The sequence below is a fragment of the Neoroseomonas oryzicola genome (genome assembly GCF_012163135.1).
Lineage (GTDB): Bacteria > Pseudomonadota > Alphaproteobacteria > Acetobacterales > Acetobacteraceae > Neoroseomonas > Neoroseomonas oryzicola.
The window spans coordinates 89988-134181 of record NZ_JAAVUP010000009.1; the positions used below are offsets into that span (position 1 = coordinate 89988).

The 44194-nt window shown below is 71.9% G+C and carries 45 protein-coding genes and 1 pseudogene; 21 read left to right on the forward strand and 25 right to left on the reverse strand.

What is annotated here, in order from left to right:
* Positions 1 to 116: 116 nt before the first annotated feature.
* From GWK15_RS20625 to GWK15_RS20645, 5 genes are all read right to left on the reverse strand, one after another.
* Positions 117 to 995, reverse strand: a complete 879-nt coding sequence (locus GWK15_RS20625; RefSeq protein ID WP_168043272.1) for a 3-hydroxybutyryl-CoA dehydrogenase — start codon at positions 993 to 995, stop codon at positions 117 to 119.
* A 113-nt stretch (positions 996 to 1108) separates the two neighbouring features.
* Positions 1109 to 2032, reverse strand: a complete 924-nt coding sequence (locus GWK15_RS20630; RefSeq protein ID WP_209442325.1) for an electron transfer flavoprotein subunit alpha/FixB family protein — start codon at positions 2030 to 2032, stop codon at positions 1109 to 1111.
* A gap of 2 nt (positions 2033 to 2034) precedes the next feature.
* Entirely contained in the window at positions 2035 to 2784 is a 750-nt protein-coding gene (locus GWK15_RS20635) for an electron transfer flavoprotein subunit beta/FixA family protein (RefSeq protein ID WP_168043273.1), read from the reverse strand.
* Between the two features lie 93 nt (positions 2785 to 2877).
* Positions 2878 to 3072, reverse strand: a complete 195-nt coding sequence (locus tag GWK15_RS20640) for a twin transmembrane helix small protein (RefSeq protein WP_168043274.1) — start codon at positions 3070 to 3072, stop codon at positions 2878 to 2880.
* A gap of 20 nt (positions 3073 to 3092) precedes the next feature.
* The gene (locus tag GWK15_RS20645) at positions 3093 to 4301 is read right to left on the reverse strand and encodes an MFS transporter (protein ID WP_168043275.1); all 1209 of its coding nucleotides are present in this window, start codon (positions 4299 to 4301) and stop codon (positions 3093 to 3095) included.
* Positions 4302 to 4391: 90 nt separating this feature from the next.
* On the opposite strand from GWK15_RS20645, the gene GWK15_RS20650 reads away from it, so the two are divergent.
* The 3 genes from GWK15_RS20650 (at position 4392) to GWK15_RS20660 (ending at position 9731) form a co-directional block, all read left to right on the forward strand.
* A complete protein-coding gene (locus GWK15_RS20650) occupies positions 4392 to 6908 on the forward strand; it encodes a mechanosensitive ion channel domain-containing protein (protein ID WP_168043276.1) in 2517 nt (838 codons plus the stop codon).
* Positions 6908 to 8422 (forward strand): M81 family metallopeptidase, encoded by a 1515-nt coding sequence (locus GWK15_RS20655; protein WP_168043277.1) that lies wholly within the window; start codon positions 6908 to 6910, stop codon positions 8420 to 8422. Before GWK15_RS20650 ends, GWK15_RS20655 begins: the two co-directional genes overlap by 1 nt.
* A 61-nt stretch (positions 8423 to 8483) precedes the next feature.
* The gene (locus GWK15_RS20660) at positions 8484 to 9731 is read left to right on the forward strand and encodes a hypothetical protein (protein ID WP_168043278.1); all 1248 of its coding nucleotides are present in this window, start codon (positions 8484 to 8486) and stop codon (positions 9729 to 9731) included.
* 8 nt (positions 9732 to 9739) lie between these two features.
* On the opposite strand, the gene GWK15_RS20665 is transcribed toward GWK15_RS20660, so the two are convergent.
* From GWK15_RS20665 to hemF, 3 genes are all read right to left on the reverse strand, one after another.
* Positions 9740 to 11941, reverse strand: a complete 2202-nt coding sequence (locus GWK15_RS20665; protein WP_168043279.1) for a xanthine dehydrogenase family protein molybdopterin-binding subunit — start codon at positions 11939 to 11941, stop codon at positions 9740 to 9742.
* Between the two features lie 11 nt (positions 11942 to 11952).
* A complete protein-coding gene (locus GWK15_RS20670) occupies positions 11953 to 12405 on the reverse strand; it encodes a (2Fe-2S)-binding protein (RefSeq protein ID WP_168043280.1) in 453 nt (150 codons plus the stop codon).
* A 72-nt stretch (positions 12406 to 12477) separates the two neighbouring features.
* A complete protein-coding gene (gene hemF / locus GWK15_RS20675; RefSeq protein ID WP_168043281.1) occupies positions 12478 to 13377 on the reverse strand; it encodes an oxygen-dependent coproporphyrinogen oxidase in 900 nt (299 codons plus the stop codon).
* 210 nt (positions 13378 to 13587) lie between these two features.
* Here hemF and petA point away from each other — a divergent pair, with 210 nt between their 5' ends.
* The 4 genes from petA (at position 13588) to GWK15_RS20695 (ending at position 17675) form a co-directional block, all read left to right on the forward strand.
* On the forward strand, positions 13588 to 14133 hold the full coding sequence (petA, locus tag GWK15_RS20680; protein ID WP_168043282.1) for a ubiquinol-cytochrome c reductase iron-sulfur subunit: 546 nt from the start codon (positions 13588 to 13590) through the stop codon (positions 14131 to 14133).
* An 11-nt stretch (positions 14134 to 14144) separates the two neighbouring features.
* A complete protein-coding gene (locus GWK15_RS20685) occupies positions 14145 to 15413 on the forward strand; it encodes a cytochrome b (protein ID WP_168043283.1) in 1269 nt (422 codons plus the stop codon).
* A gap of 2 nt (positions 15414 to 15415) precedes the next feature.
* Entirely contained in the window at positions 15416 to 16189 is a 774-nt protein-coding gene (locus GWK15_RS20690; RefSeq protein WP_168043284.1) for a cytochrome c1, read from the forward strand.
* A 151-nt stretch (positions 16190 to 16340) separates the two neighbouring features.
* Positions 16341 to 17675, forward strand: coding sequence for an acetyl-CoA hydrolase/transferase family protein (locus GWK15_RS20695; RefSeq protein ID WP_168043285.1), 1335 nt, complete (start codon positions 16341 to 16343; stop codon positions 17673 to 17675).
* Here GWK15_RS20695 and GWK15_RS20700 read toward each other — a convergent pair.
* Together GWK15_RS20700 and GWK15_RS20705 are read right to left on the reverse strand one after the other, a co-directional pair.
* A complete protein-coding gene (locus tag GWK15_RS20700; RefSeq protein WP_209442326.1) occupies positions 17672 to 18058 on the reverse strand; it encodes a RidA family protein in 387 nt (128 codons plus the stop codon). The genes GWK15_RS20695 and GWK15_RS20700 overlap by 4 nt on opposite strands.
* Positions 18059 to 18062: 4 nt before the next feature.
* Positions 18063 to 18239, reverse strand: coding sequence for a DUF4169 family protein (locus tag GWK15_RS20705; protein WP_168043286.1), 177 nt, complete (start codon positions 18237 to 18239; stop codon positions 18063 to 18065).
* A 41-nt stretch (positions 18240 to 18280) separates the two neighbouring features.
* Between GWK15_RS20705 and GWK15_RS20710 the strand changes: the two genes are divergently transcribed.
* Positions 18281 to 18940 carry a dienelactone hydrolase family protein gene (locus GWK15_RS20710; protein ID WP_168043287.1) on the forward strand — a complete coding sequence of 220 codons (660 nt, stop codon included), beginning with the start codon at positions 18281 to 18283 and terminating at the stop codon, positions 18938 to 18940.
* 112 nt (positions 18941 to 19052) lie between these two features.
* On the opposite strand, the gene GWK15_RS20715 is transcribed toward GWK15_RS20710, so the two are convergent.
* Entirely contained in the window at positions 19053 to 19946 is an 894-nt protein-coding gene (locus GWK15_RS20715) for a PfkB family carbohydrate kinase (protein ID WP_168043288.1), read from the reverse strand.
* On the opposite strand from GWK15_RS20715, the gene GWK15_RS20720 reads away from it, so the two are divergent.
* Complete coding sequence (locus GWK15_RS20720; RefSeq protein WP_245211790.1) at positions 19945 to 20664, forward strand: RluA family pseudouridine synthase; 720 nt, start codon at positions 19945 to 19947, stop codon at positions 20662 to 20664. The genes GWK15_RS20715 and GWK15_RS20720 overlap by 2 nt on opposite strands.
* Here the strand turns inward: GWK15_RS20720 and GWK15_RS20725 are convergent.
* Positions 20648 to 21556 carry a LysR family transcriptional regulator gene (locus tag GWK15_RS20725; protein ID WP_168043289.1) on the reverse strand — a complete coding sequence of 303 codons (909 nt, stop codon included), beginning with the start codon at positions 21554 to 21556 and terminating at the stop codon, positions 20648 to 20650. The genes GWK15_RS20720 and GWK15_RS20725 overlap by 17 nt on opposite strands.
* A 100-nt stretch (positions 21557 to 21656) precedes the next feature.
* Here GWK15_RS20725 and GWK15_RS20730 point away from each other — a divergent pair, with 100 nt between their 5' ends.
* Both GWK15_RS20730 and GWK15_RS20735 read left to right on the forward strand, forming a co-directional pair.
* Positions 21657 to 22205 (forward strand): carboxymuconolactone decarboxylase family protein, encoded by a 549-nt coding sequence (locus tag GWK15_RS20730; protein WP_168043290.1) that lies wholly within the window; start codon positions 21657 to 21659, stop codon positions 22203 to 22205.
* A gap of 55 nt (positions 22206 to 22260) precedes the next feature.
* Positions 22261 to 22914: a pyridoxamine 5'-phosphate oxidase family protein gene (locus GWK15_RS20735; RefSeq protein WP_168043291.1), complete on the forward strand. Its 654-nt coding sequence runs from the start codon at positions 22261 to 22263 to the stop codon at positions 22912 to 22914.
* 1 nt (position 22915) lies between these two features.
* Here GWK15_RS20735 and fabG read toward each other — a convergent pair whose 3' ends face one another.
* The 5 genes from fabG to GWK15_RS20760 form a co-directional block, all read right to left on the reverse strand.
* Entirely contained in the window at positions 22916 to 23656 is a 741-nt protein-coding gene (gene fabG, locus GWK15_RS20740; protein WP_168043292.1) for a 3-oxoacyl-[acyl-carrier-protein] reductase, read from the reverse strand.
* 13 nt (positions 23657 to 23669) lie between these two features.
* Entirely contained in the window at positions 23670 to 24317 is a 648-nt protein-coding gene (locus tag GWK15_RS20745) for a hypothetical protein (RefSeq protein ID WP_168043293.1), read from the reverse strand.
* A gap of 83 nt (positions 24318 to 24400) precedes the next feature.
* Positions 24401 to 25360 carry an ACP S-malonyltransferase gene (fabD, locus tag GWK15_RS20750; RefSeq protein WP_168043294.1) on the reverse strand — a complete coding sequence of 320 codons (960 nt, stop codon included), beginning with the start codon at positions 25358 to 25360 and terminating at the stop codon, positions 24401 to 24403.
* A 95-nt stretch (positions 25361 to 25455) separates the two neighbouring features.
* Entirely contained in the window at positions 25456 to 26265 is an 810-nt protein-coding gene (locus tag GWK15_RS20755; RefSeq protein ID WP_168043295.1) for a class I SAM-dependent methyltransferase, read from the reverse strand.
* A gap of 92 nt (positions 26266 to 26357) precedes the next feature.
* Positions 26358 to 27329, reverse strand: a complete 972-nt coding sequence (locus GWK15_RS20760) for a Bug family tripartite tricarboxylate transporter substrate binding protein (protein WP_168043296.1) — start codon at positions 27327 to 27329, stop codon at positions 26358 to 26360.
* A 287-nt stretch (positions 27330 to 27616) separates the two neighbouring features.
* Here GWK15_RS20760 and rpsF point away from each other — a divergent pair, with 287 nt between their 5' ends.
* From rpsF to GWK15_RS20785, 5 genes are all read left to right on the forward strand, one after another.
* Entirely contained in the window at positions 27617 to 28090 is a 474-nt protein-coding gene (gene rpsF, locus GWK15_RS20765) for a 30S ribosomal protein S6 (RefSeq protein WP_168043297.1), read from the forward strand.
* Positions 28091 to 28096: 6 nt separating this feature from the next.
* Complete coding sequence (gene rpsR, locus GWK15_RS20770; RefSeq protein WP_168043298.1) at positions 28097 to 28375, forward strand: 30S ribosomal protein S18; 279 nt, start codon at positions 28097 to 28099, stop codon at positions 28373 to 28375.
* Between the two features lie 25 nt (positions 28376 to 28400).
* The gene (locus GWK15_RS20775) at positions 28401 to 29306 is read left to right on the forward strand and encodes a DUF2232 domain-containing protein (RefSeq protein ID WP_168043299.1); all 906 of its coding nucleotides are present in this window, start codon (positions 28401 to 28403) and stop codon (positions 29304 to 29306) included.
* Complete coding sequence (gene rplI, locus GWK15_RS20780; RefSeq protein WP_168043300.1) at positions 29303 to 29878, forward strand: 50S ribosomal protein L9; 576 nt, start codon at positions 29303 to 29305, stop codon at positions 29876 to 29878. Before GWK15_RS20775 ends, rplI begins: the two co-directional genes overlap by 4 nt.
* A gap of 122 nt (positions 29879 to 30000) precedes the next feature.
* Positions 30001 to 31230 (forward strand): SAM-dependent methyltransferase, encoded by a 1230-nt coding sequence (locus tag GWK15_RS20785; protein WP_168043301.1) that lies wholly within the window; start codon positions 30001 to 30003, stop codon positions 31228 to 31230.
* Here GWK15_RS20785 and GWK15_RS20790 read toward each other — a convergent pair.
* The 3 genes from GWK15_RS20790 to GWK15_RS20800 are packed head-to-tail and all read right to left on the reverse strand — an operon-like array spanning position 31227 to position 33684.
* Positions 31227 to 32150: an AEC family transporter gene (locus tag GWK15_RS20790; RefSeq protein WP_168043302.1), complete on the reverse strand. Its 924-nt coding sequence runs from the start codon at positions 32148 to 32150 to the stop codon at positions 31227 to 31229. The two genes, GWK15_RS20785 and GWK15_RS20790, sit on opposite strands and share 4 nt — an antisense overlap.
* A 3-nt stretch (positions 32151 to 32153) precedes the next feature.
* Positions 32154 to 32789: a guanylate kinase gene (gene gmk, locus GWK15_RS20795; protein ID WP_168043303.1), complete on the reverse strand. Its 636-nt coding sequence runs from the start codon at positions 32787 to 32789 to the stop codon at positions 32154 to 32156.
* The gene (locus tag GWK15_RS20800) at positions 32779 to 33684 is read right to left on the reverse strand and encodes a YicC/YloC family endoribonuclease (protein ID WP_168043304.1); all 906 of its coding nucleotides are present in this window, start codon (positions 33682 to 33684) and stop codon (positions 32779 to 32781) included. The genes gmk and GWK15_RS20800 overlap by 11 nt, the downstream gene beginning before the upstream one ends.
* A 29-nt stretch (positions 33685 to 33713) precedes the next feature.
* Between GWK15_RS20800 and GWK15_RS20805 the strand changes: the two genes are divergently transcribed.
* From GWK15_RS20805 to GWK15_RS20815, 3 genes and pseudogenes are all read left to right on the forward strand, one after another.
* Positions 33714 to 34496, forward strand: a complete 783-nt coding sequence (locus tag GWK15_RS20805; protein ID WP_168043305.1) for an SDR family NAD(P)-dependent oxidoreductase — start codon at positions 33714 to 33716, stop codon at positions 34494 to 34496.
* A gap of 117 nt (positions 34497 to 34613) precedes the next feature.
* A pseudogene (locus GWK15_RS20810) lies at positions 34614 to 35329 on the forward strand (IS5 family transposase).
* An 88-nt stretch (positions 35330 to 35417) separates the two neighbouring features.
* Positions 35418 to 36509, forward strand: a complete 1092-nt coding sequence (locus GWK15_RS20815) for an acyltransferase family protein (protein ID WP_168043307.1) — start codon at positions 35418 to 35420, stop codon at positions 36507 to 36509.
* A gap of 121 nt (positions 36510 to 36630) precedes the next feature.
* On the opposite strand, the gene GWK15_RS20820 is transcribed toward GWK15_RS20815, so the two are convergent.
* The 3 genes from GWK15_RS20820 to GWK15_RS20830 all read right to left on the reverse strand — a co-directional run bounded on the left by GWK15_RS20820 (position 36631) and on the right by GWK15_RS20830 (position 39632).
* A complete protein-coding gene (locus tag GWK15_RS20820) occupies positions 36631 to 37524 on the reverse strand; it encodes a DMT family transporter (RefSeq protein WP_168043308.1) in 894 nt (297 codons plus the stop codon).
* Between the two features lie 90 nt (positions 37525 to 37614).
* A complete protein-coding gene (locus GWK15_RS20825; protein ID WP_168043309.1) occupies positions 37615 to 38301 on the reverse strand; it encodes a nitroreductase family protein in 687 nt (228 codons plus the stop codon).
* A complete protein-coding gene (locus GWK15_RS20830) occupies positions 38298 to 39632 on the reverse strand; it encodes a dihydroorotase (protein ID WP_168043310.1) in 1335 nt (444 codons plus the stop codon). Before GWK15_RS20830 ends, GWK15_RS20825 begins: the two co-directional genes overlap by 4 nt.
* 106 nt (positions 39633 to 39738) lie before the next feature.
* Here GWK15_RS20830 and GWK15_RS20835 point away from each other — a divergent pair, with 106 nt between their 5' ends.
* Positions 39739 to 40731 carry a patatin-like phospholipase family protein gene (locus GWK15_RS20835; protein ID WP_168043311.1) on the forward strand — a complete coding sequence of 331 codons (993 nt, stop codon included), beginning with the start codon at positions 39739 to 39741 and terminating at the stop codon, positions 40729 to 40731.
* Positions 40732 to 40743: 12 nt separating this feature from the next.
* Here the strand turns inward: GWK15_RS20835 and GWK15_RS20840 are convergent, their stop codons facing one another.
* Both GWK15_RS20840 and rnd read right to left on the reverse strand, forming a co-directional pair.
* The gene (locus GWK15_RS20840) at positions 40744 to 41436 is read right to left on the reverse strand and encodes a S1 family peptidase (RefSeq protein WP_168043312.1); all 693 of its coding nucleotides are present in this window, start codon (positions 41434 to 41436) and stop codon (positions 40744 to 40746) included.
* Between the two features lie 333 nt (positions 41437 to 41769).
* Entirely contained in the window at positions 41770 to 42960 is a 1191-nt protein-coding gene (gene rnd, locus GWK15_RS20845) for a ribonuclease D (protein ID WP_168043313.1), read from the reverse strand.
* A gap of 113 nt (positions 42961 to 43073) precedes the next feature.
* On the opposite strand from rnd, the gene GWK15_RS20850 reads away from it, so the two are divergent.
* Positions 43074 to 44024, forward strand: a complete 951-nt coding sequence (locus GWK15_RS20850; protein ID WP_168043314.1) for an aldo/keto reductase — start codon at positions 43074 to 43076, stop codon at positions 44022 to 44024.
* Positions 44025 to 44194 lie beyond the last annotated feature (170 nt).

The window sequence follows — 44194 nt, forward strand, 5'->3', positions numbered from 1 at the left end:
CCCCGCCCCCCCCCGGCGCCCCCCGACGCTGGGACGGGGGGGGGGGCGGGGGGGGGGGGGTGGGGCCGGGTGCCGGGCCTAGGAATGCGCCGCGAGGCGCATTCCGGAACCCGCACTCAGCGCGTCGGCGTCGGCGGGTTGGTCGCGTAGTCGTAGAAGCCCTTGCCCGACTTGCGGCCGAGCCAGCCGGCCTCGACATACTTCGCGAGCAGCGGGGAGGGGCGGTACTTCGGATCGCCCAGCCCCTCGTGCAGCACCTTCATCACCGACAGCAGCGTGTCGAGGCCGACGAAGTCGGCGAGCTGCAGCGGCCCCATCGGATGATTGGCGCCGAGCTTCATGCCCTCGTCGATCGCGGTGACGTCGCCCACGCCTTCCATCAGGGCCTGGATCGCCTCGTTCAGCATCGGGCAGAGCACGCGGTTCACCACGAAGCCGGGCCAGTCCCCGGCGGCGACCGGCGTCTTGCCGAGCTTGCGCGCCAGTGCCTCGACCGCCGCGGCGGTCGCGTCGTCGGTGGCCAGCCCGCGGATGATCTCGACCAGCTGCATCATCGGCACGGGGTTGAAGAAATGCATGCCGATGAAGCGCGCGGGCCGGTCCGTCGCCGCGGCAAGGCGCGTGATCGGGATGGAGGAGGTGTTCGACGCCAGGATGGCGTCCGCCTTCAGCTTCGGCAGAAGACCCGCGTAGATCTTCTTCTTCAGCTCCTCGTTCTCGGTCGCGGCCTCGATGACGATGTCGCAGTCGGCGAAGGCGTCGTTCGTCGTGGTGGTGGCGATGCGGGCGAGCGCGGCCGCCTTGTCTTCGGCCGTGATGATCGCCTTCTTCACCTGGCGGTCCATGTTGCCGGACATGGTGGCCATCGCCTTGTCGAGGGCGGCCTGCTGCACGTCCATCAGCACCACCGGCAGCCCGGCCAGCGCCGAGACATGGGCGATGCCGTTGCCCATCAGGCCTGCACCGATGACACCAACCTTCGCGATTTCAGCCATCTCAGGCCTCCTGATCAGGGTACGAAAAAGAAAACGGGGGGAAGCGAACTTCCCCCCGTGCCACCCAACCTTCCTTGTGATTCCGCAAACAAGGCTGCGGGGGCGCGTTCACGTCACTTGGACAGCTCGGCCTCGAGCTCCGGGACCGCCTTGAACAGGTCCGCCACCAGGCCGTAGTCGGCGACCTGGAAGATCGGCGCCTCCTCGTCCTTGTTGATGGCGACGATGACCTTGCTGTCCTTCATGCCCGCGAGGTGCTGGATGGCGCCCGAGATGCCGACGGCGATGTAGAGCTCCGGCGCGACGATCTTGCCGGTCTGGCCGACCTGCATGTCGTTCGGCGCATAGCCCGCATCGACGGCGGCGCGGGACGCGCCCACCGCGGCGCCGAGCTTGTCGGCGACCGCCTCGAGGATCTTGAAGTTCTCCGAATTGGCCATCGCGCGGCCGCCCGAGATGACGATGCGCGCGGCGGTCAGTTCGGGGCGCTCGGACTTCACGATCTCGGCGCCGAGGAAGCTCGACAGGCCCGGATCGGCCGCGGCCGGCGCGGCCTCGACGGTGGCGGAACCGCCCTCGGCCGGGACCGGGTCGAAGGAGGCGGCGCGGACCGTGATGACCTTCTTCGCATCCGACGACTTCACAGTCGCCATCGCGTTGCCCGCATAGATCGGGCGGACGAAGGTGTCGGCATCCACCACGCCGGCGATGTCCGACAGGATCTGCACGTCGAGCAGCGCTGCGACGCGCGGCATCACGTTCTTGCCCGCGGCGGAGGCCGGGGCGAGCAGGTGCGAATATCCCGGCGCGAGCGCGACGAGCAGCGCCGCGAGCGGTTCGGCCAGCACGGGGCCGTCGCCACCGGTCAGGACCTTCGTCACACCCGGCAGCTTCGCCGCGGCGGCCGCACCGGCCGCGGCGCCGGGGCCGGCGACGAGCACATGCACTTCCCCGAGCTTGGACGCCGCGGCGACCGTGCTGCGCGTGGGCTGGGTGACGGCGCCGTCCTTGTGGTCGGCGAGAACGAGGACGGCCATGATCAGATCACCTTCGCTTCGGTGCGCAGCTTCTCGACCAGCTCCTGCACGGAACCGACCTTCTTGCCGGCCTGGCGCTTCGCCGGTTCCTCGACCTTGAGCACGGTCAGGCGGGGCGTGACGTCGACGCCGAGGTCGCCCGGCTTCACCGTCTCGATCGGCTTCTTGCGCGCCTTCATGATGTTGGGCAGCGAGGCGTAGCGCGGCTCGTTCAGGCGCAGGTCGGTGGTCACGATCGCCGGCAGCTTGAGCGAGACGGTCTCGAGGCCGCCATCGACCTCGCGCGTCACCTTGAGATTGTCGCCGTCCTTCTCGACCTTCGAGGCGAAGGTGCCCTGGCCCCAGCCGAGAAGTGCCGCCAGCATCTGGCCGGTGGCGTTCATGTCGTCGTCGATCGCCTGCTTGCCGAGGATGACCAGCGCCGGGCCCTCCTTGTCGACGATCGCCTTCAGGATCTTCGCGACCGCCAACGGCTCGAGCGTGCCGTCGTGCTCGACCAGGATGCCGCGATCGGCACCCATGGCGAGCGCGGTGCGGATCTGCTCCTGCGCCGCGGAGGGTCCGGCGGAGATGGCGACGATCTCGGTCGCCACGCCCTTTTCCTTGAGGCGCACCGCTTCCTCGACCGCGATCTCGTCGAAGGGGTTCATGGACATCTTGACGTTCGCCGTCTCGACGCCCGTGCCGTCCGCCTTCACGCGGACCTTGACGTTGTAGTCGACCACCCGCTTGACGGGGACGAGGACCTTCATGGCGTTACCGTGTGCCTTCCGGATTGGGCGCACGGCCCGGCCGCGCGCAGGGGGCGGAAAATACGGGGGTGACTTAAGCGGGGCAAGTTGCCCCTACCGTTTCATCACCAGCAGCAGGATGGCAAAGAGGACCAGCGTCAGGGCCTGCAGGCCGATCCGCCATCGCATCAATTTGTTCGACCGTTCCCCGCCCGCCTTGGAGCCGGACATGCCGAGCACGCCCGACAGCAGCACGCCGAGGGTGGCGAGCATGGACAGGGCGACGAGGATCGTCAGGAACGTGACCATGGCGTTCACCTAGCGCGGTTTCAGCCCCTGGCAACAGTCCCCGCGCCGCGGACCAGCGATGCGCCGATCAGGGCGGTGACCACGCAGAAGCCGAAGCCCAGAGCATAGCCGCCCGAGGCCTGGACCATCAGCGTGAAGAGCGGCGGGCCCACCAGCATGCAGGCCCCGAAGACGAAGCCGGCCGCCGCCGTGGTCGCGCCGACCTTGCCCGGTTCGGCGAGGCGCGCGGTCTCGGCCAGGAACACCCCGTTCCAGCCGATCGCCGTCGCGCCCATGCCCATTCCGGCCAGGGTCAGGATGAATCCCGGCCAGCCGGGGCCGGAAAGCAGCAGCGCCAGGCCCGAGGCCGCCGCCGCGATCCCGAGCCCGCGCAGCACCGGCGCCGCGCCCACCCGGTCTGCGACCAGCCCCCAGGCGACGCGCCCCACGACGCCGGCGGCCTGGGCGAGAGCCAGGCGGAACCCGGCCTCGGTCAGCGGCACGCCCAGCGCCTCGACCTGGAAGACCACGAAAAAGGAGGAAAAGCAGAACTGGGAGATGCCGTAGAGCGCCGACATCACCGTCATCCGCCGCAGGATCGGCGCGGTGCGCAGGATCGCGAGGCTGCCCAGCGCCGCCCCCCAGGCCGCCCGCAGGTTGCCGATCGCGGCCGAGCGGTTCCGTTCCGCATCGAGCGGCCCGCGCAGCGGCTGCAGCAGCAGCGCCATGGCCGCCAGCAGCGCCGCGACCGCCAGGATCCCGGCCCGCCAGCCGAAGGCGATGGCGATGACCGGGGTGATGGCCGCGATCAGCATCGACCCCGCCGGCACCCCGCATTGCTTGAGGCTGAAGATCAGTGCCCGCCGGTTGGGCGGCGCCTTCTGGGCCAGCAGGTGGCTGCCGGCCGGGGTGACCGGCCCATGCCCGATGCCGCAGGCGAGCGCCGAGACCGCGAGTGCTGCCGGATGGGCCAGCACCGTCAGGGCGATCGACACGGCGCAGATCGCAAGCCCCCCCTGGAGGACCCGGATCCCGCCGTAGCGGTGGATGAAGGCCCCGGCCAGGGGCCCCGAGATCAGGGCGCCACCATAGACCAGCGCCGTATGCACCCCGGCCAGTGCCGCAGGAATGCCAGCTTCGGCCGCTATCGCGGGGGCGAGGACCGGGACGGCGATGAAGACGCCCATGCCGGCGAGATGCGTGCCCAGCAGGGCGACCATCACGGTCCAGACGGAAGGAGAGTGACTCATGCTGCGGTGCAATGCTGGACCCGGTCCCGCCGATCGGCAACCGGGCTGTCCCGGCTTGACCCGACACGGCCGGATGGGGTCCCTGCCGGCATGACCCGTTTCAACCGGTTCCTCCTCGCGATCCTGTGTGTGCTGGTGGTCGCCTCGGCGGTGCGGCTCGCGGCCCAGACCGTGCCGGTCGAGGCCCCGGAGCCCGAGCCCGCGGAAACCACCGCCCCGGCCACCGTCGCCCCGCCGCCGGCCCCGGCGCCGCCCGCGCGCCCGGCTGCGCCCGCCGCCGAGCCGCGCCGGGCGGCCACGCCGCCGCGCCAGGCCCAGCCGCAGCCGCACACGCCCGCGCCGGCCCCCGCGCCGGTCGCGGCCCCTGCCGCCGGCGTGCCCTCGGGCGAGGCCGAGCGCCTGCTGCGCCTGCTGCAGGACGATGCCCGCCGCGCCGAACTGATCCGCAACCTCCAGGCCCTGACCGCGGCCGCCGGCGGCGCCGCGGCCACCACCGCTGCCCCCGCCCCCGCCGCGCCGGCACCCGCCGCCGCACCCGCCCCGGCGGCCGAGGCCCCGAACGGCGCCGCCCAGCCCGCCACGCCGGACATCCTCGCCCCCAACACGCTGGGGGCCCAGCTGCTGCAGGGCGCCCAGCAGCGGCTGTCGGCCATGACCGAGCAGGTGGTCGGGGCGGCGCAGGCCATCGCGGACCTCCCCTCCCTGTTCGCCTGGGTCTCGTCCATGGCGCGGGACCCGGTGACGCAGTTCCGCGTCATCGACGCCTCGTGGAAACTGCTGCTGGTGCTCGGCCTTGGCCTGTTCGCCGAATGGGCGACCGCGCGGCTGCTGACCCGGGTACGCGACGGGCTCGATTCGCGTGCGCCGGCCGAAGGCGAGGCGTTCTCCTGGCTGCGCAAGGTGCCGCTGGTGGTCGCACGGCTCGGGCTCGACCTGGTGCCGATCGCTTCCTTCGCCATCGTCTCCTACGGGCTGATCGGCGCGGTGCAGCCGCTGCCGACGACCGAACTCGTCATGCTCACGGTCAACAACACCTACATGGCCTCGCGCGCGGTGATGGTGACCTCGCGGATGCTGCTCTCGCCGGCCTCGCCGATGCTGCGGTTGCTGCCCGTGGCCGACGAGACGGCGGCCTACATCACCGTCTGGCTGCGGCGGATCACCTTCGTCCTCGTCGTCGGCTACGCGGTTGCCGAGGCCGGGCTGCAGTTCGGCCTGCCCTGGACGGCGTACGATTCGATCCTGCGCGTCTGCCTGCTGCTGGTGACGCTCTTCCTCATCATCGTCATCCTGCAGAACCGCACCGCCGTGTCGGACGTCCTCCGCGCGCCGGAGGCCGCCGAGGGGACGCATGTCGAATCGGCGCGCCGCTTCCTCCGCGCCGCGCGCGACCGCGCCGCCGAGGTCTGGCACATCCTGGCGATCGCCTGGCTGATCGCCGCCTGGGGCGTCTGGGCCCTGGAGGTGCAGGGCGGCTTCTGGCGGCTGGCGCGCGTCTCGCTCGTGACGCTCGCCGTGCTCATCGTGGCGCGCCTGCTGGACGTCGGCATGCGGCGGGCGCTGGCGCGCGCCTTCCGCATCACGCCCGACCTGGCGCGCCGCTACCCTGGGCTGGAGGCGCGGGCGAACCGCTACCTGCCGATCCTCAAGGGCACGCTCTCCTCCCTGCTTGGCGGCCTCACCGTCCTCCTCCTGCTCGAAGCCTGGGGATTGGACGCCTTCGCCTGGTTCGGCGCGGGCCAACTCGGCAACCGGCTGGTCGGGTCGCTCGCCTCGATCGGGTTCACGCTGGCGATCGCGCTGGCGGCGTGGGAGGCGGCGAATGCCGCCATCCAGCGCCACCTCGAGAAACTGTCGCGCGACGCCAAGGCGGCGCGCAGCGCCCGCGTGCGCACCCTGCTGCCGATGCTGCGCACGGCGCTGATGATCACCATCGTCGTCATCTCGGGCTTCATCGTGCTGACCGAGATCGGGGTGAACGTCGCCCCGCTGATCGCCGGTGCCGGTGTCGTCGGTATCGCCATCGGCTTCGGGTCCCAGACGCTGGTGCGCGACATCATCACCGGCATCTTCCTGCTGTTCGAGGATGCGCTGGCGGTGGGCGACGTGGTGCAGGTCGGCGGCCTGTCGGGCGTGGTCGAGCAGTTGTCGATCCGTTCGATCAAGCTGCGCGCGCAGGACGGCAGCCTGCACATCATCCCCTTCAGCGCCGTGACCACCGTGACCAACATGACGCGCGACTTCGCCTTCGCCGTCCTCGACGTCTCGGTCGCCTATGGCGAGGACACCGACCGCGTGGCCGAGGTGCTGCGCGACATCGCGACCGAGATGCGCGAGGACGTGAAGTGGCGCCCGGCCATCCGCGACGACCTCGACATCCTCGGCGTCGAGCGCCTGGCCGATTCCGGCGTCATCATGCGCGTTCGGCTGAAGACCGAGCCGTCCCAGCGCTGGGCGGTGGCGCGCGAGATGAACCGCCGCATCAAGAAGCGCTTCGACGAGCTCGGCATCGAGATCCCCTATCCGCACCAGAAGCTGGTGCTGGAACGGACCGAGGCGCGGCACCCGGTCGAGACCGGGCCGACTGCCACCGCGGCCGAGGCGTGATGCGGCCGCCGCGCATCGCCCTCGGGGCCTTCATGCTGGAGAGCAACGGCCACGCCCCGCCCGCGACGCGGGCGGAGTTCGAGGCCGCCTGCTGGCTCGAGGGCGCGGCGCTCGACGCCGACCTCGCCCGCCCCGCGCCGCGGGCGCCCACGCCGCTGACCGGCTTCATCCGCGCCATGGATGCCGGCAAGCCCTGGACGCCGGTGCCCCTGCTGGCCGCGGCGGCCGGCGCCTCCGGCCCGGTCGAGCAGGAGGTCTTCGACGACTACGTCCAGCGGCTCGAGGCGGCGCTGCGCGCGGCCCTGCCGCTTGACGGCGTCTTCCTCGCCCTGCATGGGGCGGCGACGGCGACGGTGGAGGTCGACCCCGACGGCGTGCTGCTCGCGCGGGTGCGGGCCGTGGTGGGGCCCGACGTGCCGGTGATCGCGACGCTCGACCTGCATGCGAATGTCTCGCGCGCCATGGTCGACCATGCGGACCTGCTGGTCGCCTACCTGACCAACCCGCATGTCGACATGCTGGCGCGCGGCGCCGAATCGGCCGCGGCGATGCGCGCCATGCTCGGCGGCCTGCGCCCGCGCGCGGGCTTCGTGAAGCTGCCGATGATCCCGCCGGCGACCAGCCAGAACACCGATGGCGGGCCCTATGCGGACGCCATCGCCCATGGCCGGTCCCTCCTCGACCACGAGGTGATGAACGTCTCCATCTCCTCGGGTTTCTCGCTCGGCGACACGCCGAAGAACGGGCTGTCGGTGCTGGTGACGACGCGCACCGATGCCGCGCGCGCCCAGCAGGTCGCGGAGGAGATCGCGCGCTTCATCTGGTCCTCCCGCGGGCGCTGGGTGGCGAGCCTGCTGCCGCTGACGGAAGCGGTGCGGCGCGCGCGCGCGGTGGGCGCGGACCGGCGGGCGGCGCCGCTGCTCTTCGCCGATGTCGCGGACAATCCGGGCGGCGGCGGGCGCGGCAACACCACCTGGATCCTCGAGGCCTTCCACGCCGGCGGGGTCGAGGGCGCCGTGCTCGGCGTCTTCAACGACCCGGAACTCGCGGCCGAGGCGCATCTCCTCGGCCCCGGCGCCGCCTTCACCGCGCGCTTCAACCGCGCCGAGACGCATCCGCTCTCCCACGCCTTCGCGGCACCTGCGGTGGTCGAGGCGCTGCACGACGGGCACATCACCGGGCGGCGGGGCATCTATGCGGGGCGCGAGGTCGACCTCGGGCCAATGGCGCTGCTGCGCCTGGGCGGGCTGCGCGTCGCGGTCGCGACCAACCGTCGGCAATTGTGCGAACCCGCGATGCTCGAGGCGCTCGGCGTCGACATCGTGCAGGTGCGTAGCCTGGTGGTGAAGTCGCGCGGGCATTTCCGCGCCGGCTTCGACGAGCACTTCACCGCCGACCGCATCCTCGAGGTCGACGTGCCGGGGCTCACGACGGTGATGCTGGACCGCGTCCCCTGGCGGCAGGTGCCGCGGCCGATCTGGCCGCTCGACCCGGCGATGGAGTGGGTGCCCTAGCCGCTCATCCGCTTGGACAGGGTGGGCGCCGCGCGGAATACTCCCGGACGGAGGAACCGCGATGTCCTGGCTTGCCGCCATCTTCCTCGGCCTGCTGACGGGCGCCATGGCCGCGATCTATGCGGGCTTCGTCGCGGACCTCGCGGTGCCGTGGCTGCGCATCTCCTCCTTCGAGGGCGGCTCGGGCTACTTCGTGCTGGCCATGGGGCTGCTCGGCTTCCTGGGTGGCAGCATCGCGGGCGTGGTGGTCTGCCGGACGCTCGGCGGGCCCGGCGGAGAGGGCGCGCTGCGCGGCTTCGGCTACGCCGTGCTCATCGTGGGTGGAATCATCACCGCTGCCGGAGGCTGGGCCTGGACGCAGCGGGACGTGGCGCCCGAGGTGGCCGGCGGGCCGATCGACCTGGCCCTGGAACTGCGCCTGCCGCGGGGCGTGGAGCCCAGCGAAAACGCCTACGCCTACCTGCAATCCGGCCCGCGCGGGCGATCGGGCGGCGGCAGCCTGGACCGCAACGCCGCCCGACTGGAGGATGGGCGCTGGATCCTCCCGGGCCGCGTGCGCGTCACGACCTCCGAAGGGGACCGGCGGATCGTCGCCGGCGAGGTCGGCGTGTCGGCCTGGAGTTTCCCGATCCCGCTGCCGGCGCGACCGGCAGCACTCGAGGACGCCTTCGGGCCCTGGATCGCCGCGGACAATGCGACGCAGCCGGACGGCCCGCCCGAGCTCCGCTACCGCGTCGTGCGCCGCCCGCCCCCGGCCCCGCCGCCGCCTCCCGAACCGAGCGCCGAAGCACGCCGCCGGGCCGACTTCGCTTCCCTGCCCGCCGACGCGCCGACCGTGGCGCTGCTCGGCTTCGTCAATGCGGTCTGGCAGGACGAGGTCTCGGCCGCCGCCTTCCGCGCGGCCCAGGCGCGACCGGATTTCCTGGTCGCGCTGACGGCGCGCGCGGCCTCGCCCAGCCATGACGAGGCGCGTGACGCGATGTACGCGATCGGCGCCATGCGACCTGCGCCGGCGGAACTCGCCGATGTCGTCCGCGCTCGCGCGGCCGAGGTCATCCGCATCGCGGAGTCCATCGACCCGGCGGCCGAGGACAGCCGCGATCGCCTCTATGCCGAGGCGCATACGCTCTCGACCGGCGTGGTCGCCGCGGCCTTCGGTCTGCGCCGCGCCGGGATCGACATCTCGCCGGAGCTGCGCGCCATGGCCGCGGCCTGCCGCCCGCGCGAAAAGGCGCCGCCCCACGCCATCGCGGATTCCGCGGAGCGCGTCGCGGCCTATGTCGGCCAGGCCGCGCCGCAGGGTCTGTAGGAATGGCCTCAGCCGGCGCCGATGCGCGTCCGGCTGAAGGGCAGGCTGCGGATCCGCTGGCCGGTTAGGGCGAAGACCGCGTTGGCGACGGAGGGCGGCACGCCGGGCGTGCCGGGTTCCCCGATGCCGCCCATCGGCGCGCCGCTTTCGACGACGCGGACATGGATGCGCGGCATGCGGTCGCGGCGCAGCACGGGGTAGGTATCGAAGTTCCGCGTCGCGACCTCGCCGCGCTCGAACTGCACCTCCTCGGCCAGCGCGGCCGAGAGGCCGATCGCCGCGGCGGATTCCACCTGTTCCGCGATGGTGCGCGGATTGACCGCGCTGCCCGGGTCGATCGCGATCCAGAGGTCGTGGACCACCACCTCGCCGTCGCGGGCGGAAACCTCGGCGATGGTCGCGACCTCGGATCCGAAGGGGGAGGCGAGGGCGACGCCGCGCGCCCGGCGCGTGCCGTCCGGCGCGTCATAGGGGCCGCGGCTCCAGCCGCCCGACATGGCAGCCACCGCATCCAGCAGCGCGCGATGGCGCCCCGGATCGGGCAGCAGCGCCGCGCGGAGCGCGAAGGGGTCCTTGCCGACCGCCTCCGCGACCTCATCGAGGAAGCATTCGAGGAAGAAGTCGTTCATCGAATGCCCGACCGAGCGCCAGAAGCCGAGATTGACCCCTGGCGGATGCGGCACCGGCACGAATTCGACGCGCTTCGCGGGGAAGCGGTAGGGCTTGCCGGTCAGGCCTTCCATGATCGAGCCGTCGACCGGCGGCGTGCCGAGCGCGGCGGCGCCGAAATGCCGCGTCATCGGGCCTTCGCCGTAGCCCGCGGCCTGGAAGGCCACGACCTCGCCCCGCGCGTCGAGGCCGGCACGGAAGGTCGCGAAGGCCAACGGGCGATAGGCGTCGCGGGCGAATTCCTCCTCGCGGCTCCAGATCACCTTGACCGGCTTGCCGGTCGCCTTGGCGAGCTGGATCGCCTGCAGATGCGCGTTGGCGGTGCCGTAGGCGAAGTGCCGGCCGAAGAAGCCGCCGAGCGGCGGGGAGTTCAGCCGCACCTGCGCCGGGTCGAGCTGCGCCGCGCGCGCGGCGCTGGCCTGGAACTGGTCCGGCGCCTGGTTCGGCACCCAGAGGTCGAGCGTGCCGTCCGCATTGAAGCGCGCGGTCGACGAGGCGGGCTCGAGCTGCGCATGGGCAAGGTAGGGCGCGTCGTACTCCGCTTCGATCACCCGCGCGGCGCCGGCCAGGGCGGTCCGGATGTCGCCCGCTTCCTCGGCCGTGTTGCCCGGCGTGCCGGCGGCCGCCTTGAGCCGGCCGAGCATGGCCGAAGCGGTGAAGTCGCCGTCCATGATCGGGCCCTGCAGCGCGGCCCAGGCGACCTGCGCCTGGTCGATGGCACGCTTCGCCCGCCACCAGGTGTCGGCGACGACCGCGATGGCGCCAGGCAGGCGATGGACGGAATGCACGCCGGGCAGGGCGCGCAGCGTGGCCTCGTTGGTCACCGCGGCCGGCTGCGCGCCGGCGCGCGGCGCGTGAAGCACGGCCGCGAGCAGCATGCCCTCGACCTTCACGTCGATGGCGTAGGTGACGCGCCCGGTCGCGCGGGCCCGTACGCCAAGGCGCGGCAGCGGCTGGCCGATCAGCCGGAACGCCGAGGCCTCGCGCAGCGGCACCTCGGCGGGCGGGGTCAGCGCCGCGGCGGCGGTGGCGAGCTCGCCATAGGGGATGGCGCGGCCGGATGCCGCATGGACCACGCGGCCCGGTTCGGTCGCGAGCGACGCCGCGGGCACGCCGAGCCGCGCGGCCGCGGCCTCGACCAGCATCGCGCGCGCCGTCGCGCCGAGCGTGCGGAAGTGCAGATAGGAGGAGCGGACCGAGGAGGAGCCGCCGGTGTAGCGCGCATGGCCGCCGGCCTGGAGGCGGAAATCCTCCCCGGGCGGGGCGCAGGTCACGGTGAAGCGCGCGGGATCGGCGTCGAGTTCCTCGGCGACGATCTGCGCGACCGCCGAATCGATGCCCTGGCCGCCCTCGATGAAGGGGTTCTGCAGGTGGATCGCGCCGTCGGGCGCGATGCGGAGATAGGCGCCCACGCGTGTCGCGCGCCGCTGCGTCGCCCCCGCGCCCTGTGCCCGCGGCGCCCGCCCCGGCAGGGCGATGCCGAGCACCAGCCCCGCGCCCAGCAGGCCGCGGCGCGAGAGGTTGGCCGGCCGCTGCCGCATCGAGGGGCCGCTCACCCGGCCTCGGCCGCCGCGGCGATCGCGCGGCCGATGGCGTTGTAGGTGCCGCAGCGGCAGATGTTGGTCATCGCGGCCTCGACCTGCTCGGGCGTCGGCCTGGGCGTGGCCGCGAGCAGGGCGGTCGCGGCCATGACCTGGCCGGACTGGCAGTAGCCGCATTGCGGCGCCTGCTCCGCGACCCAGGCGGCGACGACGCGCCGTCCGACGGGGTGCTCCTCGATCGCCTCGATGGTGGTGACGCGCCGGCCGGCGGCGGCCTCGAGCGTGATGGAGCAGGCGCGCACCGCCTCCCCGTCCAGCAGCACGGTGCAGGCGCCGCACTGGGCGATGCCGCAGCCGTACTTCGTGCCGGTCAGGCCGAGCTGTTCGCGCAGGATCCACAGCAGGGGCGTGTCCGCCTCCGCTTCGACTCGCTGCACCGTTCCGTTGACGTTCAGTTCCACCATCGCGCCGTCAGGGGTCCCCTTTCACGACGCAAGATGGGGCGCGGCGGCCGGGCGGGGAAGCCCGGCGACGCGTCACGGCCAGGCGACGGCCGGCGGCAGCGACATCAGGATCGCCTCGACATTGCCGCCGGTCTTGAGGCCGAACAGCGTGCCGCGGTCGTGCAGCAGGTTGAACTCGACGTAGCGGCCGCGGCGGACCAGCTGCTGCTGGCGCTCCTCCTCGGTCCAGGGCTCGTGCATGCGGCGGCGGACGATGGCGGGATAGGCCTCGAGGAAGGCGCGCCCGACATCCTGGGTGAAGGCGAAGTCCGCCTCGATTCCCTTGCCCGGCGTGCGGTCCCCCAGCCAGTCGTAGAAGATGCCGCCGAGGCCGCGCGGTTCCTGGCGGTGGGGCAGGTAGAAATACTCGTCGCACCACTGCTTGAAGCGCGGGTACCAGTCCGGATCCATCTTGTCGCAGGCCGCCTTGTAGGCGGCGTGGAAGCCGCGGGCGTCCTCCTGCGACTCGGGGCTGGCGGGGAACATGGGCGTCAGGTCGCCGCCGCCGCCGAACCAGGCGCGCGTCGTGACGATGAAGCGGGTGTTCATGTGCGCCGCCGGCACGCGCGGGCTGCGCATGTGGGAGACCAGCGAGATGCCGGTCGCAAGGAACCGGGGGTCCTTGTCCGCGCCGGGGATCTGGGCGCGGAACTCGGGGGAGAATTCCCCGAAGACGGTCGAGACGTTGACGCCGACCTTCTCGAAGACCCGCCCGTGCATCACGGACATGACGCCGCCGCCGCCGCCGTCGCGCTCCCACGGCGTGCGGGTGAAGCGGCCCGGCGGCAGGTCGCGATGCGGACCGGATGCGAGTGCGTCCTCGATGCGCTCGAAGTCGGCGCAGATGAGGTCTCGGAGGCGTTCGAACCAGATGCGGGCCGGGCCGGCCAGCGGATGGTCCACCGGAGCCGTGCCGGCGGTCGCTGCGTTCATGTAACGCTCCCTAGCATGCGTCGGGGTGGCATGGACACCCTGCGTAACGCCCCCTTATAAGGTCCGCCGCCCAGGGAATGCTGCGCGTGCGTGATGTCGCGCGCCTTTTCACGGGCGACCGGGGGGTCCGGCGGGGCCCCGCGGAACTTGAGATTCGGCCGGCGCTGCCCCGTCATCCCTGGGGCGCCCCGGCGAGAGGGGTGGTGAGGTATGGCGGCAAGTGGTGGCGCCAGCGCGTCCGAAGGGACGCCGCGGCGGGACTTCCTGAACCTGGTGACGGCGTCCTTCGCCGCCGTGGGCGTGGGCGCTGTCGCCTGGCCCTTCATCGCCTCGATGCAACCGGCGCGCGACGTGCTCGCGCTCGCCAGCACCGATGTCGACCTGGCGCCGATCGCGGCCGGCCAGGCGATCACCGTGATGTGGCGCGGCAAGCCGATCTTCGTGCGCAGCCGCACGCCGGAGGAGATCCAGGCGGCGCGCGCCGTGCCGCTGTCGGAACTCAAGGACCCCGCCACCGACCAGTCCCGCATCCAGCGCGACCCGTGGCTGATCGTGATCGGGATCTGCACCCATCTCGGCTGCGTGCCGCTCGGCCAGAAGCCGACCGATCCGCGCGGCGACTACGGCGGATGGTTCTGCCCCTGCCACGGCAGCCACTACGACACCTCGGGCCGCATCCGTAAGGGCCCGGCGCCGCTGAACCTTGCGGTTCCGCCGTACGCCTTTACCTCCGACACCAAGATCCGGATCGGCTGAGGAACCCGCAGATGGCAAGCGGCCTGCACAACAGCGATATCCCGAACCCCGTGCTGCGCTGGATCGACCAGCGCATGCCGGTCTTCACCATGATGCAGAAGGAGTACGGCTCCTTCCCGACGCCGCGGAATTTCAACTACTTCTGGAATTTCGGCGCGCTCGCCATGGTCAACCTGGTGATCATGATCGCCACCGGCGTGTTCCTGGCGATGCACTACACGCCGCACACCTCGATGGCCTTCGACAGCGTCGAGCGCATCATGCGCGACGTGAACTACGGCTGGCTGCTGCGCTACGTGCACGCCAACGGCGCGTCGATGTTCTTCATCGTGGTCTACATCCACATCTGGCGCGGCATGTACTACGGGTCCTACAAGGCGCCGCGCGAACTGCTCTGGATGCTGGGCGTCGCGATCTTCCTTCTGATGATGGCCACCGCCTTCATGGGCTACGTGTTGCCCTGGGGCCAGATGTCCTTCTGGGGCGCGACCGTCATCACCAACCTCTTCTCGGCCTTCCCGGTGGTGGGCGAGTGGATCGTCCAGCTGCTGTGGGGCGGCTTCTCGGTCGACAACCCGACGCTGAACCGCTTCTTCGCCCTGCACTACCTGCTGCCCTTCGTGATCGTCGGCGTGGTGTTCCTGCATGTCGTCGCGCTGCACATCACGGGGTCGAACAACCCGCTCGGCATCGAGCCGAAGGGTCCGCAGGACACGCTGCCCTTCCACCCGTACTACACGGCGAAGGACAGCTTCGGCCTGGTGATCTACTTCATCGTGTTCGCCGCGATCGTGTTCTTCGCGCCGAACTACCTCGGCCATCCGGACAACTACATCCCGGCGAACCCGCTGGTGACGCCCGCGCACATCGTGCCGGAATGGTACTTCCTGCCGTTCTACGCGATCCTGCGCGCGGTGCCCGACAAGCTCGGCGGCGTGCTGATGATGTTCGGCTCGATCCTGGTGTGGTTCGTGCTCCCGTGGCTCGACCGGTCCCCGGTGCGCTCGATGCGGTTCCGCCCGATCGCGCGCATCGCCTTCCTGCTGTGGACCGCGGCCTTCCTGGTGCTGCTGTACTGCGGCGGCAAGCCGGCCGAGGAGCCCTACGTCACCATCAGCCGGCTCGCGACCGCCTACTACTTCGCGTACTTCCTGGTGATCCTGCCGCTGCTCGCGCGGCTGGAGAAGCCGCTCCCGCTGCCCGAGAGCATCGCCCGCGCCGTGCTCGGCGGTGGACCGCTGCCCGGCGGCGCCGCGGCCAAGCCGATGGAGAAGGCCTGACCATGTTCCGCACCACGCTCAAGGCCTTCGCCGTCCTCGGCAGCCTCGTCGCCTTCGCGCCCGCGCCCGCCTCGGCGGCCGGGGGCGAGGAGATCCACATCCCGGACACCCGCTTCTCCTTCGACGGGATCTTCGGGACCTATGACCGCGCGAGCGCGCAGCGCGGCTTCCAGATCTACAAGGAAGTCTGCGCCAACTGCCACGCGATGCACCTGCTGTCGTATCGCAACCTGCGCGCCCTCGGCCTGACCGAGGCGCAGGTCGCGGCGATCGCCTCGACCGTCCAGATCCAGGACGGGCCGAACGACGAAGGCCAGATGTTCGAGCGTCCGGGCCGCCCGTCCGACCGCTTCCGCAGCCCCTTCGCGAACCCGCAGGCCGCGCGCGCGGCGAACAACGGCGCCCTGCCGCCGGACCTGTCGGTCATCGCCAAGGCCCGCGCCGGCGGCGCCGACTACCTCTACGCGCTGCTGACCGGTTATGGCGATCCGCCCCCGGGCGTCACGGTGATGGAGGGGATGAACTACAACCGCTACTTCCCCGGCCACCAGATCGCGATGGCCGCGCCGCTCAACGAGGGCCAGGTCGAGTTCTCCGACGGCACGCCCTCGACGCTCGAGAACATGGCCCGCGACGTCTCCACCTTCCTGCAGTGGGCGGCCGAGCCGGAGCTCGAGGAGCGTCGCGCCATGGGCATCAAGATCATCCTGTTCCTCACGGTGCTGGCGGGCCTCGCCTATGCCGTGAAGCGGAAGATCTGGGCCGACGTGCACTGAGCACGCGGCGCATCGCCACCCTGCGAAGGGCCGCCCTCGGGCGGCCCTTTTCATTTGCGGCGATGCTGGCCCGCGGCAGCGATTCCTGCGATTTTCTCCCCAAGGCATCCCGGCGTTGCGAAGGACCGGGGGACCGACAGGGAGTAGCGACATGAAGGTCAATCCGGGCGGCAAGACCCCCCGACACATCTCGGCCGCCGAGGCCGCCGCCCTCGTGAAGTCCGGCGACTGGCTCGACTACGGCGTGATCACCGGCCAGCCCGACGTGTTCGATGCCGCGCTCGCCGCCCGCAAGGACGAGCTCGAGGGCGTGAAGATCCGCAACTGCCTGTCGCTGCGCCCCCGCGCGGTACTCGAGGCGGACCCCGAGGGCAAGCACTTCCTGTGGTTCTCCTGGCACTTCTCCGGCTACGACCGGAAGAAGCACGACGCCGGCATCAGCCACTACATCCCGGTCAACCTCGGCGAGATCCCCGACTACTACCGCCGCTTCAACCCGCCGGTGGACGTCGCGATCATCAAGGCGCGGCCGATGGACGAGAACGGCTGGTTCAACTTCGGCGGCGCCAATCTGTGGCACCGCGCCGTCATCGAATGCGCCCGCACCGTCATCATCGAGACCAACCCCGCCATCCCGCATTGCGAGGGCGAGATGAACGGGGTCCATGCGAGCGAGGTCGACTTCATCGTCGAAGGCGACGGCCAGCCGCCGACGGAACTGCCCAACAGCCCGATCGGCGACGTCGACCGCGCCGTCGGGCGCCTGATCGCGAACGAGATCGAGGACGGCGCCTGCCTGCAGATCGGCATCGGCGGCATGCCGAACGCGGTCTGCGCGCTGCTGCTCGACAGCGGCGTGAAGGACCTCGGCATCCATACCGAGATGCTGACCGACGGCATCGGGGAGCTCTATCGCGCCGGGCGCATCACCGGCGTGGCGAAGCGCCTGCAGCCGGGCAAGATCGTCTATTCCTTCGCGCTCGGGACGAAGGAGCTGTACCGCACCATCGACCGCAACCCGGACTTCCAGTGCCTCGCGGTCGAGAACACCAACATGCCGCACGTCATCATGCAAAACGACAAGGTGGTGGCGATCAACAACACCACGCAGATGGACCTGCAGGGGCAGGCGGCATCCGAATCCGACGGCCACCGCCACATCAGCGGGACCGGCGGGCAGCTGCAGTTCGTGCGCGGCGCCTATGCCTCGAAGGGCGGCAAATCCTTCATCTGCCTCGCTTCCACTTATGAGCGGAAGGGCCAGCGCCGCAGCCGCATCGTGCTGAACCTGACGCCCGGCAACGTCGTCACCACCCCGAGGTCGGACATGATGTATGTCGTGACCGAGTACGGCATCGCGAACCTCAAGGGGAAGTCGGTGGCCGACCGCGCCAAGGCGCTGATCGGGCTCGCGCATCCCGATTTCCGCGAGGACCTCGAACGGCAGGCCCGCGAGCACGGCCTGCTGCCGCGCCACTACTACTAGGGCCGGCGGGCGACGGCCTCGATCTCGATCAGCGCGCCGCGCACCAGCGCGGTGACGCCGACGCAGGTCCGCACCGGCCGTCCGCCCGGCGGCAGCGCCGCCGCGTAGGCGAGGTTCATCGCCGCGTAGTCGCGCTCGAAGGCCGAGAGGTAGACGCGCACCGAGACCAGGTTCTCGAGCCCCATCCCGAGCGCCCGCAGCGCGCGGGCGAGGTTCGCCATGGTGCGCGTGGTCTGCGCCGTGATGCCCTCGGGCAGCGGCGCCCTGGGGTCGTCGAGGTCGCGGGGGAACTGCCCGGTCAGGAAGACGAAGCCATCCGTCTCCACCGCGTGGGAGGAGGGCGAGACCGAGGGTGGGAAGCCCGGCAGGATGTGGTGCTCCACGCCCTCAATCCTCCCGCTTCGCGCCGTCGAGCAGCGCCTGGCGCCGCTCCTCGGCCCGGCGGTCGTTGTCCTTTTCCGCCTTCGTCCGGCCGTGCTTCGTCCGGTTGGCGGCGGCCTGGGCCGCTTCCTCCTGCTTCGCCCGCGCCTTGCGCGCCCGGTTCAGGTTGACGATCTCGGCCATGCGCGGAGGATACGCGCGCCAACCGCCCGAGGGAAACGCCCATGCCCACCATTTCGCTGACTGCCGCCGACGGCCACCGCCTCACCGCCTATCGCGCCGGGCCGCAGAATGCCGGCCGCGCGCTGGTCGTGGTGCAGGAGATCTTCGGCGTGAACCGGCACATCCGGAACGTGTGCGAGCGCTTCGCCGCGGAGGGCTACGCCGTCATCGCGCCCGCGCTGTTCGACCGCGTCGGCCCGGGAATCGAGCTGGGCTACGAGGCCGCCGACGTCGCCCAGGGGCGCGAGCTGCGCGGCAAGATCCCGGACGGGCTGACGCTGCTCGACGTGCTCGCCGCGGCGGCGGCGCTGCCGCGCGGGGCGAAGCGGGGCATCGTCGGCTATTGCTGGGGCGGCACCGTCACCTGGCATGGCGCGACGCGCAGCAGCGCCTTTTCCGCGGCCTCGGGCTGGTATGGCGGCGGCATCGCCGCGGCGAAGGACGAGACGCCGCGCTGCCCGGTGCAGCTGCATTTCGGGGAACAGGACGCCTCCATCCCGATGACGGATGTGGAGGCGATCCGCGCCGCGCAGCCGGGCGTGGAGCTGCACGTCTATGGCGGCGGGCATGGATTCGGCTGCGACGAGCGCGGGTCCTATGTCGAGGCGGACTACGCGCTGGCGCAGAAGCGCACGCTCGAGTTCTTCGCGAAGCATCTCTGACGCAGGGCGGGGGGAGAAGGGACCTTCTCCCCCCGAACCCCCCTCAACCTTCTTTGGAACCAAGTGCCCAGAGAAGGGAGGGGGATCGGGGGAGGTTCTCCTCCCCCGACCTTCACATCAGCTCATCCACCATCGCCCGCGTCGGCGTCGCCCCATCCCGCGCCCGCAGGGCGCCCGCCGCCGCCGCGAATCGCATCGCGCGCTCCACGGGCATCGCTTCCGCGATCGCGAGCGCATAGGCGCCGTGGAACACGTCCCCCGCGCCGGTGGTGTTCGTCGCCTCTACCGGAAACGCCGGCGTGCGGGTCGGCTTCTCCTCCCCGGGCAGCATCCACAGCACGCCCTTCTCGCCCTGCGTCACCGCGGCGACCTTCACGGGGCCGGAGGCGAGCGCTTGGCGCAGCCCTTCCTCCGGGCTGCGGCCCGGCGCGTAGTTGGCGAGGCCCGGCACCGAGAAGATCGCGTGGTCCACGCGCGGCACCAGGTCGACCAGGATGCGGGTCTCGCTGCGTTCGCCGTCCAGCACCACCGGCACGCCGGCCGCGCGCGCCGCGGCGGCGGCGGCCGCGACGCCTTCCGGCCAGCGCGGATCGCAGCACAGCGCCGCCGCGCCGGCGATGCGGTCGAGCGGCAGCCAGGCCGGATCGATCCCGAGGCCGGTTCCGCGGAAGGAGACGATGGTCCGTTCGCCCCGCGGGTCCACCAGCACGGCGCCGACCGGCGTCCGCCCGCCCGGCACGCGCCGCAGCCCGGTCACGTCCACGCCTTCCTGTTCCAGCGCCTGGGCCAGCGGCTCGCCGTTCAGGTCGTCCCCCACCCGGCCCCAGAAGGCGGCGCGGCCGCCGAGGCGCACCACCGCGATCGCGGCATTGGCGGCCATCCCGCCGGGGCCGATGCTGTAGGACCGGGCGGCGATCTTTGCCGGCGGCTGGGGTATGTCCTCCACCCGGAAGGTGTGGTCAGCGACGACGTTGCCGAGGCAGATGACGAGAGGAGGAGCCGACATGATGCGCCGCAGCGTCACACGCGCGGCCCCTCCGCGCCAAGCATTGCCGGACGCGATCGCGGCGCGCGTCCTGCTACTGCGGGACGACGCGATCGTGATCGACAAGCCAGCGGGCCTGCCGGTGCATCGCGGCCCGCGCGGCGGTGCTTCGCTGGAGGACTGGCTCGAGCCATTGCGCATGGGCAAGCGGCACCTGCCGCAGCCGGTGCACCGGCTGGATGCGGATACGGCGGGCTGCCTGGTGCTGGGGCGGACCAAGCCGGCGCTCGCCGCGCTCGGCCGCTGCTTCGCCGAGGGTCGGGTGCGCAAGACCTATTGGGCGGTGGTGCGCGGCGGGCCGGCGGAGGATGCCGGGCGCATCGACGCGCCGCTGCGCAAGGTCTCGACCAAGGCGGCGGGCTGGCGGATGGAGGTCCATCCGGAGGGCCAGCCGGCGGTGACGGACTGGCGCGTTCTGGGCCGCGCGCCGGGCCTGGCATGGATCGAGTTCCGCCCCGCCACGGGCCGGACGCACCAGTTGCGCGTGCATGCCGCCGCGTCCGGATGGCCGATCCTCGGCGATCCCGTCTATGGCGGCGGGGAGGGCGGCGGGCTGCACCTGCTGGCCCGCGCCATCGAGCTGCCGGTCGAACCGCCGCTCGCCGCCGAGGCGCCGCCGCCCGAGCACATGCGCGCCGCGCTGCTGGCCTGCGGCTGGATCCTCACGCCCCCAGGTTGACGAAGCGCCAGGATCGCGTTGCCAGCGCCAGGTCCACCAGCCCCCGCACCTTGGCCGAGAGCAGCCGCGCGGAGGGGTAGACGAACTGGATCGGCAGCGGCGGCGGCTCGAAGGCCTCGAGCACGAGGCGCAGGCGGCCGGATCGCACGGCGTCCTCGGCCTGGTAGGCGAGCGCCTTCGCGATGCCGCCGCCCTGGCCCGCATGCCACAGCGCCGCGTCGATGCTGTTGGTGACGTAGCGTGGCGCGATGGCGTGCTTTTCCGCCACGCCGTCGCGCCAGAAGGTCCAGGCCGGCTCGGCGCCGAGCGAGGTGCTGTGGATGATGCGATGCCCCGCGATGTCCTCAGGCGCCGCGGGCATGCCGGCGCGGGCCAGGTAGTCGGGTGCTGCGACCCAGACGCGCCGCGTCTCGCCCACGCGCCGCGCGACCAGCGTGCTGTCCTCGAGGTGTCCGATGCGCAGCGCGACGTCGACGCCTTCCTCGACCAGGTCGATGTAGCGGTCGGACAGGGTCAGTTCGGCCGTCAGGTCGGGATGCTGCGAGAGGAACTCGCAGACCAGCGGTCCGGCATGCAGCCGCCCGAACATCACGGGTGCGGCGACGACGAGATGCCCCGACGGCGCGGCGCGTTCGGCCGCGGCGGAGTCCTCCGCCTCCCGCAGGTCGGCGAGGATCCGCCGCGCCCGGACCAGGAAGCGCGACCCGGCATCGGTCAGCGCCACGCGCCGCGTCGTCCGCTGCAGCAGCCGCAGCCCGAGCCGGTCCTCGAGCCCCGCGACCAGCCGCGTCACGGCCGAGGGCGACAGGCCGAGCCGCCGCGCCGCGGGCGCGAAGCCCTCGGCATCCGCGACCGCGACGAAGGCGGCCATGGCGTCGAAGCGGTCCGTCATTATTGCTGATCCTGCATCGATCTCATTCCAATCGGAATGATTATCCACGGAACACGCTCAGGGCCATTCTCCCGGCCACGGACAAACCAGGAGAAAGCCCATGTCCCGCATCCCCACCCCCGCCACCATCGCCGAGGCCCCCGAGGCGACCCGCCCGCAGCTCGAGGCGGTGCAGAAGCAGCTTGGCTCCGTGCCGAACCTGTTCCGCCTGCTGGCGAGCAGCCCTGCCGCGCTGAACGGCTACCTCGGCCTGTCGGGCGCGCTCGGGAAGGGCGCCCTCGACGTCCGCACGCGGGAGCGCATCGCGCTCGCGGTCGCCGAGTTCAACGGCTGCGGCTACTGCCTGGCGGCGCATGCCTTCATCGGCGCCAACATGGCGAAGCTCGACGCCGCGGAGATCGCCGCCGCGCGCGCCGGCCGCTCCGCCGACCCGAAGGCCGACGCCGCCGTGCGCTTCGCCATCGCGGTGACCGAGGCCCGCGGCCGCGCGGCGGATGCCGACCTCGCCGCGGTGCGCGCCGCGGGCTGGAGCGATGCCGAGATCCTCGAGATCGTCGCCCATGTCGCGCTGAACACGCTGACCAACTACGTCAACGAGGTCGCCCGCACCGAGGTGGATTTCCCCGCCCCGGCCGCCCGCGCCGCCTGACATGCCAGGGGATGGCGGAACCCCCGCCATCCCCACCCCTCCGAGGAGTGACGCCATGACCGAAGCCCCGTCGAGCGACGTCGCCTTCTCCCCCGCCGTCAAGGCGATCCAGGCCGCGCGTGGGTCCCGAGACTCCTACGCCCGGATGGAACGCCGCGGCGGCTGGCGCACTGAGCTCACCCCCGACATCGCCGGCTTCATCGCTGCCCAGCGCAGCTTCTACCTGGCGAGTGCGAGCGCCGAGGGGCAGCCGTACATCCAGCATCGCGGCGGGCCGCCGGGCTTCCTGCGCGTGCTCGACGCCGAGACCCTCGCCTTCGCCGACCTCTCCGGGAACCGGCAGTACATCACCCTCGGCAACCTCTCGGAGAACCCGCGGGTCCAGCTGTTCCTGATGGACTACGCCAACCGTCGCCGGGTGAAGATCTGGGGCGAGGCGCGCGTCGTGCAGGACGATCCCGCGCTGCTCGCCATGCTGATGCCCGAAGGTGCCCCGGGCCGCGCGGAACAGGCGATCGTCATCCGCGTCACGGCCTGGGACAGCAACTGCCACCAGCACATCCCGCAACGCTTCGAGGCGGAGGACGTGCTCGTGGCGATCCAGAAGCGGGACGCGCGGATCGCGGAACTCGAGGCCGAGGTCGCGCAACTGAAGGGCGGGGGGAGAAGCGAACTTCTCCCCCCGGCCCCCCCTCAACCTTCCTTGTGACTCAGATCATCGCCATGCCGCCGTTCACGTGCAGCGTCTGGCCGGTGACCCAGCCCGCTTCCGTGGACGACAGGTAGACGACGGCCGAGGCGATGTCCTCGGGCGTGCCCATGCGCTGGGTCGGGATGCGCGACAGCAGCGCGGTCTTCTGCGCGTCGTTCAGCGCATCGGTCATCGCGGTCTTCACGAAGCCGGGGGCCACCACGTTCACCGTCACGCCGCGCGTCGCCACTTCCTGCGCGAGCGACTTCGACATGCCGATCAGGCCCGCCTTCGCCGCGGCGTAGTTCGCCTGGCCCGCATTGCCCGTCACGCCGACGATGGACGCGATCGAGACGATGCGCCCGTAGCGCTTCTTCATCATCCCGCGCAGCGCGGCGCGGGCCAGGCGGAAGGGCGCGGTCAGGTCTACCTCGAGCACCGCGTTCCAGTCCGCGTCGCCCATGCGCAGCGCCAGCATGTCGCGGGTGAAGCCGGCATTGTTCACCAGGATGTCGAGCCCGCCGGCCTCGCCCTCGATCTTCTCGACCAGCGCCGCCGGGGCTGCGGGATCCGACAGGTCCGCCGGCGCGACGATGACGCGCGCGCCGCCCAGCGCCTCGGCCACGCGGGCGAGTTCCGCCTCGCGCCGGCCGGTGATGGCGACGGTGGCACCCTGGGCGTGCAGGGCGGAGGCGATCGCCTCGCCGATGCCGCCGGTGGCGCCGGTGACGAGCGCGGTCTTGCCGGTCAGGTCGAACATGAAGGAACTCCGCTCAGGGGTTGAGGCCCCGCAGGGCTGGATCGAAGGAGGTCGCGGTCGAGAGGTCGAACCAGGCACGGGCATGGGGCTCGCCGGCGCCGTTCAGCGCGAAATGCCGGCCAAGGCCGGGAATGTACAACTGATCGATGAGGAGGTGCGGCGCCTCGGGCGCGATGGTGTAGCTGTCGCCATTCGCCTCGGCCGTGCGGCCCGGCCCGGCATGGGCGGCGATCAGCACCCCCGGGCGCAGCCGCGCGCGGACGATGATGTCGCAATCCGTCCAGGCCGGCGGCAGGGCGAGCTGCCGGCGCGCGATCTCGACCAGCGGCACGCCGGCGCTGCGCGCCCGGCCGAGCAGCAGCATCATCCGGTCGTCGTTCATCCACCAGGGCGAGTTGAGCAGGGGCACCAGCGCGTTGGCGCCGCTGCCGACATACTTCTTCGCCGCGAAGCGATAGAGCATGTCCTCCTGCAGCTCGACGCGCCGCTTCACCACAAGCCCGCCGGTGCGGTGGAAGACGAAGCCCTTCGGGGCGTGGGGGTCGGCCCGCGTGTCCAGCGTCTTGCCGCGCCCGTGGGAGGCATTGCGCCACTGGTATCCCTCGGCTTCCTGCCGCAGGGCGCTGTCGCGCCAGAAATGTTCGTTCGAGGCCGAGGTCATCTGTCTTCTCCGGGGCTGTGGTCGGATTCCCGATCCGGTCCCGCCACCTGATCAGGCGGCGGGCAGCCCGGCGACAAAACGCTTCAGAGCGTCTTCAGGAAGGCCTCGACATCGGCGGGCGCGCCGATGGCGAGCGCGGTGGCCTCGGGGGCGTTGCGCTTCATCAGCCCCGTCAGCACCTTGCCGGCGCCGACCTCGACGAAGGTGTCGCAGCCCATCGCGGCCATGGCGGCGACGCATTCGCGCCAGCGCACCGTGCCCGTCACCTGCTTGACCAGCAGGTCGCGGATCTCGACCGGATCGGAGGCCTTGGCCGCGGTGACGTTGGCCACCACCGGCACGACCGGCGCGCGGAGCTCGGCCTTGGCCAGCGCCTCGGCCATCGCGTCCGCGGCGGGGGCCATCAGGGCGCAGTGGAAGGGGGCGGAGACGGGCAGCAGCATGGCGCGCTTCACGCCGTCCGCCTTGGCGATCTCGATGGCGCGCTCGACCGCGGCCTTGGCGCCCGAGATCACCACCTGGCCGCCGCCATTGTCGTTGGCGGCCTCGACCACCTCGTCCTTGCCGGTCTCGGGGTTCGGCGCGGCCTTGGCGCAGATCGCCCGCGCCTGGTCGATCTCGGCGCCGAGCAGGGCGGCCATCGCGCCGGTCCCGGGCGGCGTCGCCTTCTGCATCGCCTCGCCGCGCAGGCGCAGCAGGCGTGCGGCGGTCGCGACGTCGAAGGCGCCGGCGGCGGTCAGGGCGCTGTATTCGCCGAGCGAATGGCCCGCGACCAGGGCGACCCGGTCGGCGAGGCGGAAGCCGCCCTCGGCTTCCAGGGCACGGATCACGGCCAGCGAATGCGCCATCAGCGCCGGCTGGGTATTGGCCGTGAGGGTCAGTTCCTCCTGCGGGCCTTCCCACATCAGCTGGCTGAGCTTCTGGGAGAGGGCGTCGTCCACTTCCTGGAAGACGTGGCGGGCGGCGGGGAAGGCGTCGGCCAGGTCGCGGCCCATGCCGACGGCCTGGCTGCCCTGGCCGGGGAAGACGAAGGCGAAAGCCATGTTCGCGCGTTTCCGTGCTGTTACGTTCGGTATGGGCGCGCGGGATGCGGCCCGGGGGGCCGCTTGTCAACCGGTTCCGGCACCCGGGCGGGGTGTCAGCCCGGCGCCACCCCGCGCACGACCCAGGCCGTCGCGGCGTAGGAGCGGGGGCCGTCCGGCTCGCCATCGAGGTAGGCGCGGCGGACATGGTCCCGCAGTCGGGCCTGCGCCGCCGGTTCGAGGCCGGAGACGTAGGACGCGGCCGGGCCCTGCGCGCCCAGGTAGGGGCGCCAGAAATCCTCGAAATCCGCGTAGTCCATGCGGATCGTGAGGGCGCCGTCGCGGACATCCTCGAAGCCCGCCGCCCGCCACGCGGCGCCGAGCTCGCCGGGGCGCGTCATCGGCCGGATGCAGTTCTGGGCGCGCAGGGTATCGACGCCCGGATCGATCGCGGCGGCGGTGTCGAGGAAGATCCGCTGTGCGACGAATCCGCCCCGGGCGTCCCACACCGCGGCCGCCGCCACGGCGCCGGGGCGGGCGACGCGGCGCATCTCCGCGACGGCCTCCGTCGCCCGCGGGACGAAATGCAGCATCAGCAGGGACAGCACGCGGTCGAAGCGCGCGGCGGGAAAGGGGATGGCGCAGGCATCCCCGACCCGGAAATCGATGCGCGGGTCCGAGGTGCGGCCGCGGGCGTGCTCGACGTAGGCCGCGGAGAAGTCGACGCCGCTGATCCGGCAGGCGGGCTCGCGCGCCGCGAGCGCGAGGGTCAGGCTGCCGGTGCCGCAGCCGAGGTCGAGCACATCGCCGTCCCCCACGGGCCCGACGAAGTCGAGGAAGGGTTCCGCCAGGCGGCGGCTCCAGCGGCCCATCTGCAGTTCATAGGCATCGCCATCGGTGGCGGCGAAGGTCGAGGAGGCAGCCATGGCACCCTCCGTCCGGTCGGACGGGGCGGATCCTGGCACAGCTCCCGCGCCGGGGGCGCGCCAATCTTGCGCTCCCCCGGCGACCGGGCCCTTCAGTTCATCTGGATCCCGGCATCGCGCACCACCTGCTTCCAGCGGGCGAGTTCGGTCGAGATCGTCTGGCCGAGCTCGGCAGCGCTGCTGGCATCGACGGTGAAGCCGGCGGCGGTCAGGCGCTCGGTCACCTCGGGCTGGCGCAGGGCGGCGACGATCGTCTCGTTCAGCCGGGCGACCGCCGGGGCGGGCGTGCCGGCCGCGGCCAGGAAGGCCGACCAGGAGGCCGAGATGACCTGCGGATAGCCGGCCTCGGCCATGGTCGGGATGTCGGGCAGGGCTGCGAAGCGGCGCGGCAGGCAGATCGCGATGCCGCGCAGCGCGCCCGAGACGACATGCGGGCGGACCGTCGCCGCGTTCAGGATGCTCGCCTGGCACTGGCCCTGGATCATGGCCGTGACCGCCGGCGCGCCGCCGGGGAAGGGGACATGCGTCGCGCGCGTGCCGGTGGCGTGCAGGAACAGTTCCATGCCGAGCTGTTCGGTCGATCCGACCCCGCCCGAGGAGTAGTTCACCTTGCCGTCCTCGCGCTTCAGCCAGTCGATCACCTCGGGCACCGTCCGGGCCGGGACGTCCTTGTGGACCAGCAGCATGTTCGGGACGGTCATGGCGAGGCTGACCGGGGCGAAGTCCTTTTCCGGGTCGTAGCCCGGCCGGGCCATGACGGCGGGGTTGATCGTCATGGTGCCCGAGGCCGCGACCAGCAGCATATGCCCGTCGGGCGGAGAGCCGGCGACGTGGCGGGCGCCGATCGCCCCGGTCGCGCCGGGCCGGTTCTCGACCACCACGTTCTGGCCGAGGGCCGCCTGCATGTGCGGGGCGACGAGCCGTGCGACCAGGTCGTTCGGCCCGCCGGGGGCGAAGGGAACGACCAGGACGACCGGGCGGGACGGCGCCCAGGCCTGGGCCTGGGCCAGGCGCGGGGCCGACAGGGCGGCGAGCGGCAGCAGCAGGGCGTGGCGGCGGTTCATGCCTAAGTCTCCCGGAAGCGCGATCCGCGCCATAGGAGCATGACCCGCGGCCGGGCGCACCCCGGCCCGGGCAGGGTCTTTCGGGCCCGTGCGCGGATCCTGCCGCCCGGCGCATCGCCGCCTGCTCAAGGCGCGGTCAGGCGTGGCGGGCCATTCCGCCCTTGCCTTGGCCCCCCGCCCCGTGCTTTACGCCCCGCTCCCCTGCCGGGCGCAAGGCAAGCGCCCGGCTATGCCCGTTTGCGCGCCCCATACCGGGGCCAGGGCTGAGCCAGCCACAGGGAGATCACATGCCGCTCTACGAATGCGTGTTCATCGCGCGCAACGACGTCACCCAGCAGCAGGTCGAAGCGATCGCCGAGCAGGTCGCGGGCCTCATCGCCGAAGGCGGCGGAGAGGTGAAGAAGCGCGAGTACTGGGGCCTTCGCGGCCTCGCCTACAAGATCAAGAAGAACCGCAAGGGGCACTACATGCTCCTCGGCATCGACGCCCCCGCCGGCGCGCTGCCCGAGGTCGAGCGCCAGCTCGGCCTGAACGAGGACGTGCTGCGGTCCCTGACCGTGCGCGTCGAGGCGATCGACGAGGCGCCCTCCGCCGTGCTCGCCAAGCGTGGCGACGACCGCGATCGCGACCGCGGCTTCCGCGGCCCGCGTCCGGCCGGCCGCTTCAGCTCGGGCCGTGGCCGCGAGCGCGGCGACGACCGCGAGGAATTCCGCGCCCGCCCGCGCGACGAGATGGATGGTCCCGACGGGGCCGGGGAGTAATCGACGATGTCCGAATCCAGCGACCTGATCCCCGCCGCCCGCCGCCCGGCCGTCGGCGCGCGCCGCCCCTTCTACCGGCGCAAGAAGTCCTGCCCCTTCTCCGGCCCGCAGGCGCCGAAGATCGACTACAAGGACGTCCGCCTCCTGTCCCGCTTCCTCTCGGAGCGCGGCAAGATCGTCCCGTCCCGCATCACGGCGGTGAGCGGCAAGAAGCAGCGCGAACTGGCCCAGGCCATCAAGCGCGCCCGCTTCCTGGCGCTGCTGCCCTACGTCATCAACGACTGAGGACGGGGAGCCCGGGGACGGGGCGATGGCGGGCGCGCTGACCAATCCGCGCTGGCTTGCGGCGATGGCGGGCGGCCTTGCGGCCGCGGTGCTGTCGCTGTGGGCGATGCGCGGCCTGCCGCTCGGCTTCGCCGCCTTCTGGCTGACGCCGCTGCCGCTGTTCGCCACGGGCCTCGGCTTCGGGCCGGGCGCGGTGGCGGGCGCGGCGGGCATCGGGGCGGCGCTCCATGTCGTGCTGTCCGGATCGCTGCCGATGGTCGTCTTCCTGGTCGCCTTCGGGCTGCCGGCGGTGGCGATCGTGGCGACCGGGCTGCGCGGCGGGCGCATCGACCTCTCGCTGCCGCTGGCGATGCTTGGCCTCTGGCCGGCCATCGTCATCCTGGGCGCCGCGGTGGCCTTCGCGGGCATGCCCGGCGGCCTCGGCGGCGCGATCCGCACCGGGGTGGAACAGGGCGTGCAGCGGATGGGCGGCCTGCCGGACGCCCTGCCGGTGGATGAGCTGGTCCGCGTCATGGCGGCGGCGCTCGGCTTATGGGGGGCGATCTCCTGGTCGGTGAACGGGGCGGCGGCGCAATCCGCGCTGGCGCGCTCCGGCCTCGCGATCGCGCCGACGCCCCGCTGGAGCGAGGCGCGCCTGCCGGGCTGGTATCCGGTCCTGCCGGGCGCGGGGGCGGCCGCATGGCTGCTCTTCGGCGGCGAGGGGGAGGTGGTGAGCCTGTCCCTGCTGCTCGTGCTGCTGCTGCCGGTGTTCGTCCAGGGCATCGCGGCGGTGCACCGCTACTCGGCGGGACGGCCCGGTCGTCCCTTCATGCTCGGCGTCTTCTACGCCGGGCTCGTCATCCTCAGCGTGCCGGCCGCGATCGCGGTCACGGCCTTCGGTTTCTACGAGCAATGGGGGCGGCGCGCAGGCCCGCCCGGAGGTGCAACATGATCGAACTCATCCTGATGCAGCGGGTCGACAAGCTCGGCCAGATGGGCGAGCTGGTGAAGGTCCGTCCCGGCTATGCGCGCAACTTCCTGATCCCCTCGGGGAAGGCGATCCGCGCGAGCAAGTCGAACCTCGAGCGCTTCGAGAAGGAGCGCGCGCAGCTTGAGGCCCAGAACCTCAAGCGCCGCGAGGAAGCCGAGCGCGTCGCCGAGCGCGTCGCCGGGCTGGCCGTCACGATCATCCGCCAGGCGGGTGAGAGCGGCGCGCTCTACGGCTCCGTCTCGACGCGCGACATCGCCGAGGCCTGCACGGCCGCCGGCCTGACCGTCGGGCGCGACCAGGTGATGCTGGGCAACGCGATCAAGTCGGTCGGCCTTGCGCACGTCCAGGTCGCGCTCCACCCGGAGGTCGCGATCTCCGTCACGGTGAACGTCGCCCGTTCGCCGGAAGAGGCCGAGAAGCAGGCGCGCGGCGAGCGCGTCGAGGCCGAGGCCGAGGCGGAGCAGGCGTCCCTCGAGGCCGAGCTCGCGGCGGAACTCGCCGCCGGCCAGGCCGACCAGGCCGCCGGGCGCTGATCGCTGCAGGCGCGGGGGCCGCACCGCCCCCGCGCCGCTTGCCGTGCTGCAATGCGGCACGGCCGTCTTCATTCGTGGATACGCAATATGCAATCCTCCCCCTGTGACGGGGAGGAGGCTGCATGCTGTTCCACCTTGCTCTTGGCCGCCTGGTGCGCCGCGGCACGCTGACCGTCCGCTATCCCGACGGCAGCCTGCGCCGGTACGGCGACGGCTCCGCCCCCGAGGCGGGCATGGCCATCCACAGCGCGCGCGCCCTGCGGCGCCTGACCTTCAACCCCGGCCTCGCCCTCGGCGAGGGCTACATGGAGGGGGAGGTCGAGCCGATCGGCTGCAGCCTTTACGACCTGATGTCCTTCCTGACGCTGAACATCGCCGAGGGCGGGACGCACCCGATCGAGCACGCGCGCGAATGGCTGCGGAAGGTCACGCGGCATCTGGCGCAGATCAACCCGGCCGGGCGGGCGCGGCGCAACGTGGCGCATCACTACGACCTCAGCGGGCGGCTCTATTCGCTCTTCCTCGATCGCGACCGCCAGTATTCCTGCGCCTATTTCCAGACCGGGCAGGAGAGCCTCGAGGACGCGCAGGCTGCCAAGAAGCGGCACATCGCGGCGAAGCTGCTGCTCGACCGGCCGGGGCTCGAGGTTCTCGACATCGGCTCGGGCTGGGGCGGCATGGCGATCACGCTCGCGCGCGACCACGGGGCGCGCGTCACGGGCATCACGCTGTCGACCGAGCAACTCGCGGTGTCGCGCCAGCGTGCCGAGGAAGCGGGCGTCGCCGACCGCGTGACCTTCGAGCTGATGGACTACCGCGCCTGGACGCGGCCGGTCGATCGCATCGTCTCGGTCGGCATGTTCGAGCATGTCGGCGTGGCGCACTACGCGCAGTTCTTCCGCATCCTGCGCAAGGCGCTGCGCGAGGACGGCGTCGCGCTGGTCCACGCCATCGGCCGCATGGACGGGCCGGGCGGCACCAATCCCTGGATCAAGCGCTACATCTTCCCCGGCGCCTATTGCCCGGCGCTGTCCGAGGTGCTGCCCGGCATCGAGCGCGCCGGCCTGATGGCCACCGACATCGAGGTGCTGCGCCTGCACTACGCCCAGACCATCGCGCATTGGCGTGCGCGCTTCGCCGGCAACCGGGATGCGATCGCCTCCCTGTACGACGAGCGCTTCTGCCGGATGTTCGAATACTACCTGGTCGGCGTGGAGTTGATCTTCCGCCACTGGGGGCACATGGTCTGGCAGGTGCAGCTGTCGCGCCGGCAGGACGTGGTGCCGCTGACGCGCGACTACATGGTCGAGGCGGAACGCGCGGCGGCCGCGCGCGGGCGGCAAGTCGCCTAGCCTTTCACCCAGGCCAGCACCGCCGCGAGCGTCGCGACCGAGATCAGCGTCGAGACCAGCACGGTCGCGCCCGAACGGTCCGCCCCGGTGGCGTAGCGCCGCGCGAGGAGGAAGGCGTTCGCCCCGGTCGGCAGTGCCGCCGTCATCACCGCCACCGCGGTTTCCATCGGCGAGAGCGCCAGCGCGACGCAGGCGCCCCAGACCATCAGCGGCAGCGCGGCGAGCTTCAGCACCGTCGCCCAGGCGACCTCCCGCCAGGATTGCCCCGCGCTGAACGCGGCGAGGGATCCGCCGAGGCAGAATAGCGCGACGGGCGGCGTCGCCGCGCCCAGCATCTCGAGCGTGCGGCGCGCCACGGCGGGCACCGGCAGGCCGAGCGTGCTCCAGCCCAGCGCGACGAAGACCGTCACCACCACCGGGTTGCGCACGATGCCCGCGAGGGTCGCGAGCACGATGCGCCGCCAGGGAGCGTGGCGGTGCATCCCGACCTCGGCCACCACCGTGCCGAGCGTCAGCAGCACCATCGAATGCAGCGCGATGATGGTGATCAGGATCGGCAGCCCAGGCTGGCCGAAGGTCGCGGCGATGAGCGGGATGCCCATCATCACCGTGTTGCCGAAGGTGCAGTTCAGCGCGAAGAGGCCGGCTTCGGCGAGCGGCATGCCCATCCGCCGCGTCCCCAGCCACAGCGCGAAGCCGTAGAGCACCACAGCGGCCGAGAAGAAGGCGAAGGCCGCCGGCCCGCCGCCGACCTGGCCCGATGTCCCGCCGGCAAATAGAAGCGCCGGCGCGGCGAGGTTGAAGGTGAAGGCGTTGAGGCCGCGGAAGCCGCCCTCGTCCACAAGGCGCCGGATTGCCGCGAGGTAGCCGAGCCCGACGATGGCGAAGACGGGGGCAACGATCTCGAGGATGACGCCCAAGCGTCAGACCGCCAGCAGCCGCGCGATGAAGTCCGACATGCCGGGCTGGCGCCGCCGTTCGCTGCGCGCCGCGTGCAGGATGCTGCGCACCTGCGCGACCGTCGCCTCGAAGTCGCGGTTGACGACGACGTGGTCGAACTCGTCCCAGTGCGTGATCTCCTCGCGGGCCGCGGCCATGCGGCGGGCGATCTCGACCTCGCTGTCCTGGCCGCGGCCGCGCAGGCGCGCCTCGAGGTCGGGCAGGGAGGGAGGGAGGAGGAAGATGCCGACCACGTCCTCGGGCATCGCCGCCTTCATCTGGCGGTGGCCCTGCCATTCGATGTCGAACAGCACATCGCGCCCGGCGGCGAGCGCGGCTTCGACGGGGGCGCGCGGGGTGCCGTAGGCGCGGCCGAGGAAGCGCGCGTGTTCGAGGAACTCGCCGCGCGCGGCCATGGCGTCGAAATCTTCAGGTGTCTTGAAAAAATAGTGGACGCCTTCCTGCTCGGCGGGGCGCGGCGGGCGCGTTGTGGCGCTGATCGACAGCGATAGCTCGGGCTCGGTGCCGAGCAGCGCGCGGGAGACCGAGGTCTTCCCGGCGCCGGGCGCGGCGGCAAGCACCAGGCAGAGCCCGCGCCGCGCGATGCCCTCATTCGACATTCGCGGATTGCTCCTTGAGCCGTTCGATCGCCGCCTTCAGCTCGAGGCCGATGCGCGTCAGCGCCGTGCTGGACGACTTCGAGCAGAGCGTGTTCGCCTCGCGCACGAATTCCTGGGTGAGGAAGTCGAGCTTGCGGCCGATCGCCTCGCCGCTCTTCAGCAGGCGACGGGCTTCCGCGATGTGGGCGGAGAGGCGGTCGAGTTCCTCCCGCACGTCCGACTTGGTGGCGAGCAGGGCGACTTCCTGCGCGAGGCGTTCCTCGGGCACGCGGCGCTCGCCTTCGAGCAGCGCGGCGAGGCTTTCGCGCAGCCGCGCCATGTGCAGGGCCGGCTGGTCGGCGGCCTCGGTGCCGGCGAGGTCGCGCAGGGCGGCGACCTCGTCCAGCAGCACGGTCAGGATGTCCGCGAGCTTCGCGCCCTCGGCCCGGCGGGAGGCGACGAGGCCATCGACGGCGGTCGTGAAGGCGGCGGCGATGGTGGCGCGCTTCGCTTCCTCCTCCGCCTCGTCGGGCTCGGCGGCTTCGGCGCGGAGCACGCCGGGAAGGGTCAGCAGCGCCTCGGCCCGGGGCGGCGGGCAGCCGGGGATGCGGGCGGCGAGGTCGAGGGCGAGGCGCAGCGCCTGGTCGAGCGCCGCCGGATCGGGCGTGAGGCGCGGCGGGGCGCGGTCCTCGCGCTTCACCGTCAGCGTCGCGGAGACGTTGCCGCGCTTGAGCACCTTCGCCGCCGCTTCCTTAAGCGGGGCTTCCAGCGCGTCGAAGCCGTTGGGCAGGCGCAGGCGGACATCGAGACCGCGGCCGTTGACGCTGCGGATTTCCCAGACGAAGGAGGTGCCGTCCGGCAGCGTGCCGCCGTCGCGGGCGAAGCCGGTCATGGATGAGAGGGGGGTGGCGGCCATGCGCCGCTTCTCCACCGTGGAGGGGCCCGATGCAAGCCGCCTGGGACCATGTGCTGATCACCGGGGCCTCCTCGGGCCTCGGGCGCGCGCTGGCGGAGGCCTGCGCCCGGCCCGGGGCCGTGCTGCATTTGTCGGGCCGCGACGCGGCGCGGCTGGACGCCGTGGCGGCCGCCTGCCGGTCCAGGGGCGCAGAGGTCCGGCCCGTGGTGCTGAGCGTCACCGATGCGGGGGCGATGCAGGACTGGATCGGCGGGGCGGGGCGTCTCGACCTCGTGATCGCCAATGCCGGGATCTCGGCCGGAACCGGCGGGGCGACGGAGCCGCCGGCACAGTCCCGCGCCATCTTCGAGACCAATGTCACCGGCGTGCTGAACACTGCGTTGCCGGCGATCGAGGTCATGGCGACGCAGGCGCCGGGTACGGATGGCGTGCGCGGGCGGGTGGCGGTGATCGCCTCGCTGGCTGCCTTCGTCGCGGCGCCAGGCGCGCCGGCCTATTGCGCGACCAAGGCCGCGGTCCAGCGCTGGGCCGAGGCGCTGGACGCCACCGAGCGCCTGCGCGGCATCCGCCTCCATGCCATCTGCCCGGGCTATGTCCGAACGCCGATGACGGCGCGCAATTCCTTCCCGATGCCCTTCCTGATGGATGCGGAGGAGGCGGCGCGGCGCACGCTCGATGGCATCGCGCGCGGGCGGGTGCGGGTGGCCTATCCCTGGCCGACCTATGCGATGGCGCGCTTCGCCGGCGCGCTGCCGCCGGGGCTCCGGGAGTGGATCTTCTCTCGGATGCCGGCGAAGGACCAGGCGGGCTAGGCCGTGTGGACTCTAGGGATTCCGGAGGTGGTTGTGGTGTGATTCAAGGCTGCCTTTCGGGAGGCGGCCTTGGGCGTATTGGATCGTCTGGTGTTGATCGACGCGGCGTGGGAGCGGATGGCGCCGCTGATCATCGGGCGGCCGGACCAGAAGGGCTCGACCGGCCGCGATAACCGGATGTTCGTCGAAGGTGTGCTGTGGATCGTGCGCACCGGTTCGCCCTGGCGCGATCTGCCGGACGTCTTCGGTGACTGGAACAGCGTGTTCCGCCGCTTCAGCCGCTGCAGCCAGAAAGGCGTGTGGCATCGCATCTTCGCCGCCATGTCGGACGATCCCGACTTCGAGTACCTGATCGTCGACAGCACCATCATCCGAGCCCATCAGCACGCCGCAGGTGCCAAAAAGGGGGGGCTGAAGATCAGGCCCTTGGCCGCTCGCGCGGCGGCTTGAGCACCAAGATCCATATGGTAGTGCGAGGTCTCGGCGCGCCGGTGCGCCTTGCCCTGACAGCTGGCCAGCGTGGCGATTGTCCGCAGGCCTACGCGCTGATCGAGGGACTTCCGGCCGATGTCGTCATGGCCGACGCCGCCTACGATGCCGGCCCGCTACGCCAAGCCATCGCAGACAAGGGCGCCGTCGCCGTCATTCCAACCAACCCGACACGCACCCGACGACACCCGCTCGACAAACACCTCTACGGAGAGCGCCATCTGATCGAGTGCTGCTTCAGCAAGCTCAAACAGTTCCGACGCGTCGCCACGCGATACGAGAAGACCGCCAGGAACTACCTCAGCGTCGTCACTCTCGCCGCAACCATCCTATGGTTAAGGTAACTGTCCACACGGCCTAGGGGCGATCGAAGCAGGAGTTTTCCGCCTCGCGGCTAGGAGGGTCCTAGCGCGCCACGGGTAGGTTTGACCCATGATGCACGCGCAGCGCGTAGCCATGGGCTCCACCGTCTCCGACCTGCACGCCGGGCAGGATCGAGTGACGGCGAACCGCGTCGCCTGGGTCGACGCCGCCAAGGGCATCGGCATCGTGCTCGTCGTGGTCGGCCATGCCCTCGGGGGGCTGATCGATGCCGGCATCACCCCGGTGCCGGACTGGTTCCGGCCGGCGATGCTGGTGATCTACGCCTTCCACATGCAGCTGTTCTTCTTCCTGTCGGGGCTGTTCGTCCCGCGGCGGCTCGAGGCCGGACCGCGCGGCATCGCGCAGCGGGCGCTCACCGGGCTGGTCTGGCCCTACTTCCTGTGGGGAAGCGTCCAGATCCTCGCGATCCATGCCGCCGGGGCCTATGTGAATGCCCCGATCGGCGATGTGGGCGTCGCGCTGAGGAACATGCTGTTCGCCTCTCCGCCGTCGCAGTTCTGGTTCCTCTATGTCCTGGTGATCGCGCTGGCGGCGGGTGCCGTGATGCTGCCGGCGATCGGCGCCGGCGGGATGCTGACCGTCGCGCTTGTGCTGCGGATCCTCGCGCCGGAGGACCTGCCGGTCGTGCTGTCCTTCACGGTGACGATGCTGCCCTGGTTCGCGCTGGGGTGCCTGTTCGGGGCGCGCGGGTGGTCGTTCGCCTTGCCGGACCTGTCCGCCCGGCGTGCCGCGCTGCTCGTGCTGGTGTGCGTGCTGGTTCTGGGCGCGACCTCGGCCGGATTGGTCGCGAGCGTCGGCATGCCGGCCTTTTCGACCTTCCGGGCGGGCGAGATCGCGGGTCTCGCCTGGCGGCCCGAGGCGGCCGGGGCGGCGCTTGCGGGCATGACGGCCGTCCTGCTCCTCGCCATGCGGTGCCGGGGCGGCGCGCTGGGTCTGCTCGTCTTCCTCGGGCGGCAGAGCATGCCGATCTACCTGCTGCACGTCCTCGCCGTCGCCAGCACGCGGATCGTGCTGGCGAAGCTGGTCGGATGGGCCGATCCGGCGATCATCCTGGCGCAGATCGTGGCCGGCATCGCCGGGCCGCTGGCCGCGGCCTGGGTGGCGCGGCGGCTCGGGCTGGCGCGGCTCCTGGCCCTGTAGAACGCCTTCCGGCCTGTCGGCATCGGCACCGGCCCACACCCCACCCGGCCACCGCGCGACAGCATCCTGGATGGCTGGCCGGATGGGAGTGTGGGCCGCCGCCATCTGGTCGGACGATGCCCTAGCCGTGGCGGGACGCGGCTTTCGGCCGCGACGTGACCAGCCACACCGACGCCAGCACCACCCCGCCGCCCGCCACCACCTGCCACGACGGCACCTCGCCCAGCCAGGCCGCCGCGATGGCGGTGGAGAACACCGGCTGCAGGTAGCCCACCATCGCCGAATCCGCCGCTCGCGCCCGCATCGCGAGCCCCAGGAACAGCGTCAGCGGCACGGCGGTCGCGAAGATCGCGAGGACCATCGCCACCGCCCACACCTGCGGCGGCTGCACCAGGGCCCCCGGACCGTCCACCATCAGCGCCAGGCTGCCCGACAGGATGCCCGAGACCGCCTGCTGCCCCAGCGCCAGTGCGGCCGCCGGCCCGCGATTGGCCCGCCGCACCCAGATGGTGCTCAGCGCGTAGGAGAAGGTCGCGGCCAGGATCAGCAGCGCGCCTTCCGCGCTCGCCCCGCCCAGGCCGCCCGCGCCGACCACCAGCGCGATGCCGAGGAAGCCGAGACCGATGCCCGACAGCATCCGCGGCGTCGGCGTCTCCCCCTTCAGCAGCAACGCCGCAAGCAGCGTGACGATCAGCGGGCCCGCCGCCTGCACGAGTGAGGCCGGCGCCGCTTCCATCCGCTGCAGCGCCATCGGCAGCAGGGTGTTCGGGATCACGCCGCTGAGCAGGCCGAGCACCAGCGACGTCACCAGGACGCTGCGCGTGATGCCGCCGAGCTCACGGCGGAACCACAGGAACAGGAAGACCACCACCGCCGCCAGGGCGCCACGCAGGCCGGCCAGCGCGAAGGGCGGAAGGTAGGCGGCGAGGTAGCGGATCAGCGGGAAGGCCGCGCCCCACAAGGCGGCGATCGTCACGAGGCGCAGCCAGAGCGCCAGGCCGGTGAGTGGTTCCATCTCGAAGTGCGGGGGAGGATGAACCTCCCCCGCGCCCCCTCCCTTCCTTGTCGTGGTCACGCCGCCTGCGGCGACGCGACAGGTCTGGTCTCAGGCGCCGTCCCAGCCGAGGAAGGCGCAGAAGTCGCGCGCCGGGACGCGATCGGTGACGAGCGTGTTCACCGGCGCCTCCGGGTCCGCATGGCCGAGGGCCATGCCGCAGACGACGACCTCGTTCTCCGGGATCGGCAGATGCGCGCGGATGGTGCGGTGATGGGGCGCGAAGGCCGCCTGCGGGCAGGTGTCGAGACCCATGCCGCGCGCCGCCGTCATCACATTGCCGAGGAAGATGCCGTAGTCGAGCCAGGACCCGATCTCGAGCCGCCGGTCGATGGTGAAGACGATGCCGACCGGCGCGCCGAAGAAGTCGAAGTTCTTCGCGTGCTGGCGCTTCATCTTCTCCGCCTCGCCCCGCGCGATGCCGAGCAGGCCGTACATGTCCCACCCGACCTTGCGGCGCCGGGCGAGGTAGGGCTCGAAGAAGGCATCGGGGTAGTAGCGGTACTCGGAGTCGACCGGCGTGCCGGCCAGCGCCTCCGCGACCAGCGCTTCGGACAGGCGCCGCAGCGGCTCCCCGGCCAGCGCATAGCCGCGCCAGGGCTGCATGTTCGTCCCCGAGGGCGCACGCGCGGCGATGTCGAGGAGGCGCTCGACCGTCTCGCGTGGCACCGGCGTCGGCAGGAAGGCGCGGATCGAGCGGCGGGAGGTGATCGCCGCCGCGACCGGATCCTCGTTCACGCGCGCAGCGTGTCGGCGAAGGCGACGGGCTTGCCGACCGGCGTGCCCAGCACCTCGTCGTCCCGCATCACGACCTGGCCGCGCACGATGGTCCCCACCGGCCAGCCGGTGCAGACCGTGCCGTCGAAGGGCGTCCAGCCGGCCGGCGTCGCCAGCCAGTCGTTGCGGATCATGCGCTGGCGCTTGAGGTCGACCAGCGTGAAGTCGGCATCGTAGCCGGCCGCGAGCCGCCCCTTGTTCAGCGCGCCGTAGACCCGGGCCGGGCCGGCGCACATCAGGTCGACCAGGCGGGAGATCGACAGCCTGCCGCTGGTGACGTGGTCGAGCATCAGCGGCACCAGGGTCTGCACGCCGGTCAGCCCCGCCGCGGTGTTGGGCCAGGGGCGTTCCTTCGCCTCGCGCGAATGGGGCGCGTGGTCGGACCCGATGCAATCCACCGTGCCGTCGTTCACCGCCGCCCAGGCGGCATCGAGGTGCCGCTGGTCGCGGATCGGCGGGTTCATCACCGCATAGCCGCCGAGGCGGTCATAGGCCTCGTCGGTCTGCGTCAGGTGGTTGAGCAGCACCTCGACCGTGCAGACGTCGCGGAAGTCGCGGAGGTAGGCGAGTTCCTCGGCGGTCGAGACGTGCAGGATATGTGCGGGGCGGCCGGTCTTGCGCGCGATCGCCATCAGCCGCTTGGTGCCGAGCAGCGCCGTCTCCACGTCGCGCCAGACCATGTGGTTGCGATGCGGCATGCCGACGGTGAACATCGGCTTGCGTTCCTGCAGCCGGTACTCGTCCTCGGAATGGTAGCAGATGCGGCGGTGGCCGGAGCGCATCACGGCCTCGAGGCTCGCATCGTCCTCGACCAGCAGGTCGCCCGTGCTCGATCCGGCGAAGACCTTGATGGCGCAGACATTGGGCTGGCGTTCGAGCTCGGCGAGGTCCGCGATGTTCTTCTTGCTGGCGCCGACATAGAGCCCGACATCGCACCAGGCGCGGCCCTGCAGGAAGGCGCGCTTCTCGTCCAGGATGTCGCGGCTGACCACCGACTTCGCAGTGTTGGGCATGTCGAAGACGGCCGTCAGGCCGCCCAGCACGGCGGCCTTGGTGCCGGTCTCGATGCTTTCGACCGCGGGATCGCCCGGGTCGCGCAGGTGCACATGCGGGTCGATCAGGCCAGGCAGCACGTGCAGGCCGCCGCAATCGACGGTCTCGGCCGCCTCGGCATGGCGCAGGTTGCCCAGGGTGACGATGCGCCCCTCGCGCACGCCGACATCGGCCGCCTCGACGCCCCAAGGCGTCACGACATGCCCGCCGCGGAGAAGGAGGTCGAAACGTTCGGACATGCGCTGGCTCCTCGGTGATCCGGCGTCCTTGTCGCACCGGGCACCGCGCCCCGGAAGCCCCGGCGGGTTGCCGGTCCGGCCCTCGCAACCCAAATGCTGTGCTGCAATGCAGCAAAATCATGATCCGGCCGAGAGGCCGCTGGCCCTGGCGCTCCAGGGCGGCGGGTCCTTCGGCGCCTTCACCTGGGGCGTTCTGGACCGGCTTCTCGCCGAGCCCGGCTTGCCCTTCGCCGCCGCGAGCGGGGCGAGCGCTGGGGCGGTGAATGCCGTGTTGCTGGCGGATGGGCTGCTCGCCGGCGGGCGTGAGGAGGCGCAGGCGCGGCTGGCGCGATTCTGGCGGCTGCTGTCGGACCGCGCGGGCTTTGCGGGGCTTCCGGTGTTCGGCTCGATCCTCGCCGCGGCGGACCTGCACGTGCCGCACTTCGCCATGTCGCTGCCGGGATCGGATCCGTTGCGCGAGTTGCTCGGCGACCTGGTCGACTTCGCCCGCCTGCGGAAGGAACGGCCGCTCCCGCTGCTGATCGCCGCGACCCGCGTGCGGGACGGGGAGGCGCGGATCTTCCGCGAGGACGAGATCACGCTCGAGGCCGTGCTCGCCTCCGCCTGCCTGCCGATGCTGCGCGAGGCCGTGCAGATCGGGGGCGAGGACTACTGGGACGGCGGCTACAGCGCGAACCCGCCGCTGCGCGAACTGATCCGCGCCTCGCGCGCCGATGACCTGCTGCTGGTCCAGCTTGCCCCCGATGAGCGCGACACGACGCCGCGCCTGCGCCAGGACATCCGTCACCGTTCGCTTGAGATCGCCTTCTCCGCGCCGCTCAAGCGGGAACTCCAGGCGATCGAGGATATGAAGGCGCTCTGCCGCGAGGCGAGCCTGTTCCGCCCGCGGTCCTGCCGGGCCTTCGAGCGGCTGCGGATGCACCGGCTGTCCCTGTGGGAGTCGCTCGAGGACGCCGCAGGCGCCAATCCCGCCAACCTGTCCTGGCCCTTCGTGACCCGGCTGGCCGAGGCTGGCCGCGCCGCGGCGGATCGCTGGCGGTCGCCCGACGCCGTGCCCGCGAGCGAGGGAGCCCCGCTCGCCAAGGGTGGGCCGGCCTGACGCCGGGCTGGGCTACCGCAGACCTTCCTGCTGCATCGTCCGGTCGATCGTGCCGATGGGCAGCACGATGACCGAGCGGTGCGGCACCCGGCTGCCAGGCGCGACCGAGGCCGGGAGCGAGGTGTCGAACAGGCCGGTCTGCAGGATGCCGGCCGCGATGCCGACCAGGTTGCCGCCGGTGTCGACGACCGGGGCGCCGGAGAAACCGCGCGCGGCGGGCAGGTCGGCGATGACGACGTCCTCCAGCCGGGCAATGCCCTCGACCGGGGCGGCCACAGGAAGGACGGGGCCGGCGCCCTCGAAGACGCTGCCACCGTTTGCGGCCGCCATGAAGAGCCGTTGGTTGGCGCCCGGCTGCGCGGAGGGCCGCGGCGATTCGAGGCGCGGATCCTGGACCTGGAGGATCGCGAAGTTCTGCCGGACCGCGAGCTGCATGGTCCGGACCGGCAGGATCGTGCCGTCGCGGCGGACGCGCAGGCGCTGGCCGACCCAGTCCTCGACCGCGGTCGCGGTGGTGAGGAGCCGGCCGGGCCCGAAGGCGGTTGCCGAGCCGATGGCGGACCCGTTCTCGGACTCGACGATCCAGAGAAGGTCCTTCGCGCGTTGGACGGCGGCGAGGTCCTGCGGTCCGCGGGGTTCGTCGGGGACGGCCGCGCAGGACGGCAGCAGGGTTGCCGCCAGGAGCAGGCAGGCTCTGCGCATCATGTCTGCTGAATCCTCTTGGAACACCGCCGGCAAGCGATCTTTCTGGTTGATGTCGACAAATCGACATTAACCAGACCGGGCGAAAAGCGCGTTCACAAGATCGGTAGATTCTACATGAAGAAGGATCGTTATTTCATCGTTAATGCAGCGCGTCTTTATCCAGGCGCCCCGGGCATCCGACCGAAAAACTGCGTATTTGTGAGTATTATGTGACCGGGCTTGGGTCGTGGCGGAATCGGCCGGGAACCCCGCGAAGCAAGGCGAGGTCCAGAGGAGTTGATATGTGGGGGCGTGTTCGCCCGACCAGATGCCTGGACCTGGCCGGACGCCGACCTATCCGGCCGGGATCAGCTTGACCCGCTTGCCGTCCACGCCAAGCGCCAGCCGGCCCGCCTTCAGCGCCAGCGCAGCCTCGCCGAAGACCTCGCGGCGCCAGCCATGCATCGCGGCGACCTCGGCGCCGTCGCCGGCGGCGAGGCGGTCGAGGTCGTCGCTGCTCGCGAGCAGGCGCGGCGCCACGTGGTGCTCCTCGCTCTTGGCAGCCAGCAGCACCTTCAGCAGCGCGACCAGCGCCGGGGAGGCCGGCGGGCCGGGGCGGTCCTTGGGTGCCTCAGGCAGGGCCTCGTCCGGCAATTCCTTGCCGGCCTTCACCGCGGCGAGCAGCCCGGCGCCCGAGCGGCCCTTGGCGAAGCCTTCCGAGATGCCGCGGGCGCGGGCGAGGTCGGCCACTGTCTCCGGCGTCGTCGCCGCGATCTCGAGCAGCGTCTCGTCCTTCACCAGGCGCTGGCGGGGGATGTTGATGCGCTGCGCCTCGCGTTCGCGCCAGGCGGCGATGCATTTCAGCACGCCGAGGAAGCGGCGGTTGCCGGTGCGCGGGCGCAGCCTTTCCCAGGCCTGGTCCGGGTCGAGGCGATAGGTCGCGGGTTCGGCGAGCGCGCCCATCTCCTCCGCCACCCAGGCGAGCCGCCCCTCGCGCCGCAGCTTGGCGTCGAGCGCGGTGTAGATCTTGCGCAGATGCGTCACGTCCGCGGCGGCATAGGCGAGCTGCGCGGCCGAGAGCGGGCGGGCCGACCAGTCGGAGAAACGGTGCGCCTTGTCGATCTGCGCCCCGGCGAGCGACCGGCACAGCGCGTCGTAGGAGACCTGGTCGCCATAGCCGGCGACCATGGCCGCGACCTGGGTGTCAAACAGGGGCGTCGGCACGGCGCCGAACTTCAGCAGGAAGATTTCGACGTCCTGCCGGGCGGCATGGAAGACCTTGGTCACCGCCGGGTCGGCCAGCAGTTCCCCGAGCGGGGCCAGGTCGAGGCCGGGGGCTAGGGTGTCGACCTCCGCCACCTCGGTCTCGCCGGCGAGCTGCACCAGGCAGAGCTCGGGCCAATAGGTCCGTTCCCGCATGAACTCGGTGTCGACCGTGACGAAGGCCTCGGTCCTGAGCCGCGCACAAAGGGCGGCCAGGGCGTCGGTCTCGGTGATCAGGACGGGGGTGGACTCGGCGGCGGCGGCAGGCGGGCGGCGACTCATCGAGGCCGCTTCTAGACCCCGGGGCGTGGGAGGAAAAGGCAATCCGGGCGCCCCGGGTGGCCGAAATGCGATGGCGGGCGCATCCTGCCGCGGGTTTCAGGAGAGGATGACCGATGCAGATGCGCGCGCTCGGCCGGTCGGGGCTGTCGGTCCCGCGGGTGGTCTTCGGGGGCAATGTCTTCGGCTGGACGGCCGACAAGGCGATGTCCTTCCGCCTGCTGGATGCCTGCGTGGAGCGCGGGCTGATCGCGATCGACACGGCGGATGTCTATTCGGCCTGGGTGTCAGGACATTCCGGTGGAGAATCGGAAACGCTCATCGGCGAATGGCTGCAGGCCCGGCCCGGCGTGCGGGACAAGGTGCTGATCCTGACCAAGTGCGGGATGGAGATGCCGGGGAAGGGGAAGGGCCTTTCGCCCGCCTGGATCGCGACCGCCTGCGAGGCGTCGCTCAGGCGGCTCGGGATCGGGACCATCGACCTGTACCAGGCGCACAAGGACGACGAGGCGACGCCGCTGGCGGATACGCTGGGCGCCTTCCAGACGCTGATCCAGGCGGGGAAGGTGCGGGCGATCGGGTCGTCCAACTACAGCGCGGCACGGCTGAAGGCGGCGCTCGACCTGTCCGCCGCCCAGGGACTGCCGCGGTTCGAGAGCCACCAGCCCGTCTACAACCTGATGGACCGGGGGATCGAGGCGGACCTGCTACCGCTCTGCAAGGCTGAGGAGGTCGGGATCATCACCTATTCCTCGCTCGCCTCGGGGTTCCTGTCGGGGAAGTACCGGACGGCGGCCGATCTCGGGAAATCGGTGCGCGGCGAGCGAAGTGTCGCCAAGCACATGACCGAGAAGGGGATGCGCGTCCTCGCCGCGGTCGATGCGGTGGCGAAGCGGCACGGGGTGGGGCCGGCGGCCGTGGCGCTGGCCTGGCAACTGGGCCGGCCCGGGATCACGGCGCCGATCGCCAGCGCGACCAGCCCGGAACAGCTGGCGGAACTGGCCAAGGCAGCGGAGATCACGCTCAGCGCGGGCGATATGGCCGAACTGGACGCGGCGAGCGCGTAGGGCGGGCCTGGGGAGGGCGCTGCCCATCCCAGATCCCGTCCAGGTCCCGGTGTCCAGAGGCCTTTCGGCCTCTGGCGGGGGGGGGGCCGGGGGGGGGGGGGGGCCCCCCCCCCCCCCCCCCGGCCCCCCCTCCGAACAGCGCCCCCGCCCCGCCCCCCCCCCGCGGCTCC

Coding starts and splice junctions, on each gene's coding strand:
- rpsR (WP_168043298.1), top strand. CDS start 28,097: ATGTCCGAATCCAGCGACCTGATCCCCGCCGCCCGCCGCCCGGCCGTC.
- gmk (WP_168043303.1), bottom strand. CDS start 32,789: ATGTCGAATGAGGGCATCGCGCGGCGCGGGCTCTGCCTGGTGCTTGCC.
- GWK15_RS20630 (WP_209442325.1), bottom strand. CDS start 2,032: ATGGCCGTCCTCGTTCTCGCCGACCACAAGGACGGCGCCGTCACCCAG.
- rnd (WP_168043313.1), bottom strand. CDS start 42,960: ATGAGTCGCCGCCCGCCTGCCGCCGCCGCCGAGTCCACCCCCGTCCTG.
- GWK15_RS20705 (WP_168043286.1), bottom strand. CDS start 18,239: ATGGCCGAGATCGTCAACCTGAACCGGGCGCGCAAGGCGCGGGCGAAG.
- GWK15_RS20830 (WP_168043310.1), bottom strand. CDS start 39,632: ATGTCCGAACGTTTCGACCTCCTTCTCCGCGGCGGGCATGTCGTGACG.
- GWK15_RS20685 (WP_168043283.1), top strand. CDS start 14,145: ATGGCAAGCGGCCTGCACAACAGCGATATCCCGAACCCCGTGCTGCGC.
- GWK15_RS20850 (WP_168043314.1), top strand. CDS start 43,074: ATGCAGATGCGCGCGCTCGGCCGGTCGGGGCTGTCGGTCCCGCGGGTG.
- fabG (WP_168043292.1), bottom strand. CDS start 23,656: ATGTTCGACCTGACCGGCAAGACCGCGCTCGTCACCGGCGCCACCGGC.
- GWK15_RS20735 (WP_168043291.1), top strand. CDS start 22,261: ATGACCGAAGCCCCGTCGAGCGACGTCGCCTTCTCCCCCGCCGTCAAG.
- GWK15_RS20800 (WP_168043304.1), bottom strand. CDS start 33,684: ATGGCCGCCACCCCCCTCTCATCCATGACCGGCTTCGCCCGCGACGGC.
- GWK15_RS20645 (WP_168043275.1), bottom strand. CDS start 4,301: ATGAGTCACTCTCCTTCCGTCTGGACCGTGATGGTCGCCCTGCTGGGC.
- GWK15_RS20835 (WP_168043311.1), top strand. CDS start 39,739: ATGCAGCAAAATCATGATCCGGCCGAGAGGCCGCTGGCCCTGGCGCTC.
- GWK15_RS20785 (WP_168043301.1), top strand. CDS start 30,001: ATGCTGTTCCACCTTGCTCTTGGCCGCCTGGTGCGCCGCGGCACGCTG.
- GWK15_RS20650 (WP_168043276.1), top strand. CDS start 4,392: ATGACCCGTTTCAACCGGTTCCTCCTCGCGATCCTGTGTGTGCTGGTG.
- GWK15_RS20730 (WP_168043290.1), top strand. CDS start 21,657: ATGTCCCGCATCCCCACCCCCGCCACCATCGCCGAGGCCCCCGAGGCG.
- GWK15_RS20725 (WP_168043289.1), bottom strand. CDS start 21,556: ATGACGGACCGCTTCGACGCCATGGCCGCCTTCGTCGCGGTCGCGGAT.
- GWK15_RS20695 (WP_168043285.1), top strand. CDS start 16,341: ATGAAGGTCAATCCGGGCGGCAAGACCCCCCGACACATCTCGGCCGCC.
- GWK15_RS20805 (WP_168043305.1), top strand. CDS start 33,714: ATGCAAGCCGCCTGGGACCATGTGCTGATCACCGGGGCCTCCTCGGGC.
- GWK15_RS20640 (WP_168043274.1), bottom strand. CDS start 3,072: ATGGTCACGTTCCTGACGATCCTCGTCGCCCTGTCCATGCTCGCCACC.
- GWK15_RS20745 (WP_168043293.1), bottom strand. CDS start 24,317: ATGACCTCGGCCTCGAACGAACATTTCTGGCGCGACAGCGCCCTGCGG.
- GWK15_RS20660 (WP_168043278.1), top strand. CDS start 8,484: ATGTCCTGGCTTGCCGCCATCTTCCTCGGCCTGCTGACGGGCGCCATG.
- GWK15_RS20625 (WP_168043272.1), bottom strand. CDS start 995: ATGGCTGAAATCGCGAAGGTTGGTGTCATCGGTGCAGGCCTGATGGGC.
- GWK15_RS20665 (WP_168043279.1), bottom strand. CDS start 11,941: ATGCGGCAGCGGCCGGCCAACCTCTCGCGCCGCGGCCTGCTGGGCGCG.
- GWK15_RS20690 (WP_168043284.1), top strand. CDS start 15,416: ATGTTCCGCACCACGCTCAAGGCCTTCGCCGTCCTCGGCAGCCTCGTC.
- GWK15_RS20720 (WP_245211790.1), top strand. CDS start 19,945: ATGATGCGCCGCAGCGTCACACGCGCGGCCCCTCCGCGCCAAGCATTG.
- GWK15_RS20670 (WP_168043280.1), bottom strand. CDS start 12,405: ATGGTGGAACTGAACGTCAACGGAACGGTGCAGCGAGTCGAAGCGGAG.
- petA (WP_168043282.1), top strand. CDS start 13,588: ATGGCGGCAAGTGGTGGCGCCAGCGCGTCCGAAGGGACGCCGCGGCGG.
- rplI (WP_168043300.1), top strand. CDS start 29,303: ATGATCGAACTCATCCTGATGCAGCGGGTCGACAAGCTCGGCCAGATG.
- GWK15_RS20760 (WP_168043296.1), bottom strand. CDS start 27,329: ATGAACCGCCGCCACGCCCTGCTGCTGCCGCTCGCCGCCCTGTCGGCC.
- GWK15_RS20815 (WP_168043307.1), top strand. CDS start 35,418: ATGATGCACGCGCAGCGCGTAGCCATGGGCTCCACCGTCTCCGACCTG.
- GWK15_RS20655 (WP_168043277.1), top strand. CDS start 6,908: ATGCGGCCGCCGCGCATCGCCCTCGGGGCCTTCATGCTGGAGAGCAAC.
- rpsF (WP_168043297.1), top strand. CDS start 27,617: ATGCCGCTCTACGAATGCGTGTTCATCGCGCGCAACGACGTCACCCAG.
- GWK15_RS20820 (WP_168043308.1), bottom strand. CDS start 37,524: ATGGAACCACTCACCGGCCTGGCGCTCTGGCTGCGCCTCGTGACGATC.
- fabD (WP_168043294.1), bottom strand. CDS start 25,360: ATGGCTTTCGCCTTCGTCTTCCCCGGCCAGGGCAGCCAGGCCGTCGGC.
- GWK15_RS20710 (WP_168043287.1), top strand. CDS start 18,281: ATGCCCACCATTTCGCTGACTGCCGCCGACGGCCACCGCCTCACCGCC.
- GWK15_RS20715 (WP_168043288.1), bottom strand. CDS start 19,946: ATGTCGGCTCCTCCTCTCGTCATCTGCCTCGGCAACGTCGTCGCTGAC.
- GWK15_RS20635 (WP_168043273.1), bottom strand. CDS start 2,784: ATGAAGGTCCTCGTCCCCGTCAAGCGGGTGGTCGACTACAACGTCAAG.
- GWK15_RS20840 (WP_168043312.1), bottom strand. CDS start 41,436: ATGATGCGCAGAGCCTGCCTGCTCCTGGCGGCAACCCTGCTGCCGTCC.
- hemF (WP_168043281.1), bottom strand. CDS start 13,377: ATGAACGCAGCGACCGCCGGCACGGCTCCGGTGGACCATCCGCTGGCC.
- GWK15_RS20775 (WP_168043299.1), top strand. CDS start 28,401: ATGGCGGGCGCGCTGACCAATCCGCGCTGGCTTGCGGCGATGGCGGGC.
- GWK15_RS20755 (WP_168043295.1), bottom strand. CDS start 26,265: ATGGCTGCCTCCTCGACCTTCGCCGCCACCGATGGCGATGCCTATGAA.